This window comes from Gimesia sp., assembly GCF_048260065.1.
GTDB lineage: Bacteria > Planctomycetota > Planctomycetia > Planctomycetales > Planctomycetaceae > Gimesia.
Genome location: NZ_JBLXHC010000009.1, coordinates 115,344 through 173,014, shown reverse-complemented (window position 1 = coordinate 173,014; position 57,671 = coordinate 115,344). Strand labels below are relative to the sequence as shown.

The window sequence follows — 57,671 nt, the reverse complement described above, 5'->3', positions numbered from 1 at the left end:
CTCACCGTCTTCCCGGAACTGACAGGCCCGAAACCCACACCCAGCCTGCCAGAAGCAGCCGAAGAAGATCTGCTGGCAATGCTGCGGGGCACTCAGCCTGCGAAACAACCCCTGAATCTGAGCGCGCTCAAACAACAGCTCAGAACAGCCGGCAGTAAACAGCTGGAAACACGGGGACTGATCGTGGAAGGAGACACCCAGAAGAACAAGGTGACCACAGTTAAATTCACACCGGACCCGACACCGGCCATGACTGTCACCATTCACTACTACACTCCCTGATCGCGTGCTCAACATTCTTTTTCGCCGTAATCGCATCCCGTAAACGGACAGATCCTACGATGAAACCATTTGCCTTTTCAGTCTCTGTCGTGTTCAGCATGCTGTTTTTCCTGCAGTCTGCAGCAGCACAACGCATGGTCGTCACGAAGAATGCCACCAGCATCAGAGTCGGCGAGCGAACCATCGCGACAGTCAAACCAGGTCAGCAGGTCTGGGCATTCAAAACAGAAGGTGACTGGACCTGGATCAAACATCCCAACTACACCGAAAAAGGCTGGATCCCCCTCAAAGACCATCAGAATATACAGCAAACCGCACAGCAGAAGGAATTCATCGCGGAAGGTGTACGACTCCAGAAAGTTGCTGCGAGAATCAAAACCGGCTTTTATTCTGCAGAACGTAACAAGACACAGCGGCTCATCTGGGAGAACTTCCAAAAAGCATGGGGAGACGATCATCCCAATACGGCAGTGGCGCTCATCAATTACGGAATCGAACTCGATAACAATGGCGAGTATCAGAAAAGCATCCAGATCCTCAGCAAATGCTTACCCGTCATCGCACGCTGGAAGGGGACCGACGACCACGACTATCTGCTCACTCTGGAAGTCCTCTCCGCGGCACAGTTCCGATCTGCACAATACAAAGAGGCTTTAAAAAATCTCGAACGTGCCATCCAGATCCGCGAAGTACATTATAAGGATGATATCGAAGGCCTCGCAAAACTGGTGGCGAACCTGGGAGTCATGTATGAAAAACAGGGCAACATCACCCAGGCCCGCATTCTGATTGAACGTTCGGTCAAACTGCGGACCGAAGCCCTTGGTCCATCACATAAAGAAACACTCTCGGGAAAACTGCAACTGGCCGGAATTTTAAATGTTCTGGAGGACATTCCCGGTTCGAAAAAACTGCTCGAAGAAATCATCATCACGAATCGTAAACTAGGCCGCGAAGAAGAAGAGCAGACGATCAATGCCCAGTTTCAGTTGATGCACCTGATGCAGAACAACCAGGAATGGGATCAGGCGGTCAAGATCGGCAAAGAGCTGATGCCGGTAGTTCGTCGAAAATATCGAACGGATCATCCGCTGTATATCAAAATCACAACCGCCATCGCGCTACAGTCTGATGACGACAAGGCGGCTGCAGAGTTGGCACGAGAGTCCTTTAATGCATCCATTCGCACGCTGGGACCCCGCCATCCTCAGACTTTATTCCTGCAGTTTAAACTGGCCGCCCTGGATTACCGGATCAGGAACCTTGATGTTGCCTTAAAATCATTGCGGGAACTGGTCCAGATTTATGATGTACTGGAAGGCTCAACGGAAAGAAAAAACACGAATAATCGTGAACTGGCCCAGGTGCTGAATGTGCTGGGAATTGTTGAAGCAGATTCAGGTAACTGGAAGGCAGCCGCTGAAGCATTTGACCGTGAGCGCCGTCTCTCCAAACGCTTCACAGACAAAGTACTGCCCGGTTTGAGTCAGCAGGAACAGCTGCGTTTTCTCACAGGCCATGATGCCCAGCAGTATCAGCAGGCTATCGGCATCATGTGGCAGCAGCGGTCTGACGACTTGATCACCCAGACCAGCCTGGAAGCCACACTCAATCGCAAAGCCCTGGTCCAGGAAACCCTTTCCAGCCACGAACGTCTGCTGCGACAGTTTCAGGGGGCGGCAAAAAAAGTCGCAGAGAGCCTGTTCAGCATTCGACGAGAATTAGCATCACTGACCCTCAAATCGGATTTAACCGAACAGCAGAAGCAGAACCAGTTTGACATTCTGAACCGCCAGGAGCAGACATTGATTCAACAGCTCGGGCTGGCTGGTACGGCAGCCGACCAGAGCAAATGGGTTACCCTTCAGGAGGTACGGAACAAACTCCCCGCTGATTCCGTCCTGGTCGAATTCGTTCGCTTGACTCCTTATGTCTTTGAAAAGGAAGGGGCAACTTCCCAAAAGCATCGCTACGCGGCCTGGATCATCCCTCCCGCCGGGCGAGGATCTGTGAAAACAGTGGACCTGGGTGCCGCTTCTGAAATTGAAACGACCTTACGCACGGGCCTGCAGTCCATTCAAAAAGGAGCCGCACAGACACTACAGACAGGCGAATCGCAGGCGAAACAAGCTACGCAGAAGCTGTTGCAATCGCTCTATCAGCAGACGCTCCAGCCACTGCTCCCTCACCTGCAGGACTATCAGCAGGTGATTCTCGCCCCCGATGCCTCGCTCTGGCTGGTTCCCTGGGCGGCACTTCCCCTTGATGAGAACCGCTTTGCCGTCGAACAGTTTGAGTTTCGTTATGTCGTGTCCGGCAGAGAACTGTTGAAAGAGACGTCCAGCCGGGGAGCACAAATCACGTCCCCCGTCATCTTTGCCAATCCCGATTACAATCTGTTCGGCTTAAAGGAGTCTGACGAAAACAGCACAGGACTCCAGCTGGGACCGGTGAGCCTGTTACCCGGGACGGCACAGGAAGCGCTGCGGATCACTCCCTCACTCAGCAAATACACGGCGACTCCTCGTATCCTCACCGAATCGGCGGCGACGGAAGCAGCCTTCAAAACGATTCGCAGTCCAGAGGTTCTGGTCTTGAGTACACACGGATTTTTCCTGCCTGACGAAGCGGCTGTCAGTCTCGAACAGAAAAAAGCCATGTCGCACGCTATCAAAATCTATAACGCAGCGAATAAATACTTTAAAGCCAAAGAATACCAGAAGGCACAGGTTCCCGCCGAATGGGCGTTTGAAATCTGCAATGAAGTGCAAGGTCCCAACAGTATCGCGACCAATAATTGTGCCCGATTGTCAGGACAGATCTTACGGGCCCTCAAGAAATACAAACAGGCACTTCCCTACTATGAGTTCCAGCTGGATTACCGACTGCTGAATGATGGCACGAGCAGAAGAACCATATTCGCCTTTAAAAATCTGGCCAGCCTGCATGGGCTCATGAACAACAACGAAATGGAGACGACCTATTATGCACAGTCGTGGCGGATGGGTACGAAGGTCCTGGGCCCCGATGATAAATCTGTCCATACGATTCGTTCTCTGCTACTTGAGGCGGCTGAAAAATCGGAAGATTTCGCGCTGGCCTGCGAAGCCAAACAGCAACAGATCGAATACTACAAACACAAGTATGGCCCCGAACACGCCAACACCATTGTTGCCGATCTCAAACTGGCACAGCTGCTTGAATTGGATAAAAAATACGAAGCCGCCGAAAAACGCTTCCTTGAGAATCTGGCGTTGCGACAGAAGGTCTACGGCTCAGAATCGGAACGGACTGCTTTAGCGCACAGCCTGTTCGGACAATTCCTCAATCGACGCGAACGCACGAAAGAAGCCGCCGAGCAACTGGTGCGCGCGGTCGAAATTCGGGAAAAGATTTCCCCCGAGAAAAAATCGTTGATGTTCAACTCGTATTATCGACTGTACCAGGTGTTCGATAAACTGAAAGACATCGAACAGCGTGAGAAGTATAACAAACTGATGGTGGCAACCGGATTACGCCCTAAAAAGCCGGCTCCCTCAAATCTCTCCCCACCCGCTCCTGGTAACACGACTCCGAATTCAGACAAAGTAGCGGAAGAGAAGCCCACCGAACCAGTCGACCCCGATCTGCAGCTGCTGCGAACAGCGGCCCTCGACCAGATGACCCGCATGGTGCAAACCTATCCCACCAGCCAGACAGGCGATGTGAACCCGCTGCTCCGCTGCGGCCTGATGCTGGCCGGCTGTAACAATCGGCCCGAAGCACTGCGAAAACAGAAGGATGACGGCGTCTTGACGGGGCTGGAAATCATCAGCACCGACTTGCGAGGCACACGCCTGGTGGTCCTTTCCGCCTGTGAAACCGGCGTTGGTGAAATCCGTTCGGGAGAAGGGGTCGCCGGTCTCCGCCAGGCATTCCAACTGGCGGGTGCCGAATCGGTAGTCGCCTCCCTGTGGAGCATCCCCGATCAGGAAACCGCTTTGCTAATGGAACAGTACTTTTCCAATCTAGCAGCCGGCATGAAAAAAGCGACCGCCCTCAGACAGGCCCAGCTCACCCGCATCAAAGCCCGCCGCGAAAGAAACGGCGCCGCCCACCCCTTCTTCTGGGCCGCATTCACACTGACCGGCAAGGATTGAGTTTAGATAGCTGCGGATGTAAATTTGAATTCTTGCAGATATTAACCTACCGCTTGACGAGCCATTTGTCGGTACAGTTTGGCTGGTACAGAATGTTGCAGACGCCAGACGATACTCATCGGCCGGTCACCAGAATGGGAGACATAGTCGCAAGGGCCAAGAAAATAATACGGGGAGGCAAGTCCTGAAGTCTGCTTTTTAGTTTCCCGCACAAACAAGAGCGGTGTGTAACCACGGCTATGGTGATTGATGTATCTTTGACCGGTTGGAGATTCCGATGAAGTATTGCTCTGCGATTGCCAGTGAAATAGTTCATGCGAAATTAAATAGTCTTCGTACATCGTTGTCGGGGAATACTCTTCTTCCGTTTTTTGTAGAGTGACAAACAAGGCATCTATCTTTTTATTTTTCAGATGCAATACTCCCTCACGATGATCTGGTCGATGCTCAAGCGACCAATGCCCCAAACCAACTAGAATTTCATCACGTGTATATTGCGCATGTATCGTTAAGGGTCCTGAGACTTCAGGGAGACGTCCCGCACGAAGTGTAGGAGCTTTCTTGAGACAGTAGTCCAGAACTGATATTAAATCCTGTCTGGCAGCCTGATTATTAAATAATCGATTCTGTGCCTCTCCGATCGTCCAGCCTAGACCAACTTTACCCCAAAGTGTGACATAGAGCATTTCTAATGCTTGTTTCTCTTCATTTGAAGATGGCACCTGTGTAGACGCTATATGATTGGTCCAGCATTCGATTTGTGTTGCACAATCAACGTGAATTAACCGACGTAATCCTTTCGCGAGTTGAGTTTCGTCAGAATCTGAAATTGGTTCAATGAGACCGGCTTCTGCGAGCAAACGAGACCAGAGTCCCCGCTTTAATAACTCATCTAAGTTAGTATGTAGAAAATCTAAAGCTTCATGAAGGAATGGACTACGTCCAAGGATTCGTCCTAATTCTCTAAGTCGTAAGATGATAGTTGGTTTGTTGAGCCGTAATGAATCACGAATATTGTCTAATACACGTTGCTGCGCAACACGTTCCAATTGAACCACACAACCACTCGGTAAATGGGGGAAGCCATTTTCGATTTCCCGATCGAGACGCAGTTCGGGCTTCGTACTGAGTGCACGAAATCTCGATGCGAATTGAAATTCTCGTCGTTGAGCACCGATGAAATCGAGGATTGTCAAACATTCTTTATCATCATGGAGACGCATCCCTCGTCCAAATTGTTGTAAAAAGATGGTGAGGCTTTCCGTTGGTCTTAGAAAAAGTAAAGTGTCAATTTCAGGAATATCGACCCCTTCGTTATACAAATCGACCACAAAGATAAAGTTGATATCTCGAGAACGAAGCTGAGTCTGCACTTGGTTTCTAACTTCATCAGAAGAATCAGCAGTCAATGCAGCTGCAGGAACACCATGTTCTTTAAAAAATCGAGCCATGAACTCAGCATGAGCTTTACTGACACAAAAACCCAGCCCACGAGAATCTACTGGATTGAGTAGGATTTCGTGTGTTTTTTCTAAAATCAACTGCGCACGGCGATCGTTGCCAGTATAAATCCGATCCAGATCATTGATCGCATACCCACCACGTTGCCAATTTAAATCATCTAGGTTTTCACTATCTGAGACACCAAAATATTGAAATGGGCAGAGTAATTTACGATTAATCGCATCAGGCAATCTGATTTCAGCGCTGGTACGCCCTCCGAACCATTTTAGGACATCGAGTTGATCGGCCCGATCTGGTGTTGCGGTCAGACCCAATAAGATATTGGGACGTACGTGATCCAGTAAACGTTGGTAACTTGGTGCAGCCGCATGATGAAATTCATCGACAACGATATATTCGTATTCATCGGTTGGAGATTTCCAGAGTTCACGTGAGTTATAGCTTTGAATAGAACAAAATAGATGTTTTACCTGGGATGGGTCTCGTCCTCCTACTAGCAGATCTCCAAAATTCTGATCGCGTAGTACACCACGAAATGACGCGAGTGCTTGTTTCAAGATCTCTTCTCGATGCACTATGAAAAGAAAAGAAGGTTGGCGTCCCTCTTCTTTGCAAATGCGTGCATAATCGAAGGCAGCTAACATAGTCTTACCCGTTCCAGTAGCGGCAACTACCAGATGCGTTCTTTTGTTTTGGACATCACGCTCTGCAACTAGGATGTCCAATATTTCTTCTTGAAAAGGGTATGGTCGAATATGAAATGCAGGCAGCATCGATGGATCTGATGAACTCAACCGTTCATTCTTAATCGCAGATCTCAGCCGTTCAGGAGCCTCGCCACTGAATGGCTGGAATTCGTCGTCCTGCCAATATGTTTCAAAGGTTCCCGTGATCTTTCCCCAAAGATAGGAAAGTTCGTATTGGCTAACCTTCGTTGTCCATTCAAGGCCCTCAGAAAGGGCGGCGTTTGAAAGGTTCGCTGAACCGACGTAGGCACTGCCGAAATCGGTATCTCGATGAAAGAGATAAGCCTTGGCATGCAAACGGGTTCGTTTCGTATCATAACTGACACGAATCTCAGTGTTGGGGAGGTCGCTTAATGCTTCTATCGCCTTTGGATCGGTAGCTCCCATGTAACTAGTAGTGATAACCCGAATGCGGGGACGATCTGGGTGAGGGCTTGAGGCCAATTCTTTTAAGTCATCCAGAATGACACGGAGTCCACTCCATTTCACAAAGGAACAAAGAATATCAACTGAATCTGCGGTTGATATCTCTTTTTTTAATTGGCTTCCCAAACTGGGGTCCAGCCGTGTTCCCGTTAAAAGTGCAGAGCGAGATAAGGGAGTATCAGGGCGATTCTCAGAAGTTTCAGGCTCGGTGTGATGAATTGCCAGCAGCCGTTCGAGGGGAGTTGCGATACGTAATCGATTTTCCCAATCTCGTCCTAGCTCTTCTGCAAGCAAATTGAGAATACGATCAACTAATCGTTTTTGTTTCTCAGCTGCTTCCTTACCTCTAAATCCAGCAATCCCAGTTGCTAAAACATGTTCCAAGTATTGAGCAATCGCAGTATGCGCATCTTCCGCATCAACTTTACCTATCGTGGCGTAGAGACGCGGGTCAGCGATTGTCTGTAACTGCTCCTTTAATTCTTCAGTTAGAAGTTGTTCATAGAGCCCTGGCTGGATGCTGTCTGTCATTCTAATTCCCGATATCAAATCATCGTGGTGCCTGCCTCAATGGTTTCCCTATCACTGTAATCAGAAGTCAAGTGATTGACTACCGGATGGAACAAGTGGATCAACGCATAAAAACAAATAATTGCAGAAGTGATTTGTCATTGTTTTCAAGTCAATTTCAACGATAAGATAAGAGAATGAATTAAGTCATATATAATTAAAAGAAAGCCTACCCATGCCCCTGCCTCTCAACCGTCGTGAATTCATCCACAGCTCCCTCTGTTCTCTGGCTGCGACCTCTGCGACGGTAACAGCTTCGCTGCAGGCTGCGGAATCGAAGCCGTTGATGGGTTCTATTTCGAAAGAAACGCTGTTTCGCAATCGCGATGGGGCCGGCGTCACCTGGTTTCATCCGCGGGGGTGTATGATTCCCGGGGCTGAGGGGAACGCGACGTTTCAGTTGAATCTGCAGGAGATTGGCGGCTCCGATTACTTCGGGCAGGTGCACTGGACCGAATCGACGGACCGGGGCAAAACCTGGAAGCAGCCGATACCCATTGCCGCACTGGGACGAGATCCCGTCAAGGAACATCCGGGTCTTAAAGCGGGTGTCTGTGATGTGACGCCGCAATATCATCCGCAGACCGGAACCGTCCTCGCGCTGGGGCACGTCGTCTTTTATCGCGGCCCCCGCTTTGCCCGCGGCGATCAGCTGGCCCGCTACCCCGTCTACGTCACGCGGGACAAAGACGGCCAGTGGTCAGAGCGGAAGATCCTGGAGTGGGACGATCCCCGTGGCGGGGAGATCTATACCAACAACTGCGGGCAACGGCTCGTCATGCCTGATGGCGATATCCTGATGTCCTTCACCTTCGGCGCGGGCAAACAGCCCCGCATGGTGGCCGGCGTGCGTTGTGCCTTTGATGGTTCGACACTCAAGATCCGCGAAGTCGGTCCGCCCCTGGAGAACAAAGTCGGGCGGGGCCTGCTCGAACCGTCTATCGCCCGTTTTGCAGATCAGTACTTCATGACGATTCGCGCCGAAGACGGGCACGGCTATGTCGCAGTCAGCCCGGACGGTTTGAATTATCAGCGGAAGACCGCCTGGGCGTTTGACGACGGCACGCCGATCGGCATGTCCACCACACAACAGCACTGGCTCACTCACTCCGACGGACTGTTCCTGGTTTACACCCGCAAAGATGATACAAATAAAAATGTGATCCGCTGGCGCTCCCCGCTCTGGGTGGCAGAGGTTGATCCGGAGCAACTCTCCCTGATCCGCGCTACCGAACGTGTGGTCCTGCCCCTGGTCGGGGAGGGCGTGAACGATCCCGACAAAGTTGCTTTGATGGGTAACTTCGATGTTACCAACGTCAGCGCGGACGAATCCTGCGTCACCGTCGGCGAGTGGCTGCCGCGAGGTGGGGCGAAAGGAGACCTGCTGCTGGGCCGGATCAAATGGAATCAACCCAACCGCAGTGTACCGGATTTTGTCAGTTAAGACTGACCTGTCGCGGAATCCACCGCAGATAGAGTGCGTCCCGTTCCTCCAGCGATTGATAAAGCAGGGTTTCTAGTTCATCCGAAATTCCGGCTTCTTTTGCCAGTTCGACCGTTCCATGGAAAACAAAAATGTCGTTGGGACCCTGTTCTCCATCCAGTTCAAAACGATCAATGAGAATCTTCAGATCTTCCCGGTTGATCGTTCCCAGATAAGTTGCGATTCCGGCGTCGTAGAGATCGAAAACTTCGTTATCAAAGTCATCGAGTCTTTCCGGCGGCAAGGTAACGAAAATGCCGGGATGTTCTTTTTTGTTTGCCTCATACAATTCTGCTTCTTTGAGCAGAAATCGTTTTCTGGCTCTTCCCTCAGAAATATAACTTATCATCGCGGCTGGAAGTGCAAAAATCACACACAGAGCCGAGATTTCAGAATCCCAGATTACCTCCAGGAGACAACTGGAGATAAAAACAAGGATCGCAAGTTCTGCGACTAAGGTTGTTTCTCCTCCTGATGTCCACTTCAACGGCTGATAAAATCCCCAGATTCGTCTCAGGATCATATTCACGAGGAACAAAACCACAAAGGCGATCAGGAGAATGGTTAACAGGAGCTTCATGGGAACGGTCTCTTGAAAAATGCACGACGCGAAATGACATGGATTCAACCATGTGAAGGTCATCATTGATAATGAGAACGTAGCAAAGCCGGTGTCGGATTGAAAATTTCAATCCGATTTCGTGATCTACCGCTTAAATTGAGCCGTACTTAAATCAGTCAGATTTCAGTTCCACCCGCCAGATGAGCCGTTGCTGTTTCTGCACGGTTTCGCGATTGAACAGATCGAGTGGCTCTTTCCCCGTGCGTGCGATGGGAACTCCCTCGACCGATGGTACGTCGGAAATGGGGACGCGAGGGACCGTCAGCTTTTCTTTTGTCGACTCATCAATTAACAGTTCAGTATCAGACTGACTTTGATCCTGTTCACTGTCACGGAGTTGCAGCTGCAGGTTGTGTTTGCCTGCGGACAGGTTCCGTGCGAAATACTCAGTCTCGACCGGCTTGTTTCCGGATTCGTCTACTGAGAACAGTCGCACGCGGGCGGTCTTTCCTACCGGAACCACACAACTCCATGCGTGCCAGTTCTTGTAATCGCGCCGGCCGCCGGCCACGATCAGTTCTCCGGGTTCGACCTCAAGCGGTGTAAACTGATGTGATTCCCCGGTAATCACCTGGTAGAGCGGTTCTCCCTCTACGCTTTCCTCGGCCGGGCCGATAAACTGCTGGCGGGCACTGTCCCAGTACACTTTACGAGGCGCCAGGGTTCCATTAGGCAGGGTGCCACAGACTTTATAATCCAGGGCTCTACCATTAAAGGCAAAACCCACAAAACCAAATTCCGCCAGTGGTTGTGACGGGCCAGGTTTGCCGTTCCAACTGGTCGCGTTGGCATAATTGTGAATCGTCAGGGCAGGCTGCGCTTCCCGTCCGACCTGATACCATCGCTGGATGTATTTAAATGGGCCATGCGGTTCAAATGCGGATGTCTCGTAGAAATAATCGTCCGTCCCTCCTATGTTGACCAGCATCAGATTGGAATAACTGCCGCTGGAAGAGGCCCAGCCTCCCAGCATGCGGATCAAAGTGCCTTCCGCATCGAAGATAAACGCAGCCCGGGGTGGAAAACGGAGCTTGGGTTTGAGTTCCCAGCTCGCTCCTTTAGGACGGACAGCACAGAGAACGATGATGCGCTGGCCCTGCGGTGTGGGAATCGTGGCGATCGGAGATCGTTTAGACTTTTTTGAACTGTTTTCCCCAACCAGGTTCCAGTCACTCTTAAATTCAAGCGGTGTCGCGGCGTCAAAGTTATTGATTGCCAAGAGTTGATTCAGGACCACCATTGACGGCTGTTTCTGCAGTTGTTTCAGCAGTATCTGGGGAGAATCGCTTAACAATGTTTCTGGTTTTTCGTAGGCGACAGTAACATCAAAGAACTGGTATTTCTCTCGGGGTTCTTCCTGGGAAACGCTCAGCACGACGACCCGTCCGTCTGCCTGACGGGGAATGATCAGTCTTTTGCTCTGGACATAAGCATCTCGATCGTCTCCCTTACGTTCCACACGCCCCTTCACGGTAATCCGCAGACGGGAAACGGCTTCCCCGTTGACTTCCAGGGGAAGCGTTAGCCGGACGATGCCGTCGTCTCCTGATTTCTCTGAAGCCACTGGTCCAAACCGCTGTGATGCCCAGAGTTGCCAGTCATCAGGCGCATTTTCAAAAGCGATTTCGCTTACGGTGACAGTGATGTCTGGAACCGGCTCAGCGTCTTGATTCACGACGAGGATTTCCCGTGACGAGACCGGCACATATTTTTCCATGGTAATGGTCCGTCGCAGCGTCTTGCCGCCTGACAGGTCGATTAAAGCATATTGCCTCGGACCATCTTCATAAGAGTTCGGGTAAATGGGCATTTGATAACCGTCTGCGGAAACCTTGTAAGATTCACGATCATCAGCGGATAGATTCCGGACTCGGGCGATCCCCTGCTGATCGGATTTGACTCCTAGAAACGTGTCCTGTGCCCATTGATAGCGCTGTTTGAGTTCGTCTTTATCTGGAGGATCAATATAATTCTCGATCGTTAAAGATTCCGTTGCCGGTATGAACAGTTCACCTCCAAAGAATAAGCCGTTGGGATTGAATTTGACCTCGGCTCCTTCAATCGGTTGTCCAAGCGGGTCGACGACTTTGACGTCCACCGACGTCGTCGGCGTACAGGGAAGTTCCACCTCGGTTTTATAAAGCCCTTTTGTGAGCGGGAAGAGATGGGGCCAGAAGGCATCGTGCCGACTAATGGCATTATCGAGAATCGATTCCGGACCGGCGTTGTGTCGTTTCAGGTAGTCTTTCAGCGACTGGACGGTCGGTCGGGTCGACTGGTAACCATCAACCAGTGCAAACAGTTGGGCCTGTCCGCCTGTCGGCAGAGAATCGAACTCAAACGTGCCGTCTTCTTTAACCGTTGCCGTCTGCTGCCAGGTCCAGCCACCGCCAATTTTATGATCCTGCCCTTCATTGATATAAAGTTCCACACAGCCATGTTTGATCGGCCGGGGAACGGAGTCGTCCAGGCGTCCCTCCAGGCGGATGCCCGGCTCGAGAATCGCGACAATCGTACCATCCTCTTCCACGCGTTCCGGCTTGGTGACATCAATCAGGTGGCTGAACAGGATCGGTCCTTCTTCGTTTTTGGCTACAACCCGCATCCAGCGGCGGTCCAGTTCCACCACCGGCGAGGTGAACAGCCCCAGACGCCGATCGTCCTGTTTGAATTCACGACCGATAATGTGCGTGTCTTCCAGCAGAGGAAAGGCATCGGGCAATCGATTTCCTTTCGCGTCCACTGCTTTGACACGTATGATCCGTCCCGGCTGTAAAACCAGTTTTGGATTGCCGCTCAATGAATACTGCGTGCCCGCTTTCGCATAACCCTCGGCTTCGGCGGAGATCTGTGCCCGGGCGGCTCCCTTGGGAACCTGAATCGTGACCTCCCCCTGCTCATTCGTCACAGGTGGGTTGATCGTGATCTTACCCAGCATGTCCCCCTCGTTGTCTTCCCACCAGCCTATACGGACCTCCGCACCGGCAATGGGTTGGTCCTTGTCATTCACAACCGTGACCGTTTTCGGCGCTGTCTGCTTCAGATTGATGTCGGGTTTCCCCGGTTTGCGGACGACAAGGGCCGCCGGTTTCTTTTTCTCTGCTTTGGGTTGATTAGCGTCGGCTTTCGATTCGGCCTGCTGTTCATTTTCGGGTGGCGCCGGGTTCTGTGCAATCACCTGCGGACTAAAGCGAACCGAGGCTATGCCAACAGACAGTAGCACTACTAACAGCAGGCAGGCATAACAGCGGGAGCGCTTCAACGTATTGAAGGAGCGTGGCGTTTCCAGCCATTTCAATCTGCGCAGCAGGTAACTTCGATCAGCCATTGCAAGTGCGGAGGCTCTGCTTTCTGCGCCCTGACGATGCAGCGCCCAGCCTGCCAGCAGACGTCGGTAGCTTTCGAACCCATCGATTGAATCCGCGGCCAGTGCATCGGACATGTGCTCACACGCCAGCCGATGCTGTGCAGGTAACCGCCAGACCAGCGGATGAAACCACCAGACCGCAGTCACGAGACGCGAGAGCAGATCCCAGCATGAATCAAAGCCAGCCACATGCGATAACTCATGCATCAGAATCGCGCGGCGTTCGGATGGGGAGAGTCGGTTATTCCATGACTCTGGTAACAAAATAGTCGGTCGAAAGATTCCGACCGTACAGGGACCTGCGATCTGGTTGGACAACAGGACCGGAGGCACACGTTTGAGTGCAATCTGCGCTGCTAAACCAGCACAGTCAGACTGCAACGCAGCGGGGGCCGTCTCTGCAGACACTAACAGTTTTCTCGCACGTTGAATCTGCCAGCCGATACGCAGCAGTAAGAGGACACTGACCGCAAGCCAACCGAGAAACCACCAGGAAATTTCAGCTGTAACTGGAGACGTTATCGGCCGATTTGTCATGGAATGCGTTTTGATCTCAGGTTTAACAGGGGCGACTGTCGTCTCGGGCAGGTTCGGTTCCGATTCTGTGCCTGAAGGTATTTCAGCGACCAGTGGCTGGGAAGAAATCTCCATAGTGGCGTTGTTCGGTCTCGGATGTTTTTGCGGGCTATTCGGTAGAACTGGTTGCAGGGGGACAACGGTCTCTGACGTTCTTTTTTCCGAGATGATTGGAGTTGCTGTTTCAGTCGTTGTTTCGGTTACAACATCGGTTACCGAATCAACCGGTGGTAAAATCGCCAGACTGGTGACTGGTAGATACAGACAGGCCAGAGGCATCAGCAGAGCCGCTGAAATCAGACAGCGTGACACCAGCACGGACCAGCGCGGATTGCGGTTACGAAGTAGTCTCAGCGTCACCCAACCCAGTGCCAGTAACAGACTAAGTCGGACCAGTGTGTTGATGATGAAAGCGGCGTCATCCATTTCCAGGTCCTCTGTAAGTTTGATATTCAAAAGGAAGCAAAGCGTCGCCCGTTACGATTCGCCGCGGGCAATTTTCTTGAGCTGTTTCAGTTCTTCGGGGGTCAGGCGTTCTTTCTCCGCCAGTTCCATCAGCAGTTGACCGGTGGACCCGCCGCTAAATACTTCGGCCAGCCGCCGGACCGTCTGTCGCAGTTGTGTTTCTCGTTTGACTTTCGGCGAGTAAAGAAACGCCCGACCATTGCGTTTACGCGTCAGCAGTCCTCGCTCGACCATGCCGACCAGTACGCTGCGCAGGGTACCGTTATCGATCTCCCAGCCGAACGCTTCCTGGATTTCACCCGGTTTTTGAGGCGACTTGTTCCATAACAGCCGCAGGACTTCCAGTTCATTCTGATTGGGTTGTTCCATTGCAGGGCCTCTAACGAAACAGGATATACTTCATTTCTATCTGTGATTTTTTCACACTTCAGTCGGAAACGCAAGAGCAATGTGTGAAATGTTCACACATATTCTGCGATTGTTTACGGCTTGAGTTGCTTGTTCAACAATAATCGGGAGGGGGCAGGCTACTTAAATTTCTTCGCCGCCTGATTGATCAGTTTTCTGATTTTGGGTGGAGTGCTTTCCAGATTTGCCAGGAATACGGCATCCGTCATGCTTCGCTTGGATTTATAGGGATTTACTCCTGCCTCAACCAACGCCTGGACTGATTCCAGATGCTTTAAATTCAATGCCCAGAGTAGGGGTGGGCCTCCACATAATAAACTTCCACTGCCTGCATCCAGCGTCAATGAAGCATTCGCTTCCGCCAGGATCTGGATCATGTTCGGGTCGTTTTTCCAGACCGCGATTCCCAGCGGACGGACCGGAGAAAAACCTCGCCCATAATAGAGTGGATCTGTCTCATTAAAATCATACGGTCTGGGAGATATGGCATTCGGATTCTCTACACCAAAGTAGAGGTACTCGGACCATGCATCCGGATTCGCACCGGTTTTGAGCAGCAACTGCACCAGTTTGTCATGACCACACATCACCGCCATCGCCAGTGGAGTCACCTGACCGGCAAACGGAAAAAGATCCCCCCGGTGGTTCACGTTGACTCCTTCTTTGATCAGTTTTCTGACTGCTGTGATTTTATTCTGTCTCACTAACGCGAGCAGATCCTCAATGCGGGTATCGAGCACACCGGCGTCGATGAGTGCCGCTTTGAAATCCAGGTAACGTTGATGGGAGTCTTCCCAGCGCGGCTCAGCACAGAGCCCCATCAGCTTCGTAGTCCCACCCTCAGTTTCCGCATGCAGATCGGCACCCGCGTCGAGCAGTCTGAGCAGCACTTTTACCGTTTTTTCCAGTTCCCGTTTCTCTTTTTTGGGGTCATAGCGATGTGATCGTGAAGCCCACACGTGATGAATCGCCATGCGGCCTTCCGAGTCTTTCAGATTCAGGTCAGTGGCCGCCTCCAGCAGGAGATCCAAAATCTTCAGATCTGCATAATCCACGGCTTTCATTAAACAGGTCTTTTTTAGATCACAGGGATTATTCGGGTCAGCACCATACTCCAGCAGCAGGGACATCATCTTAGGGGACTTCCTGTCAAGGGCTGTTACCAGAGGATGGTCATCCTTGAAAACGGGATTGGGGCTGGCACCTGCTATTAATAATGCTTCTGCAATCTTGAATGCATCAAGCTTTATGGCCAGTTCCAGTGGGGTACTGTCAAAATTATACTCTGATTTAAACCGGGCATTGACCGGCACACCTTTTTTGATCAGCGCGCGTACTTTTCGCAGATCCTTTTCCTCAATCGCCTGTTTCAGTTCCTTATCAATTTTGGGGAGATCACGGCCTTTTTTTCGATCGGGAAATAACGACTCTTCTACCAGTTCCCTGGCGGTTTCCGAGTTTGTCCGCTCAAACAGATACTTCGCCACCTGCTTCCTGTTCGCCTCGAACGCCCGTTCGAGAGGCGTCTGGTACACTTCGTCGAGTTCATCCGGATCGGCCCCCTGCTCGACCAGCAGCTTGACCATGGCCAGATTTCCCTGCTCGGCGGCACGGTGCAGGTATTCGTTGTCTTCCAGACGCCCCCAATAGGCATTCTGGAATTCCTCAAACGTCATTCCCTCATCGAACAGGTTTTTCAATGCAAGCGTCTTCTTCAGTTCGACCAGTTCGAACACATCCCCCCAGTCGACGGCATCCGTGGGCTCTCCGGTAAATGGATTCACCGCCTGGGAGCGTTTCGCTGTGTCCGGTTGTTTCTTGCGTGCTGACGATTTCTTTTTGGCCATGTTGATTGATCCCGGTTCTCTCTGAGACAGGTTGACTCAAGGAATTGTTTCAAAAAACTGGTGTGCCGGAACCAACTTACAGTGTGTGAATGTCTATTTCAACCGCAGCAGCTGAGCTGGTTCGTCGGTATAAATGCGTTCGACGCCCTGCTGGAGCAGTTGCTGCATCAATGCGGGATCGTTGACGGTCCAGGCACCTGGTTCGAGGTCGGCGGCTTTGATCTTTCGGACTTTGTCGGGAGTGATGCCTTTAAATTGCAGGACAAGTGCTTCGAAGCCGCGTTGCTTAGCGATCCTGATGTCGGCGTCGAGATCGGTATCAGCTCCCCGATCCCAGAAGACGGGGAGCTCCGGCGCCAGCTGTTTGACCTGCGTCATGTAATTCAGATTGCCGTCATTGAAACCGACCCAGGATTCCATCTCCAGGCGTTTGACCAGCGCGACCGCTGCTTTCACACAGTCGGCCTTGGGTTGAATCGAGACGCGGGTCTTGTTCTGCTGTTTGACGAGCAGCAGTACTTCTTCGAGTAACGGCATCCGTTGAGGCGGGCATGCTGCTTTGGACAACTGGTGCCGTTTTCGGAAGTCCGTCGCCACGTCGACTGTTTTGAGTTCTGCGTATGTGGAGCTGGCGACGTCAAGATTTTTGTCGCCGACGCGCTCCGTGGTTTTGTCGTGTGTGACGACCAGTTGGCCGTCTTTCGTCTGGAAGATATCGAGTTCAAGCCAGTCCGCACCGACGTCGATTCCGCTCTGGAAGGCGGGAATCGTATTCTCGGGATACTCACCCGAATTCCCCCGATGCGCGGTGACCCCGTTCTGCAGAAAAACAGGTTCCGCAGCAGACAATACCGTGGTCAGCATCACAGCAAACAGAATAACAAACGCAAACTTCATCCCAGGAGACTCCCTTAAAAAACCGAAGGCCATGCTATCGGCTGGTGATGAAGATCTCAAGAAGCGAGGATGAAATTCACTCAGGCGATGATATCGTGGACGACATTCGATTCAAACTGATGTGTCAGTCGTTCGCCCAGACCGTTACGTTCGTAGACCAGTCGTTCGTGATCCAGTCCCAGCAGATGCAGTACCGTGGCGTGCCAGTCCTGAATACTGACGCGGTTTTCGACCGATGCATAGCCGACCTCATCGGTATTGCCGTAGACGAGCCCCCGTTTCACTCCTCCGCCTGCCATCCAGGCTGAGAAACCATAGGGGCCATGATCGCGGCCGGCGACGTTCATCTTGGCGCTGGAAGTGATCTGTGCGGTTGGGAGACGACCGAACTCGCCTCCCCAGAGAACAAGCGTCGAATCGAGCAGGCCCCGCTGACGTAAATCTCTCAGCAGGCCCGCCACTGGCAGGTCGGTCTGTCCACAGGCGGACTGTAATGACTGCTGAATTTTGGAGTGGTTGTCCCACATCTGGCCGCGCGTGTAAAGTTGTACGAAGCGCACCCCCTTCTCGACCAGCCGTCGCGCCAACAGACAGCGTCTGCCGAAACTGTCTGTCTCTTTCTGATCAATGCCGTACATCGCCAGGGTCTCTGAGGTCTCCTGGGAAATATCGAGTGTTTCTGTTGCTTCCAGCTGCATGTTGGCAGCCATCTCATAATTCTGGATGCGGGCTTCCAGTTCCTGCTGACCTGGTCTTAACTTCTGATGCATGCGGTCGAGCTGTTTGAGCAGCAGCTGTTTGTTGCGGCTGACCTGTTCCGTGTTTGAATAATCCGGTGCAATGTTAAGCAGCGGCGATCCGGTGGCTTTCATGCGTGTCCCCTGATACAGGGGCGAAAGATAACCGGACATCCAGTTATCTACATTGTTGACCGGCAGGCGATTGCTGGGATCGGCGAGCACCACGTAAGCGGGCAGGTTCTGGTTTTCGTTTCCCAGGCCATACGTAATCCAGGAACCAAAAGCGGGATGGCCGGGGAAGGTTTGCCCGGACTGCATTTTGTAAATTGCCGGTTCGTGGTTGGGGTGCACGTTATACATGGAACGCACGATGGTCATCTGGTCGACTTCCTGCGCAGTGTATGGCAGGACATCGGAGACCCAGGCCCCCGATTTACCGTGGCGTTTAAATTCGAAGGGACTCTGCATCAGTTTGCCCGTCCGGTCCGTTTCGAAGACGGCATTGCCTGTGAGTTCGCGCGGCGCTGTCTGGCCGTGAAATTTCTTAAGTGCCGGCTTAGGGTCGAACAGGTCCACCTGGCTGGGACCTCCCTGCATACAGAGATGAATGACCGACGTGGCACGGGGTTTGAAATGGGGACGCCGGGGCTTCAGATTTTCCGGGAGCTGCTGTGTATGATGTGTTTCCCCGGCTGCGAATGCCTGCGACTGTTGACCGAGCAGCGAAGTCAGCGCGACGCCATACAGACCGTCGGTCATGCGATCGAAAAAACGCCGCCGTGAGAGTTCGGTCATCAGTGCTGGTTGTGCTGTGGAATCAGTCATGGTCGTTTCAATCGAGGTAAAGAAATTCGGCGGAGTTGAGCAGCACGTGACAGTATTCAGTAAACCCGTTCAGGGACGGTTCAGATTTCGTTCCGTCTTTCGCAGATGTCTCCAGTAACTGAATCGAATTCAGAGCCAGTTTAGTTTCTGCAGACGTCGGTGCACGCTGGAAGACCAACTGGTAGGCCCGTTCAATTCGCTGCCGCGGGTCATCCCCTGCTTCGGCACGCACGCGGCGGGCAAAGTGATCGGCCAGATCATGAACCAGACGGTTATTTACCAGCAGCAAGGGTTGTGAAACCACATTGGAATTTTTGCGTTCGGTACAGTTCGGGTTCATCTGCGGGAGATCGAAGACTTCCAGAAACGTAGGCATATCTTTGCGGCGATGACGAATATAGATACTTCTGCGCCAGCCTTCGGAAGTCCGTTTAGATGTCACCAGTCCATCCGGGCGGAGTTCCACATCGACGGGCTCGCCATATTGAGTTTCATCGAGCTGGTCGGCGGTGAAGATCAATGCATCGCGAAGCTCTTCGGCTTCAAGGCGGCGGAGCGGCATGCGGGAGATCAATCGATTCTCCGGGTCCGATTTCTGATGCAGTGGAGTGACGGCTGAAGACTGGCGATAGGCCTGCGAAGTCATAATCAGTCGCTGCAGCTGTTTGATGCTCCAGCCTTCTTTCACAAACTGGACCGCCAGCCAGTCGAGCAGTTCCGGATGGCTGGGAGGCGTGCCCAGGGCACCGAAGTTGTCGATACTCTCCACGATTCCGGTACCAAAGTGTTTGTTCCAGATGCGATTGACGAACACACGGGAGGTCAGCGGATGATCGGGTTGTGTGAGCCAGCGGGCAAACGCAAGGCGTCTGCCGGTTTTTAATGTGGTCTGCTGAACCGGTTCTATATGATACGGAGAAATGCCGTCGGCAATCGCAGAGGGAGGCCCGGGCTCTACGAGACGTGTCGGCTGATTTTCATCGCCACGACGATAAATGTAAGTGGGGGACGGACGACCGCGATCCCAGAGGGCACGGATCATCGGCGGTGTTTTGAGGGAAGCCTTTAACTCTTTAAGCTGTTTCTCCAGTGATTTCTTCTGGTCCTTTTCAAGCTTTTTATCTTTGAGCTGCTCTTCGATTTCACCGATCTGCTTTTCCAAGGGCGCATTATGCTCGTCAATGGCGGCCTGTTCGTGTTGAGGTATCACCGTCAGCAGCCGACTGCGGGCCCGCTTCCACTGATTGCTGAAGGGTTGCGGCGTCATCCAGTCGTATTCATCATACGCACCTTTGAAGATTGCGACGACGCGGTAATAGTCACGCTGCGGAATGGGATCGTATTTGTGACTGTGACAGCGGGCACAGTTCATCGTCAGACCCAGTAAGCCGCGCGAGAGGACATCGATTTCATCGGTGATGACTTCCATCCGATCGGAAACCCGATTCACTGGGTTGGCAGAGGTCCCATCGGGGGCCATCCGCAGAAAACCGGTCGCCACCAGTTTCTCAATCGTTTCGGGGGTTGCATTCTCAGGCTTGCCGTAATCGACCAGTTCATCGCCGGCCAGTTGCTCGGTGAGGAAGACGTCATAAGGTTTGTCTTCTCCAAAGGAACGAACAACATAGTCGCGATAACGCCAGGCATACTTGCGAATCAGGTCGGCACTGCGTTTTCCTTCGGAGTCGGCGTAACCGGCCAGATCGAGCCAGAACTGCCCCCACTTTTCTGCATAACGGGGGGACTCCAGCAGTCGATCGATGAGCCTTTCATATGCCTGGGGTTTGTCGTCTGCGAGGAAGGCCTGCACTTCTTCGGGAGTGGGGGGCAGGCCCGTCAGTACATAGGTCACACGACGAATGAGCGCGCGTCGATCCGCTTCCGGAGCATAGCTGAGCTGATTTGCTTCCAGCTTGCGAAGTAAAAATGCATCGATCGGATTTTTCACCAGGGACTGATGCTGCACGGAAGGTGGCTCTGCCTGCTGGGGAGGCTGAAAGGACCAGAACTGGCGATCTTCTTTTGTCACCAGGGGATCCTGATCATTGATGAAATCCAGGGGTTCCTCGTTGACGACATTCAGCCCCTGCGCGATCCAGTCTTTGACAGTTGTCAGTTCTTCCGCTGTCATCGGTTCAATACCGGCGCGACTGATTTCCGCTTTCGGCGGACAGGTTTTTTCTTCAATATATTTGATCAGCAGACTCTCGTCCGGCTTACCTTCGATGACGGCTGTTCCTGCTCCACCCCCTTTGATCATGTCGGCTTTCGTCCGCAGGTCGAGTCCCCCTTCCTGGTATTCGGGGCCGTGACACATCACACAGCGGCGATAGAAAATCGGCAGGACGTCATGCTGAGATAACTGCACTTCCGCAGTCGCTTGCGGATTGTGTTTGAACTTCATCCCCTGCGCGATCCAGTTGTGGATCAGCTGCAGTTCTTTTTCTTCAAGTGGCCTGGAACCTTCGGGAGGCATCTGGCCATCGTGCAGGTATTCATACAGCAGACTCTCATCCGGTTTGCCTGACACCAGTCCGACTCCCGATTCGCCCCCTTTCAGCAACGCAGCGGGGGAACTCAAATCGAATTCGGCTTTCCGGTTTTTCGTGTTGTGACATTCCAGGCAGCGGGCCTGAAATATGGGAAGAATGGTGTCTTCATACACAAGCGGGGATGATGTGGAGGGGCTCGTTTTTTCTGCAGCGTAAGATCGCTGTGACTCAGGAAATGATACCAGCAGACTGCTTAATACCAGGTAGAAAAACGTACGCCGGGAAACGTCCATTGCTGTTGTTTCTCGCGATTGAGGAAGGAATATTCAGGAGGATGACAATCAGGTCTGATTGTCCTGTTACTCTTGCAGGTATTCATCCCGATCACGGAGAGCGGCCCGCATCCCGGAATATCGCCATTATAACCGGTTTTGCAGTCAGAATGTCAAGAAATTAACCCCCGGTTTGGCAATTTGGAGACAGGTTATTGTTCACGTGACCTCATTGTTTTCCTGTGATGAAGAATCGGTGCAATCACCGCTTCTACAGACAAACTTGTTGACTATCAAATTTCAGAGAATTAGGATTGAGATCAGTTGGTTGGAAAGGGAGACCTACGTTTTCATTTTTTTCAGGGAACCAGTTTGATGATCAGATCAAGACTTATGAAAGTCACCGTCAGTCTTCTGACGTTGATGCTGCTGCTGACAGGTGATCCGCTGCTGCAGGCGGGTGTGACCAAAGATGCGGCGAGCAAGTATCTCAAAAATGTGCAAAAAGGAAATCCCGATTTCAAGTCGGTTGGTAAAATCACATTTGGACCCGGCGGATTGCTGGTGGTGGCGGACCCTGCGAAGGCAACAATTACTGTTATTGATACTCATGATGTCGGACCATTGAAGAAACTGGAACAGAAAGTTCCCAAGGTGGATGTGGCTGTCGCTTCCAGCCTGGGTGTTGAGCCATCAGAGATTGACATCGCCGACATGGCTGTCAATTCACAGAGTGGTAATGTGTATCTCGCCGTCAATCGCAAGACCGACGGACAGCCTGCGATTCTGATGATTGATGCCCACGGCAAAGTGAAAAACTTTGATCTGTCGGAAGTCGATTATATTCAGGTCGCATTGCCTGGCGGAAAAGATTCGAAAATTCGCAACATCACCGGCGTTGCTCTGGCCAGTGACCGTCTTCTGGCAGCGGCACAGTCGAACGAAGAATTCGCCAACAAAATTTATTCCATTCCTCTGCCTTTAACGCATGGAACTTCCGCCGACATCTATAGTGCGGAAACTTACCATGTTGCACACCGCAGATGGGAAACCAAAGCCCCCATTCAATCGTTCGTGCCTTACTCGAACAAAGGGAAAAACTACATCGTCGGTGCCTTCGCCTGTACGCCCATTGCCAAGTTTCCCCTGGATGAACTGCAGTCCGGCAGTAAAGTCAAAGGGACCAGCGTAGTGGAACTCGGTTCCGGTAACCGGCCCCTGGATATGCTGACTTATGAAAGTGACGGCAAAGAATGGTTGTTGACCAACACATTCCGCTTCCACTGGAAAAAGAGTATGTACGGCCCGAGTAAATGGTGGGGCGTGCGTGTGAATATGGATTATCTGGATGCAGAAGACATCAATGAAGAAGCAGCCCGCCGCGATGTGAAACAGAAGACCGGTCCTGACGGCATTGAAATTGTCGATCAGTTGTCCGGTGCGGTTCACATCGACAAGCTGCAGAAAAAAGAGATCGTCGTACTGCGCGATAACGACGGGCACCTCGATCTGGAAATAACCGAATTGCCCTGACGAGTGATCTCCTCCGGTTCACAGGCTCTTTTCTGTTCGGGTTTGGGAATGGAAAAGAGCCTGTTCCTTTTATGTCCAGGGTCAAGACGTTGAACGCGATTCGATTTGGGGGGAATGCATCTCTGATGTGTAAGTCATCATCTGCAACCTGCTGGCACACTCTGTCACTGATTGTCTGTGTTCTCTTAATTGAAGCACTGACATGCGCTGCCGGGACGCCGCAAGAAGAACCATTTCAGCTTGCGTTTGAAGCGGATGCGAACGATCCTCGATTGTGCCGCGTGGTGGTCACTGCCGAGAATGTCCAGTTCTGGTCGGCACTGACTGAGGCAGATGAGTCACAGTTCCAGCGGGTACTCTCACTGAAACGGGAGACACGATCAGACGCGAAATTGCCAGCCATGCTGGGCACTTATCGGCTGACTGAGGATCGTCTGGAATTCAAACCCGCTTTTCCGCTGGTCCGAGGCAACCGTTACCGGGCAACCTTTGATCCCGCGGCTTTAAAGCTGGCGTCAAAAAGTCCCCACAAACGCTTACAGGCAACATACGCGATTCCCCTGCCCGACAGCAAGCCGCCCCGGGTGCTGTCGATTTATCCGTCAGGGAACCAGTTGCCTGCCAATCATTTGAAATTTTATATTCAATTCTCCGAGCCTATGCAGCAGGGAGATATATTCGAACACTTTTCTCTGTTTAACAAAACACAGGAGCAATTCGTGCCCCGCCCGTTTCGTCATACGGAGCTCTGGTCGCGCGACGGTAAACAGCTTACGCTCTGGTTTCATCCGGGAAGACAGAAAACAGGAGTGAACCTGAATGTCGAACTGGGAGCAGTTCTGAATGCGGGTCAGGAATATGAACTGCGCATCAGTCCGAAGTGGGCCGCGTTGTCGGGACACGCGTTAGGTGACGAAGTCAGAAAAACATTCCAGGCGGTTGCCATGGATGAACGCCAGCCAGAGATTCACGACTGGAAATTGAATTCCCCTGCCAGCGGAACCCGTGCCCCCCTGATCTGCCAGCTGGGTGAATCGCTGGATTTCGCGCTGCTGCACAGCCAGTTAAGCGTACAGACAGCATCCGGCAATCCGATCGCAGGCAAGATTAAACTGGATTATGCAGAGTCGGTCTGGAAATTTACGCCGGACAGAGCCTGGCAGCCGGGCGCGTATCGACTGCAGGTGGGAACCGTGCTGGAAGATCTCGCAGGCAACAGTCTGCAGCAGCCATTCGCCGTGGATCTTTCAAAACAGCAAACCGCCTCGAACCGGGTCGGCGAGTCTGTTACACTGCCCTTCGAAATCAAATAAAGTCCTGTTGTTCTTTCTCGAGGTTTACAGATGATGCGCGCCCTGTCTGTTCTACTCCTGTTCTGCTGGTGTCTTCCGGTTCCTGCTGCCGAGCCAGCGCCTAACATCGTCTTCATTCTGGCCGACGACCTGGGCTGGAAAGACCTGGGTTGCTACGGAGGCACACTCGCGGAGACGCCTCATCTGGATCAACTGGCAAAACAGGGCTTGCGGTTTACGAACGCGTATTCTCCCGCGCCGATCTGCAGTGCATCACGGGCCTCGATTCTCACCGGTCGCACTCCTGCACGTCTGCATTTTGAATTTGTGACCAAGCCGGCCGGCGTGAAGCCGCCTGCACGTCAATTGCAGCCGCCCGAGTACACGCGCGAGCTGCCTTTAAAAGAAGTCACGATCGCGGAAATGCTGCAGCAGGCGAACTACCAGACTGGCTTCTTCGGGAAATGGCATGTCTGTGAACATTACCAGCATTACCTGGGCTGGAGTCCGACGCACGGACCCAAACAGCAGGGCTTTCAGTCGGCGAAGGAAACATTTGGCAGTCATCCGTATGCAAAGAAATTCGACTGGAAGCCCGGCGATTTCAAACCAGGCGAATTTCCGCCCGACGCAGTGACAGACAATGCAATTGACTTTCTGAAACAAAAACGGGAGCAGCCATTTTTCCTGTATCTGTCTTACTTCCATGTACATACACCGGTCCGCGCGCCGACTGACTGGCTGGTGAAAAAGTATCAGAAGCGGGCTGCAGTCGACACGGGTGATGAGATCCTGCGTACTCATTACGGTGCGTTCATCGAAACGTTGGACGCGTATGTGGGACAGGTCCTGACGGCCCTCGATCAACAGGGTTTACGTGAATCGACGCTGGTTGTCTTCACGTCCGATAACGGCGGGACTCCCGAGTACGCCGACAATGCACCACTGCGAGGGAGTAAATGGAACCTGTATGAAGCGGGCATCCGCGTGCCTCTGCTGGTACGCTGGCCAGAGCATGTGGCGGCAGATTCGGTCTGCACGACACCAGTCAGCGGCACCGATCTGTTTCCCACATTTTGTGATGTGGCCCGAGTGGATTGCTCATCATTGACACTGGATGGCGAGAGCCTGCTCCCGCTGTTTCACGGGGCAACTGCTGCCTGGCTCGAACGGGCGTTAACGTGGCATTTCCCGTACTACCATCCGGAAAAAGGATATCTCAAAGCGAAACCGGAGATCGGCATCAACGATTTCATCGTGAGTCAAACCAGACCGGTGTCAGCCCTCCGCCGGGGGAACTGGAAACTACTGCAGTTTTATGAAACCGACCAGCGTGAGTTGTACGACTTGAGTGAAGATCCTTCCGAGCAGCACGATCTCAGCAGCACTCATTCGGAAAAAGCGGCAGAACTGCAGGCCGAACTGAAACAGAAGCTGCAGGCACAACAGGCACGTTATCCTGTCGCTGCAGCAAAAGACTGAAATCGAAAGCGGGAATCAGCCGAGCTCGGCAATCGGAGCGGAAGGTCCTTCGACCAGTGGCGTGGGACGTCCGCCTGGTTTAATCCAGTGACCGTAGGGATCGATGCCCAGTTTCTTGAAGACGGTGGCTCCCAGGTCTCCAGGTCCCAGTCGGCGTTCTGCGATTTCCCCACCGCGACGATCGGTAGCACCAATCACCTGACCGCCGGGCACACCTGCGCCGGCTGCCAGCATCGACATGACGGGAGTCCAGTGACCGCGGCCATCGGTTTTGGTAATCACAGGACCGCGACCAAATTCACCGAGAACGAGCACCAGCGTGGTATCGAGCAGTCCCCGTTCGTCCAGATCACTGATCAGAGTGGCGATGCCATGATCGAGAACCGGCAGCATTGGTTTGAGACCTTTGTTGATGCCGCCCCATTTGACTTCATCGCCGTGATGGTCCCAGTGCCCCCAGGCATCGCTCATCGTGATGAACGTCACCCCTGCTTCGACGAGGCGGCGGGCCAGCAGTGATTTCTGTCCAAAGGAATGATTACCGTACTTCTCGCGTACCTGGGCTGATTCCCGGTTCACGTCAAAGGCTTTGGCAACATTTCCTGAGAGCACCATATCGTACGCTTCCTGCACATAACGATCCTGCAGGGAAAGTTCGGGCGAGAGCTCGGTATGTTTTCGCAGTCGATCAAACTGCTGACGTAATTCTTCACGGTCGGTTAAGCGGGCCGTCTGTACGCCATCAGGCATCCCAAACTTACCTGCGGATTTGACGCCATCCAGTGGTTCATAGCGATGACCCAGGTGACCGGCTCCATAAATGTCTGCCGCCATGCTGTCTGCCAGCGCGACGAAGCCAGGCATACCCGGCACATTGGGACCACGGAATTTCGCTGCGACCGAACCCATCGAAGGATATCCGCCGCCATCACGATTGTCGTTCGTACGACGTGATTTGGGATTACAGGCCTGGAAGGTGGTCGGTGTGTGGTTACTGGTTGAAGCATCCATGGAACGAATGATGGCGAACTTATCCATCATCGCCGCCTGCTTTGGCATATGCTCACAGATTTCGATACCGCTGACGGAAGTCTGAATCGGATTGAAAGGGCCGCGAATTTCTTTCGGTGCCTGCGGTTTGAGGTCCCACATGTCGAGCTGACTGGGTCCGCCTGACAGCCAGATCATGATTACAGACTTGGCTTGAATCGGATGTGTCACCTGTGCCTGTGGTGCGCCCAAAGCCTGTCGCTTGAGAAGTTCCGGCATGGAGAGCCCGGCAAGTCCCGCCATTCCCATCTGCAGAAACCAGCGACGGCTGCCGACATGGACCAGATCAGATCCAGGAGCAAACGCGGAAAATCCGCTGCCAGACTGGTGATGCTGTCCGTGGGAAAGATTGAGTGGCTGGGACATCCGAATTCTCCCGGTGTGTCATTCGACGGTTTTATTATTTATTTAGGGTTAGATAGAAAATGGTTTCTCAAATAAAAAAGAAACGATTTCTATCGTATTCCCTGTGGTGAGCAGCTCAGGCAGGAATTTGTAGTAAGTATCAGCATACACGAATATGATCGGAAATAACAACGCGAAGTTCCTGAGAATTCTTCAGAATCTGACTTAGAGTATTCACACTTACAGTATTTTAGTGGTATAAAGCGTGTAACACGTGCCAACCGAACCATTCCAAATGCAACTTCAGCATTCACTTAAGTCAGTTTCAGGACTTTGATGGCATTTTCGCGATTGATTTTCGCGCTGACTTCAGCCGGCAGCTCCAGTTTTTCGAACAGTTCAAACTGAGGTACGTTCTGGCCTGGTGCAAGATAATCGGTGCCAAACAGAATGCGATCCTGGCGGCGGATTAAAAATTCGGTTCCAAATTCGAGATCACGGGAGATGGCATTCGCACCGGAGCCCGCTGAAAGATCGCCATAAATATTGGGATAGCGACTCATCAGATCATCAATGGCGCCGCCCGGTTTGACTTTGTCCATGGGATAGCCCCCCAGTTCTTTGGGAGTGAGACCGCCGGAAATCGAAGCCCACCAGCCGGGACCGTGTCCGATGAAATTCAGCTCGGGAAAAGTTTTGAGGGCATTTTCCAGACGCTTCAGGCCGGGGACATCTTTGCCGCGAATGTTATCGATATGAAACAGAAGTGGAATGCCGACTTCCTGGCAGGCTTCGTAAACGCGCATCATCAGCGGGTCATCAAAGTTGAGCCCCACCTTATGTTCGCCGAAGCCTTTCGCTCCCTGATCGACCCAGGCCTGGATCATACCGACTAACGCTTTCACACTGCCGGCATGTGTGGTGCGCGGGTCAACGGAGCAGAAGGGAATCAGTCGATCGGGATGATCTTTGGCAGCCGCCAGCACGGATTCGGTGGTCTGCAGATACTTGGTGGATTCCGGCGACGTCAACGGGAGCACACAGGATTTTTCAATCTGGTTCTCGTCCATCCACTTGATCAGACCTTCCGCCGTCAGATTCTTTTTCGGGTCGGTATAGGTGCCAATATGCGTGTGAACGTCAATGAAGCCGGTTCCCGCTTTGATATTGGGTTCAGCAGACCGGACTGTTCTGTGGGGCCAGTGACCTACGGCGGCACCGAGACCAGCCAGCAGGAGTGATTTAGTAAATTCGCGGCGGGAGAGATTCATAGTTCGTTCCAGAAAATTAAAGTAGGGAGCGGGTCGCGCTGATTTCATTCAAAACGACCCACTCCAGAAATTCAAGTCTGGAACTCATTTTTGTTTGGGAACACGGCGGCGGTTCTCGAACGAAATCTGCTTTACACCCTTCGGCGCCTGATTCGCGTGTTCGATGCGTTCGTGAAGAATCTCGGCCAGTTCGTCCCTTAATTTTTGAGTTTCTGCCTGATCTGCCAGGTTGTGCATTTCTCCAGGATCGGAACTGTGATCGTAGAGTTCCACCCCTTCACTGCCGTTCTTGCCCCATTCGGTGTAACGGAACGTGGGCGTACGCAGACTGTAACCGTTCAAATATTGAGTGAACGCGGTTTTGCGAGGAGCAGCGGACGCATCTTTTAAAGCCGGTACCAGACTGATCCCGGAAATCGATGCCGGCGGTTTCAGATCACACAGTTCCGCGAGTGTCGGATAAAAGTCGACCATTTCTGCAGGCGCAGCTGCGGCCTGTCCTTTAGCGGTGACACCAGGGCCGGCGATGATCATGGGGACATGAGTCGCGTTTTCAAACAGCGTGGTTTTCTGCCAGTGTCCATGTTCGCCCATGTGATAGCCGTGATCGGAGGTGAAAACAACGATGGTATTTTCATCAAGGCCTGTCTTTTTCAGAGCAGACAGGATGTGTCCCAGCTGGGCATCGGCGAAGGTAATCGATGCGTAATATGCCTGAATCGCCTGGCGGGCCAGCTTGTCGGGCAGATCAATCTGATCTTTTTTGCGGGTGACCGATTTCCGTGCGGGCACCGGAATTGTTTTCAGATAACCGTCGGGGATCTGAGGGACTTTGATTTGATCGACGGGATATTTTTCGAAGTAGCTTTTAGGAGCGACATAGGGTGTATGCGGTCGATACAGGCCAACAGCGAGGAAGAACGGTTCCTTCGATTTCGCAAATTTTTTCAGCTGCTGAATGGCGATGTCGGCAGCAATGCCGTCGGTCTGTTCGGCGTCGGTCCCTTCGGCAGCCAGCCAACTGAGTGTGCCACCAAAGCTTCCAGGCACGAGGCTGAAGATCTGGTCTTCATCATCCACATCACGTCCGCGGGGGTTGAAAGTCTGATTCCAGGAATAGGGATCGTCGTGTCCGCCGGTCCCGATATGCAAGGGGACGTTGTAGTGATAGATTTTTCCCACACGGGTCGCGAAGTAGCCATGATCGCGAAACATCTGCGACATGGTCTTCACGTTGGGTACATGTTCGCGAATGTAGATCGCATTGCGCTGCACGAGTGTCTGATCGGGGTACATGCCTGTCATGAACGAAGCCCGGCTGGGTCCGCATAACGGGAACTGGCAGTAGGCATGTTCAAAACGAACGCCCCGCTTGGCGAGTTGATCGATATTCGGCGACTGTACCTGGGGATGACCGTAACAGCCCAGATCGCAGTTCAGGTCATCGCAGATCAGAAACAGAACGTTGGGCTTTGTATCGGCGGCGGAAGCAGACTGGATAGTGACTGACATGCAGCACAGAAAACAAAAGATGCAAGTAATGATTCGACCGAGGCTGTAGATCATGAACGCGCTCCGTTGTGATTGACTTGGTTGATTCAGAAAGGGAACATTCATGCTAACAGACTGAATCAGCAAATTCAGCTAAGAATCCAGTTTCAGCGCGAGAAAATGTGCCCCTTTTTCGGGACTGATCAGCCCTGCACTTTGGAAACGAAGGACTCCATAATCGCCAGTGTTTCCGGGCTGACATGATGCTCGATACCTTCGGAGTCGGTCGCGGCTGTCTCTTCACTGACGCCGAGGGCAATCAGAAAGCTGAGGACAATTTCATGACGGCGGCGGGAGTCTTTCGCAAGCCGCGCACCTTGCGAAGTGAGTTCCACGGGACTGTAAGGCTCGGTGGTGACGTAACCGTCCCGCTGCAGACGGGCTACGGTGCGATTCACAGTCACATGGCTCACAGCAAAATGTTCTGCCAGATCTTTGACCCGACAGACGCCCTGCTCTTCAATCACTTCTGCAATCGCTTCAACATAGTCCTCTGCGATTTCCGTTGCATGATCCACACGCGTGCGCTCGTGTTGATTCTTTGGTTTCTGCTTTTTAGCCATCCTGTCTCGCCTTGAGTGTCGTAAGTGAAATCAGGCGTTCCATGTTACCGGGATCTGGCTGAGTTTGACAGCCTCAAGGAATCGGAATTGAATTCGAAGTGCAGGCAAACTCAACGCTTAACTAAATGAGCACGTTCAATCGACGGCAGGAAACAAACATGGGAAGAACTGAATGAAATTGCGATAAAACTCTGACGACTAATCTTGTTTACAGTACCTGTACCATTTAACCTAATGACTGACCTCTAAAGTTTTTTATATCAGGTTTAATATGATTTCTCGATTTGATGATTCCGTTCCTGCTACCAATTGTTCTGCGTTCCTGCGAAAGACCGAACCGGGCATTAAACGCCTGCCTGCTTTGATGTTCTCTCGAATTTTGCTGGGCCTGTGTGTCTGTCTGGCAAGTTCGTGCGGCAGTTCGACTCCCACGGAAAAACCAGAAATGACACCGCTGCATGAGGCACTCTCCTCAACGACTCAGGAGCCTGCTAATAATAATTCGGCTTCCAGTAAGACACTCAAACCTCAGTCGCCAAAAACTTCGTCATCCCCTGCCAGCAATTCCACAACGAGCCGGCCGGACAACAATTCGACCGAACTGGTATTTAAAATTGTGTCATTACACAAGAATGTAAAACAGTTTCTGGAAAAGTCCGAGAAGAACATCGACACGGCGGCCAAGACTGCACAACGCTCCCTGGACTCGACGCTGCAACAAAACTTTGCTTTCTATCAGCCGGGTTCGGTACGCGTCGATTTGAGACAAAACCGACTCTCACTCAGAGTGAACACAGAGAACGTCGGTGATCTGGTACGTAAGTTGAACAAAGTTGGTTATCAGATGGTAACGGTTGCCCCGCTGGAGCGGACACTTCGCGAAGAGCTGGCGGCAGAATCTGGAGAGGACTCGCTGGTAAAGCAGGAACTTCACTATCTGGCCCAGATAAAGAGTCCTGAATACCAGTCGCAGCTGGACCAGAATTTTCAGATCGGTTCGGAAGCATTACGACTGATTTTGAATGAACGTTTTAAAAACGAAGTTCCTGAATATGTACCAGACTCGCTGGTGCTGGATCTTGAATATCAGAAGCTGACGTTCGAAGTGATCACTTACCCCAGCCCTAATCTGGGCGTTCAGATCAATAACCTGTATCAGCTTCCAGTCAGCATTGGCGCGAAACCATACCGCACCATCGAACAACGCACAGAGCAGCAGCTTCATCCCAGCCAGGTTACCTACGAGATTGTCGGCATCGAAGATTTTTATGAACGCGCGATGCAAGATCAGTTCGGTTACAATTTCTGGCGAAGTTCTCTGATCCACGACCTGGAAGATCGTCTGGAAACCGGTCTATCAGGGTATGTGCCGTTCAGCCTGGATGTCAATCTGGTGAAGAAGATGATTACGTTTCAACTGGATCATGTCCCCGATCACCGGGTGCCCGATTTCATCAATAATGAATCGGGGGAGTCGCTTGCAGGATCGAAGATTAAAGTCTCAGCAGAGCCTGTTCTGGTGGAAACCCCGGGTCCTGCATTCCGAACGCCTAACAGGCCGATGAAGCGGGTTGTCATGAAGGTTCTGCTGGCAGAGAAAAGACTCAGAAATGTATTTGAGCGTCCCCAGTCATTACGGCCCACAGACATTCAAGACATTCACCGACATCTTGATGACGAACTGAGTAATAATCTGGATGGGTATATCGGAAAGTCCGTCCGGTTTGATATTCCGAACAAGGAGTTATCCATTCAGATCGATCGTGTTCCCCCTGATGACCTGATAAAAATGGTGAATGGGATTCGCTCCCTCGACCTGGATGTCGATCAGGAACTGGTTTCAGTAGAGGATGTTGTCTATGACCCGGAAGCCTCTGAAAAAACCATGTATTTCAGCTTCGTCAATCAAGGTCAGAAACTACACCAGTTTGATAAGATCTTTAAGCAGCATGTGGCGGACGGAAACCTGGGTGCAATCGGAGGCTACATTCCGGGCTCTCTGCAGATGGACTTTGATCAGGGGACGTTTAACATTCGGGTTCGGGTTGTTGAGAATGATGCCCGTGATATCGAGTCCGCGATAAATGCCTTGGCGAGAATCAAACTGGAATGTACTCATCAGCAGACAAAACTACCTGAATCGGGTGGAAATCCACTGCAGCCGGGGATGACTGCAAAACAGTCCACAGAGCCAGCGCTCATCAAGGAAAACGTCAAAGTCACGGTCAAATATGGTCTGTACGGCGGTAGAGCCACGGGGAAACCGCAGTCAAGTGCCCGGAATGCGCTCGACGGATTTTCCTGGATCGATCTGAAAACACTGCAATTTGACGCCGACAAGAAAGAATTCTCTTTCGAGACGACAGGCCCGTTCAATCGCGGGGCGCTCGAACGTTCGCTGAAACGGCAGAAATTCTATCAATGTGTGATCTCACACCAGGCACTGGAGAAAAATGCAGAACCAAAAGAGTAATTCAGCGCAGTGGTTCATTCTCTCATTCTCTACTGATAAAAAAACCGGACCGGCTCATGGAACGAGACCGGCCCGGAATTCTGTTTGCAAACTCATAATGGATTTTATGCCGTTTTAAGTAACTGACTCTGAGGAATATCGCAAATCGTCCCTTCTGAGAGTGTCAGCGTTTTCCTGGCACAGTTGGCGGCGGACAGATCATGGGTCACCATGATGATGGTACGCCCTTCTTCATTGAACTGCGTCAGGTACTCCATCACCTGGTCTTTGGTATCCGGATCGAGGTTCCCCGTCGGTTCGTCAGCCAGAATGATCGACGGATCATTGGCCAGCATGCGTGCCAGCGCGACGCGCTGCTGCTGACCAACGCTCAACTCCGCCGGTTTATGCTGCAGACGATCCTGCAGACCGACTTTGCTGAGCAATGCTTCCGCTTTCTCCTGCTGCTCGCCGCGATGTTTCTTCGCCAGCACCATGGGAATCTGCACATTTTCGATCGCCGTCAGATAGGGAATCAGATTGAACGTCTGAAACACGAAGCCGATCTTATTCTGTCGCACTTCCGCACGCAGATTAACGGGCAGATCATAGATCGATTCCCCGTCCAGCAGAATCCGACCTTCCGAAGGAGCCGACATCGCCCCCAGCATCGAGAGCAGCGTCGTTTTTCCGCTGCCACTGGGACCGATAATGGCGATAAAGTCGCCGCGGGCGATTTCCAGGCTGGTGGTATCAAGGGCCACCACTTCATCCTGTTTCTTGCGATACACTTTGCGAACTGCTTCTAAAGTTAACATGGATCAGACCTCCTTGAAGCACATACAGGGATCGAGCTTGGCCGCCTGTCGCGCGGGGATATAACTGGCTGCAATCGTCACCAGCACGGCAATGGCCGCGGAGATGAATGCCAGGCTGGGAACGGGCAGAACAGAGACATCAGCAAACGCGGGCCCCAGGAACACCGCCAGCACGCTGCCTGCAATGTAACCGGTGATACCGCCGGCGAGCCCAAGCAGAGCCGCCTTCGCCAGGAAGAGTTGTGTGACGAAGCGGGGAGTTGCCCCCAGCGCCATCAGCGTGCCAATTTCGCGACGACGTTCCATCACGTTGGCAAAGCTGGCACTGGCCATGCTCGCACCGCCGACGGCAATCAGAATCGCCAGGAACAAGTACGAGAGATTGGTCATCATGCGGTTGATGGAAACCTGAGTCTCCACCACGTTGGCAATCGTGACCACTTTCGTGCCCGGCAGCAGCGACTGCAGATCGCCGACCAGACCGTTGGCGACATCTTCACAGCAGCCCATGACTTCGATGATGTTGACGACTTCGCCTGACTTCGACAGACGCTGCACGGTGTGCAGGTGTGCGAAGACACGACCATCGTCTACGGTTCCGGTCGCCGGCAGTGTGGTGAGTACTTTGAACTTTTCGCCCAGCAACTCCAGAGTGTCACCAGTGGCCAGTCCGTTATTCGCAGCATAGTCGGAACCGAGAATCACTTCGTCTTCATTCAGATTCTGCAACGCCCGTCGTTCTGCCAGTGCTTCCGGCGCATCCTGATTTTCATCGATCACATTGATCTTCGCTTTGCAGCCTTCGTGCTTCTTGAAAATCATGCCCCCCTGCCAGGCAGCCATTTTCTGAATTTCTTCCTGAGGCAGGATGCCTGTGAGAATGACATTTTTACCGTCAATCTCGGTTGGCACACACAGCTTGGGAGAAATCGCTTCCACACCGGTCAGACCAGCGAGGGCCAGTTCCGCGACATGTTCTTCGGGAATGGTTTCCTCGTGCATGTCAGCGGAATAGTAATCCTGCAGCGTAACCCCTTTGGGCAGAATGAGCACATTGGCTCCCAGTTTATCGAGCTTTCCAGCGACTTCTTTCTCTGAGAAAATCGTCACATTGCGGATCGCCACTAATGCGGTCACACTCAGCATGATTGCCAGCAGACTGGCGATCAGAGCGGTCGGGCGTTCGCGCAGCTCTTTCCAGATAATTGTTCTCATAGTCATGAGATGGCCTCCTTCTCAAATGTGACGGATTATTTACAGTGCTTACAGCCTTCGACGCCACAGCTTTTACCGGCTTTTTTCAGTTCGGCAATCAGCTGCTGGCTCGTCACATTTCCGTTGTACATGCCAACCATCACTCCCGGAGGTGCCATGAATACGACCTTTGTGTTCTGTCCATCCTGGGGGACTTCGAGTTCTTTCAGGAAGTCAGCTTCAGTGGCTTCTGTCTGCGAAACGTTGACGACTTCCACCACGTTCTGATAGCAGGGCACTGCTTTGAAGTCCTTTACGCCTTGAGGCAGTTCAGAAGAGGCACTCCCGTTGACGCATAGCAGCACCATTTTGCGGCTCTGCAGTGTCTTCATGCAGCGTGCCTTGGCAGGTGAGACGAAGGACTGCTGAATGTAGTCGGCGTTGATCTGCTTTACGAAAGAACCGGTGATCGCGCCATTGGGAGCCACGGCCAGTGTTAACGGCATCGGTGCGCGAGAAACGCCATACTCTTCAACAAGTCGGGATTCCGCAGGATCGGCAGTGTTGACAGCGACAAAGGTTGTTGTATCTGCTTTGCCGGACAGGTTCTGCTGTAATGTGCTCCACATGGCTTTGGTGGCATCGTCCTGGTTTTTCCAGAACATGATGAATGTGTATTTATTCTCTTTGGCAGCCGTGGCCCGCGAAGTTTCTACTTTGCTGAGTGAAGCAATCTTCTGAACCTCCTGGGCAGAGCTGACCGATGTCAGCGCCATCGCGAAAGCACAGATAACACATAACTGTAAACGATTATTTTTGAACGAAATGAAATTCGAACGTGTGAACATGCTAAGATTCCCCTGTTTTGTATTAATGATTTGTATTTATTTCAAATGGAAGTTCCGCAGCTGCATCTTCAAACGGAGAGTGACCGACACGGAACATGACTGACCGTAAATGCTGTCTCACGCAATCTTCATACCGATGGTAAGACAGCTGGCTGAATTCAGGCAGCGGATCAGCGGGCCCGGGAAGAACATTTATAAGCGCAATGGTGCAGTGATCGTTGCTTGTAAAGTATCGATGGCGGTTGTATTTAAAACGGCCATGCGGCCCGAAATATGATCCTCAACGATCAGCATGTCGGGAGAGTTTGTCATGCTGCGGAGATTCACGGCGGGTGTGGTTTGCGCAAATACGATTTCAGATATATGGCAGGCACAGGGACAATCGTGCTGCTCATGATGTTCCCCGGACTCATGGAGATCGTGCCGATGACAGGTTTGAGAACAGCACGCAGGTCGAATGGTATCACAGACTTCCTGCTCCGGTTCAGCATGCCCCCATTCGCTGATCGCGGACACTCCATGTCCCCAGCAGACGGGGCACGGTTGCATTATCAAAGCGATCAAAAACAGACGCAGCAGTTTCATCGGGTCTTTTCACTCAAATCGTGACGACAGAGAATTTCTGTGGGTATTCGTTTCTTCCGCGGAGCACGCAGGAAAAACTGTGATCAAAGTGACCACAAAGCGAATCTCTATGAATACCCTGTTTATCGTCAGCACCACTTCGACGGCTTTACAGCAACTCACGATTTGAGGTCTTACAGAGTGACACAACACGGTGCAAAATTACCCGTTTTGAGCAGCTTACAAACGGACACAAACCCAACCATCCCAGACACCCTAAGATGAAATCATCGACAACCGCCTTGGTGATCAGGAATCTGACTGGAAATGTGAGCCATCGACAGAAAAAACTTGTATCAACTACAAACTGTAGTTACATTACCTACTAACTGTAGTCATGCACTGCTGCAGGCGCCAATCCACCTGAATCGATATGGAACACCTTTATGTCAGCTCATGAATCTGCTCCGCTCACCCCTGCCCAACGAGAACTGATGGAAATCGTCTGGGCGGAAGGTGAAGTCACTGTCTCAGAGGTACGGGACCTGCTGGAGGCGAAACGGAATCTGGCGAGAAACACCGTACTGACCATGATGGTGCGGCTCGAAGAACGGGGCTGGTTGCAGCATCGCACACAGGGACGCACCTTTGTGTATTCGGCGGCGCGTCCCAAAACAGTTTCACTGGGGATGCGGGTCAGCCAGATGGTCGATCGACTCTTCGCCGGCTCCCCGGAAGATCTGGTCACCGCATTAATTGAATATCGTGGCCTGACTGCAGCCGAAACCAGGCGCATCCGTTCCATGATTGAACAGGCAGAGGCAAAACAAAAACAGTCGGGACAGCGGAGGAAGAATCAATCATGAATGTCTTACCCTGGATACCCACTGACCAGACTCTGCTCTGGATGTTCAATGTTCTGATTCAGACCAGCTGCATCGCCCTGTTCGCCATGCTGGCGGGGCTTATCCTGCGACGCTCACCAGCCGCCCGCTACAGCCTGCTCTGTTCCGCACTCTTTCTGGTCTGTCTCTGTCCGATCGTAGCTGCTGTGCTGCAGGCAACCAGTTTCAGTCTGTTGATCGTTCCCGCGAGAGTTCGTACGCCAGATCCAGTTGCATCGGCTTCTCAGGAGTCACAGGCAGCAGCACCGGCTCCTGGTCTGCCTGTTTCAGATACTACTTTGAACATCGACTCCCAGTCAACGAATTCATCCACAGACAATCCTGCGGAAACCGACAGCCTGGTTCAGGATACCGGTCAACACGCGACATCTCAAAAAGCTGGTGAACCAGATCAACCGACGTTTCAATCAGCGTCGACAGCCACTTTCCTTCCGGGTGACAGTTTATTCCGTCCTGCAGTATCCCTGCTCCTGTTGATCTGGGCCGGCGTATCGCTGGTACTGCTGATTCAGTTCGCGGTGAACTGGTTTCGTTTATCAAAGCTGTTACGAACCGCCAACGAAAATACTCGCGAGGACCTGGCAGAGCTACTGCATCAATTCTGGACAGCGATGAACCCGGGCAGACGAACACTTCCGAGACTGTTGCTTTCCAATCAGGTTTCCGGCCCTGTGGCCGCGGGCATCCGTTCGCCGGGAATTATTTTACCGGAAACGCTGCCGGATCAGATCAATGCCGAGCAACTGCGAAACATTCTGATTCACGAACTGGCACACATTGCGCGCGGCGATCAGATTGTGGTGCTGCTGCAGAATCTCATTCGGGCTCTGTTCTGGCTGCACCCGCTGGTCGGTTTGTTAAATCGCCAGGTGGCACAATCTCGAGAGGAAATCTGCGACAACTACGTGCTGACTGTCGCCGACGCTTCCTCATACAGTCTCACTCTATTGACGATGTCTCAACTTCTGAAGTCTCCGCGTGCGTATTCAGGTGCTGTCGGATTATTTACCGCGCGCTGGAAACTGGAACAGCGTATCGCCGGATTGCTGGATGAACGCCGCAGCCGGGTGACGCGACTGAGTCTGCCTGCATGGTCCTTAATAGTCGTCGTGTCAGCGGTCATCTCAATCACTGCCGCTGCCGGCACGGTCTCAATGGCGGTGGCTGAATCTGTCGAATCCGATCCGCCGGCGAAGTCATCTCAGAAAACGACTTCGACACAACGCGAAAATCCAGAAGTGTCCGTTGAAAAGACAGCTGTCACAGACAAATCAAAAACAGACAGTCCCCCCGCGGACCAGGAATTCAGATATTCAGGCCGGGTGGTCAATGCAGAGGGGCAACCGATTGAGGCAGCCACGATCAATGTCATACATTCGAGTGCGCGGCAATTGAATGCAGGTGTGAACGTTTTCGTTCCGACTCATCAGTCACTGGCTGAAGTCAGCACGAATGCAGACGGGCAGTTTCGTGTAACATTTAACGACGGATGGACCCGTTATCAGCGCGACCGCAAAATTCGAAAAAGTCCTCCCGGTTCCAACCCTGGTACCATTCTTCTGGCCACAGCGCCGGGACATGCGCCCGCCTGGATTTCCTCCCTGGAGGAAACAGAGGGCAAACCACTGGAATTCAGACTCAGCGAACATACGCCCTCCATCCGTGGTCAACTGGTGAACCAGACAGGGAGGGGTCTGGCGGGAGTGACGGTGTCGCTGGTCTCACTCTGGAACACGGAAAAGGGAGCCGTCGATCGCTGGCTGCAGAAGTTGCCCGAACTTCGCAAGCAGGGACTGTTACCTGCTTATGAAAATCATATTCTGCAGGACAGCTACCAATCTACGGCGGGCCAGTTTCCAGCTGATTCTTACATTACCGCGAACACTCCAGGCATCCCCGCCACGTTCAAAACAGACAGCGAAGGGCGCTTCCAGATTTCCAACCTAGGTAAGGACCGCCTCGCCGTTCTGAAAATCGCAGGCCCCGGCATCGCCACACAGCTGATTGCCGTCGTGACCAGAGAAATGCAACTAGTAGAAGCACGACCGCTTGAGTACAGCGACCTGATTGACGCCACTTACTATGGAGCCGATTTCCAACTGGTGACGAAACCGGAACTCGTCATCGAAGGCATTGTACGCGACCGGGAGAGCGGTGCCCCGATTTCCGCCCGCATCACAGCAACCCGCGCAGTCTCCCGCGTGAAGAGACCCGGATACAACAGCACGCATATCCGCAATCTCGATCTTGATTGTGTCACTGACGCAGCGGGAAAATTCCGTATCGAGCATCTGCCCCGTCACAGCGAACTGTATTTGAACGTGCTCCCTGAGGAAAACCAACCCTACTTCCGGACCTCTTTGCAAGTTATAGAACCTGAAGAGGACGAGCCTGTATCTCTCGACGTGAAACTGCAGCGGGCCATCCTGTTTCGCGGCAAAGTCACCGATCAACGCACAGGCAAACCGATTCCCAATGTCCGCTTTGACTACTTCCCCCTGCGTTCCAACGAGAATGCGACAAACTACCTGCGCTACCAGTCGCCCGGCAATGCCGTACAACCGATGCGTCAGCGATTCAAGTCTGCGGAGGATGGATCGTTTACGCTGCTGGGCATTCCAGGAAAAGGGATCATCGCAGGGCAGCTTCGTAATCCCGATTACCGGACGGGAGCCGGACTGGAAGAATTAAAGGACCTGATCAGCAAAAACACAAAGACATTAAAAACATACGATTATTGTTCCTACACCGATTATCAAATTCTGAAGCTGGTCACAGTCCCGCCGGGAGAAAAAGAATTTGACGTGGAACTTCAGATTGACCGCGGTGCTTCAATCCAGTTTGAAGTGTTCGGCCCCGGTGGTAAACCGCTCACGGGTTATACAATCAATGGCCGCCCTGACACGAAGGCAAAAGGGAACGTTTCCACTAGGGACGGCTTTTACGAGAACCAGACCCACACGATTTACTTCCAGCACCCTGCCTTAAACCTGGGGCGTGCCGTCACCATTACCGGCGTTCCTGAAGCTGGGCTGATACACAAAGTGCAACTGGAACCACTGGGATCCGTGAAAGGGCAACTGGCTACAGAGAAAGATGTCCCTCTGACGGGATCCAAAATCGAACTTCTCCGCCGTGCCATTCCGGGAACAGACGCGGCTCCCACCCGGGATGTGTTAAGGCTTGAGAAAAGTTTTCGTTGTAAACAAGACGGATCATTCGAGTTTCACGATTTGCCGGTCGGAGCAGAATACACGCTCTACTCCGTTCTGGGTCACTTCTATCTGCCAGAACAAATCAAAGTGAAACCGGGGGAAACCATTGATCTGGGTGTGATTCAAGTTCCGGAAAAGAAGCAGTAGAAACATCCATCAGTCATCCGTCAGACTTGGCACTTAGCATGGATTTTATCTCTTTGCAAAAAACGGATCACAGATGTTTTTCCACAAATGCCCAGGCTGCTTCGTCGTTGAATTCGTGTCCCCCTTCGAAGATCACGTGTTCGAAGCGATCACTCAAATTGAGCCGTTCGTAGAATTCCGCAGCACGGGGCGCGATCTGTTTGCCTGTTTCGCGATGGGATGCGTTATCGCGTGAGCCGGCCTGGATCTGATGGGCGCGCGGGCAGATCAGTGCCACAAGATCGGCGTCGTTAAACAGCGTCATGCGATTCATAAACCGAAAGTCGGACGGCACCGAGAGTTCCTCTTTTGCATAGCGACCTTCCTGAACGCCGAAGTAACAGCTGGAGACAGAGACTTTAATGCGCGGATCGACTGCGGGAGTCACTTGCGCGTAGTATCCGCCGTAGGAGAGGCCGACCATGCCGATCCGGCTGGCATCGACATCGGGACGTTTGATGAGTTCATCAATGGCATAAGTGATCTTGGCAATTTCGACAGCGGTGATACTGGTGCCGATGAGTCGCATGCGGTCATCAATCTGTCGGCGAATGTCTTTGGGATAGCCGTCAGCTTTAAACAGATGCTGGGGCGCGTAGACAATAAAACCCCGTTTGACCGCGCCGCGAACCATGTCGCGATAATTGGCACCGCCATTGAACAACGCAACTTCGGGAGAGCCGCCACCCCCATGCATGGAGATGATTAAAGGCGTTTTCCCTTTCGCAGAGCGGGGAACAATCAGGATCCCTCCGGAGTGCACGTGCGGCAGAATGGGAAACATCGCCCGATAGTAAACGCCGAGGGAATCTTCACCGATCTTTTTGTAAGAGGCAGGCTGGTCGGGCCGTTGACCAGGAGGCGGATAACCAATGCTTTCACAAAACGCGGCCCGCAGCGGTTCAGCCGACTTCGCGAATGCAGTGGCGGAGGAATAATCGGGCTGGAACAGCTGTTCGAATCGCCGCCGGTCCGCGGCAATGGTTTTAATATATTCATCAAGTTCCCGCGCCTGCTCCGTCCGCAACGGATTCGAATCAGCCACACTCTGATTGAAGTAGTCAGGTTTCCCAGGTTCAGATTGTGCACACCCCAGTGCAGGAATCAAAACCCAGATCAACGCCACTAACTGAGCCGCCTTCATACCTTTGTCCTTTCGATGTTGTGACAGGCATTCGATATCGAGTCAAAGTTCGAATTTTATTCTAACCAGCATGATATTCAGCGTCTATCTGCAGCCGCTGAGTTAGAATTTTCACTTGCGCTAATTGCCCTCTTCCTATCAGTGCCTTTCCGTAAAATAGCGATAGAGGCTGCGCTCTGTTATCAGGGATACCAGTGGCGGAAGTGCTTCTGTTTTACAGCTGAAATGCTGTGGAAACGATCTTCACATTTCTGCTTTTATTTTTGTCGGGGGGGAGTTCGATCATGGTGTCTGCATTCAAGGAAAAACGGACGGTGAACAACGGGAACTGGTGGGGCGATACAGGTCGATACTGGCGCGATATCGACGTGAACCGGGTTGATATTGGAGCGATGTCGGGGCGGGAGTGGGTCGAAGTGTGTCGACCCGCAGTTTATTTGAATGTGAATCGGGAACAAGTGAAAAACGGGCATCCATCATTTTTGCAAATTCCAGTTGGGTTTTATGATGCGGGAATAATCAGGTACAGGAACATTCAGTTGAAGAAAAACTGGACACGCGCGCGACGCAGAACTAAGAGGGTCTCGATTGGCGTGAGCGGGTCAAGTCGAATTTGTTTCCTGATGGGAAATCTGAGCAGGAGTGCCCTGTTTTCAGGTTTCACTGCGAACGCCTGACGATCCGGTCAGATCCCTGGAATTATTTTTTTCAGTTTTTGATTGACAGAATTGTAGCATGGGCTACAATAACACGCAAATGTAGCCCATGCTACATTTTTCACACACCCTTTTGTAGCGCTGGCTACTTTTTGAGCATGCCGTTTTCACACCTGTTAAGGTTGATCGAGATGAGTTACCCGCCCTCCCGAATGTCCCGCCCCGGCTTTACGCTGATTGAACTCCTGGTGGTGATCGCGATTATCGCGACGTTGATTGCCCTGCTCTTACCCGCGGTGCAGCAGGCCCGCGAAGCAGCGCGGCGCAGTCAATGTAAGAACAACCTGAAGCAGTTGGGAATCGGGCTGCATAATTATCACGATACGCATTCCTGTTTTCCCGCCGGCTATTATTCGTATGGAACCAGTAACGGCTCGGGACCTGCGTGGGCAGCGATTGACCCGACAACCTGGGATGCGGCTCCGGGCTGGACCTGGGGGACGATGATACTCCCGTTTATGGATCAGGCGGTTCTGTATAATGCGATGGATTTGAATCGTCCCAGCTGGGATCTGGCGAACGCCAGTGCCGCCCAGACGAAGTTGTCCGTCTTTCTCTGCCCGACTGCATCGGGGGGAGATGAACCGTTTCTTGTGCAGGACGCCAGTGGCAGTCCTCTGCTCAAAGGGGGCGAGCAACTGCGGTTTGGTCGCTCTCATTATGTAGCCAGCCATGGTCAGGAATCGTGCTGGGGGGAATGTGGCTCGAGTACTACGGGCGTCGTTTTCACGAACATCTACACGAAGACCACCAAAACAGTGACCATCAACGGCGATGCTTCCAAAGTGGCAGACGGCCCCTTCTTTCGAAATTCACGCACACGATTCAGTGATGTGACTGATGGAACGTCTAATACCATTTTCCTGGGTGAGCATTCGTCAAAACTGAGCGATAAAACCTGGGTGGGGGTAGTGCCTGGCGCGTTCACACACCCTCGGTTTACATCGCCCGAAAATAGTCCGGACGCCGCTGCAACGCTGGCATTGATTCATGCGGGTCCTTCCGGCGGCGAACTGGATATTACCGGTTTCCCCATTATCCACCCTGTCAATTTTCCGACTTATCATGTCGGCCAGATGTACTCCGAACACACGGGGGGCGGACATATCTGCATGGGGGATGGCTCGGTGCGATTCGTTTCTGAGAATATTGATCTCCTGCTCTGGGCGGCACTCTCAAGTATCAACGAGGGTGAAGTGACGGGAGAGTTTTAATGCGAAATCGAACAAGCCTGTTTTTGACAATGCTGTTTCTGATCACTCTGCTGCCGTTGAGTGGCTGCGGGTACCCGGCTGTCTCGTCGAAGACTTATGAAATCTCCAAAGCGCTGTACTCGGTCTGTAATCAGAAGAGTACGGAACGGCTGGAAACCGTGCAGGAATTAATCCAGAGTTCCCTTGAGAATAATGAAATCACTGAGAGGGAAGCAGGCTGGTTGAATGCGATTGTGGCATCAGCGAATGAAGGAAAATGGGAAACCGCAACGCAGGAAGCACGCCGCCTGATGGAAGATCAGACGGGGCGCTGATGCCCTTCGCGTTCACCGTCATTCCGGGCGAAACTGTTTCTGCCAATCTAACGGCTTGACGCTGATGTCGGTGTCATCTTTGTAGGATTTGCGGAGCTCAGTGAGCTGGTTTTTCAGATCTGCAATCGTGTCTTTGTATTTGGGATTGCCGTACTGGTTGGTCAGCTCTTTGGGATCGTTCTGCAGATCGTAGAATTCCCATTCGTCGAATTCGTAGAAGCGGATCAGTTTATAGCGATCGGTACGGATGCCGAAATGCTTGGCGACTTTGTGGACGCTGGGGAAATCGAAATAGTGGTAGTAGAGGGAATCGCGCCACGTTGGATGTTCCCCTTTGAGCAACGGAACCAGCGAGCGTCCCTGCATGTCGTCGGGGATGTCGGCACCTGCGATGTCGAGGAAGGTTTCCGCGTAGTCGAGATTCTGGACCAGGTTGGTGTTAACGGTTCCCGGTTTTGTTACGCCGGGCCATTTGACGATCAGCGGCATGCGGAAGGATTCTTCGTACATCCAGCGTTTGTCATACCAGCCATGATCGCCGAGGTAGAATCCCTGATCGGAGGAGTAGACGATGACGGTATTTTTATCGAGGCCGGTTTCCTTGAGGTAAGCCAGCATGCGACCGATGTTTTCATCGACGCCTTTGATACAGCGGAGGTAGTTTTTCATGTAGCGCTGGTATTTCCAGCGGACGAGATCTTTACCAGTGAGGTTTGCTTTTCGCAGCGCTTCGTTTTTGGGATCGAAGGCGGCGTTCCACGCTGTAAGCTGTTCGGGTGTCATGAACTGCAGATTGCGGAAGCCGGACTTGTCAAGCGATTTGCCGGCTTTGGGATCCCAGCCCTCCAGTTGGGGGCCGAAGTTATCGTAGACCAGGTTCATGTAATTTTCGATCGACATCTCCGCATGACGGGCGGGGCTGGCGTTGTCTTTCCAGTCGTCGAAGAGGGTGGTCGGTTCGGGAATGGTGATGTCATCGTAAAGATGCAGGTGACGGAGTGCGGGCATCCAGGTGCGGTGGGGTGCTTTGTGCTGGCACATGAGCATGAAGGGTTTGCCGGAGTTGGCGTTCTGTTTGAGCCAGTCGAGAGCCATGTCGGTGACGATGTCGGTGCAGTAGCCTTCGATGCGTTCGCGCCCCTGGGCGGTTTGGAATTCGGGATTGTAGTAGTAGCCCTGCCCCGGCAGGATCTTCCAGAAGTCGAAGCCCTGGGGATCGGAGGTGAGGTGCCACTTACCGATCATGGCAGTCTGATAACCGGCTTTCTGCAGGAGTTTGGGGAAGGTCTGCTGGTCGCCGTTAAAGCGGTTGCCGTTCCGCATGAAGCCATTAATGTGGCTGTGTTTGCCGGTGAGGATGACGGCGCGACTGGGGCCGCAGATGGAGTTCGTGCAGAAGCTGTTTTTGAAGAGCATCCCTTCAGAGGCAATCTTGTCGATGTTGGGAGTGGGGTTGATCTTCTCGAGCATTCCCTTATAAGCACCGATAGCGTGAGGCGCATGATCGTCGGTAAAGAGAAACAGGATGTTAGGTCGATCCGCAGCATGAGCCAGCGAAGAGAGAGCAAGACAACAGAGCAACACGAGCGCGCGAATCATGAAAGTACCTATGAGTTAGATCGGTATCAGAATTATGAAGGCAGGTGATTTCAGGATAGCGACTGGCAGGGGCAGATGCCAGTCGGCTTGCGGCGAGAAAATGCGAGTTGATTTATTCGAGAGATTAATAAATGGTTAGTCGGCAGGTTCTTCATCCTTCAGACATTCAATGCCATGCTGACGAAGCGAACGAGAATAAAGAGGGAAATGCAATATATGTCTGCTGCGTTTCATAGTGCTACATGCCGATTGACTCAGGAAGCTGGTGTTTCCTCGGTATCCGGTTTGAGAGTTGGGTTTTCTTTGAGCAGATTGAGTACGGCGATCAGGCTATTCTGATTCGAGAATTCAGCGCCGACCAGGGCAATCACTGCGCTCAGATTTGCGATAAACAGACTCGTCAGACTGGAATCACTGGAAGTAAAGTATACGACAAACATTAACACGTACCATAGAACGAACAGAACGCCGTTTCGTTTGCGGCTCTTTTTCATGTGCTGAATGAATTTGTCCAATGACTGTTCCTGTGGCATTTTGATGCTCCTGCTCTAAAAGAAGTTTTATGACAAACCAGGGACGATTTATTGTGACCTTTGCATTTTACACTTTGAGGTTATGGTTTGCAGGAGGATCCCATGGAATGATTGGAGAATCGTAAAAGAAAAACAGCCGGGGTTGGTCAGTTGCGTTCGGATTTGAGCTTATTCCTTCATTCTGTTGGTTGATCATGTGTCGCAGGAAGATCAGGATGTCCCAGTATTTCCGCTTTCAAGAGCAGATATTGATAGTGTTTAGAATGCAGTGTGGGAGGAAGTGAAATCAAAAGTGATTTCTTACCACTCAAGTCGGCGGCGACGTTGATGCGTCTTAGTTCGACGCTGGGGACCTGGAAGTTAATTTTTTTACCAGAGACTTTGGTCTGCATTATTTTCACGCGGGAGATTTCACTTTGCTTGACCAGAACTTCGACGTGTACCGCTGTGTGATCTGCTGTAAGGATCGGCCTGAGTTCAAGTGTCATTCCTTCAGCAATGACTTTCAATTCCGGTTTCAATTCTCCGGATTCTGCTTTATGTACGCCGATGACAAAAGGCCTTTGCACCAGACTGGCGATGGATGCTTTCTGGCCATTGAACAGCGTGACCTTCGGATTAAAAGCACAATGACTGTGCTCGTCTTTCTGAGCGGCCTGGATCAGATTGAATTCCTGTTTTTCGTTGATCACTGCCACACTGATGGGAAAATACTCTTCAACCGCAGCACTTGCCTGCACAACCGGAAGTGGATTGTTTTTGTCAAGTTGCGGTTGACCTGGAGCGGGGGTTGTATTTTGGAAACCAGCCAGACCGGTCCACTCAATATCAGTTTGTACCGTAACATCAGAGGCAGTTTCCATGAGAATGTTGGCAAAGGTAATCTGGCCGCAACCACTCTGTTCCCAGGTGCGGAGCTGTTGAGTCAATTCTTCGTGCAGCGAATCCGGTGCATTGACTACAAGACGGTTCTGCCCGTCGTACTCTGCAAGTGCCTGTTTAAGCGATTTCTCATCTGACTGGTATTTTTGATTTTGTATTTCCAGCAGATATTTGACGTGCGACATGAGATACTCATATGCCTGCTCTTCAGAAAGCATTCGTTCCTCGGAAATCCTGCCGATCACTTTGTTGACCTGATAGATCCGTAAGCAGAGCGGCTCTAAACTTTCGTCGTCAGGTTGCGGGAGTTTAGGGAGCTCTGCATACCAGTTGTGCTGGTGTTCAGTTTGAATCTGCATTTGCTGATTCGCCGGGGCGGTGGAATCTTTCACATCCGCCAATCCCGTCGCTGCGCAGAGAGTAATGACAATGATGACGGCTGTGGTGTGCAGCGGGTGGACTTTTACTGTTGCGCTGCGGAGTGCCTTGAGCCGGTTGGCGAGTGACCGTTTGCGGAAGGGGGACTTCAGAAATCCGAGGAGCGAGACGGGGAGTGAAATTCGCCAGCGAGAGACAGGATCGCGTTGTGCGAGTGTGAGCAGGAGTTCGCTGAACTCGCGGGAAGGATCGCAGTGTGTATCGTTGTCCTGCTGTTCGCGCCAGCGGAGGACCATGGCATCGCGGGACTGTTCACGGAGGTTGCTGTAACGGGTGGCTGCCAGCCAGTAGAGAGGATTCCACCAGTGGAGCAATTTCAAGCCGAACAAAAACCAGTTGACCCACAGGTCCCGCCGGATAAGATGCGCCAATTCGTGGAGCATGATGAGCTGGAGCTGACTGTCGCTCAGTTCTGTGAGATCGGTGGGGAGCAGCAGTTTCGGACGCCGGGCCCCCATGACGGAGGGCTGGGAAATGTCGTCAGTAACAATCACCGAAACAGAGCCGCGGAAATGGACCTGCTCGCAGCAGGTGTTCCAGAGTTTTAAAAGTCGCTGATCTGTGGAGGCGGGAAGTTGATTGATCTTACGAGAGAATCTCCGATGGGTGATGAGCATCCGCGTCAGGATGAAGACAGCTCCCACAAACCAGAGTGGCGGGATGATCCGCAGGAACCATTCGAGGAAGGAAATAAGATATTCCTGAAGTGTTTCGGCGAAACTGACTTCAGGGGGTTTTGGTTCCGGGAACTGGATTTGATGCACGAGAGGCAGATCCGCTGCAGTCGTCGTGTTAGCGTCGTTAACCGGCCAGGGTTCAGGAGTGTAAGCATCACGGGGCGGTTCAGCGGGTGTCGATTCCTCCATGAATTCCACAAACAGATTCGTCAGACTATACGAACTCTCGGGAGCAAAACCATAGGGAACGGCGAGCCGGATGAGAACCAGTGCCCAAAGCAGTCCCATCTGTCCGGCGGTCAACCATTTTCGGGCGACGAGATTGACGAACAAGACGAGCGCCGCCAGCAGGCCGGCGATCATGGTAGGGATGATTAACAGTTCCAGGATTTGATCGGTAATTTCAACATAGAGATCTGCAGTCAACAGGAATCCATTCATGTTCAACGTTCCTTCTCATCGAGTATGCGGCGGAGCTCTGCGATGTCCTGTGCAGAGAGTTTTGTATGTTGCATAAAATGTGCGAGGAGTGGGCCCGGTTCACTGTCGAAGACGCGATCCAGAAAGGCACGGCTGGCCTGTTTGACACAGGCCGAGCGTTTGATGCGGGAGCGGTAGACATAGCGGTTACCCTGCTGTTCGAAGGTGAGCACCTCTTTTTTGACCAGGCGATGCAGCATGGTTTTGACCGTCTGAGGCGCCCAGTCCGTCTGTTCAGAAAGCCGCGAGACAATCTCCTGGGCAGCAAGCGGCTGGCCATCCCAGATGACGTTCATGACCTGCCATTCGGCATCAGAAATAGAAACCTGATTCATTTGATAACTTCCTCCATGAGTGTTTACAGATGTAATTAACTACATTTGTAAACACAGTCAAGAGGAACCGGGGGGCAATCTACTGAAGAACCAGGAAAATCGTCGTTCAGAAAGCGGCCAGGATTACGGCAGAGGCAGAACAAGAGTAACTGAGCTCCTGCCTGGGAAACAACTTCAGAGAGAGAAAGTTACTTTATCTCCTGCTCACTGATGACCAGAATCTTCAGTGTGTCAATCAGACGTTGTTGACTCATCGTATCTACCAGAATACAGAACATGAGCCCCAGTACCAGATATTGACCACCCTTCTGGCTTGAAAAGAAGATGAGATATCCCATCCACAGGAACAGGATTGTCAACAGAAAGTGTTTTCGTCGCAGGTTCTGTTTCAATTCCTCCAGATGCTGCGTCAGGGAAAGTTGATTGTTCATTTTCTCTACTCCTTCTCCACTCCAGAACAGTGTCAGATACAATATAGAGCGACCTGATCATTTTACTCAATTTTATAGCAGCAAGGGAAGAAATACCCCTCAACAAGGGCGTTTCCAACAATTGACTTACTCGTGTATACAGTTCAAAAAGTGTGAATAACCAGTGAAACTGGCATAAAATGGGAGTTTATTGCAGGTTCCCGCTTGTGACAGATGGCAGAATTCATTACAAGGGGCATGTGGATTTTAAAAATAATTGAGGGTCAGTATATCCTCAATTATTACTGGTTGATCCCCTCAACATCCCACCCGTGTTTCCTGCAACGCGCTCCCTGAGATGGTCCTGTGTATCGTCGAAAGGTTCTGTTTGAATCGAAACAGTGAGTAGTGTCTTATCAGACCTTAAAAGGCACGTTGGCCGAAATGGTCCGCACGCTCGTTGGTGTGCTCGCCTGAGATTGCCCAACTGCCAATACAGGATTGATGACCAATAGTTTAAGTTGCTGAACCTTGAAATTCGGGATTTGCGAGACAGCAAATCAAATTCAAGTCTGCTTTTGCACTCGAGCGGTTAGTTTCCTGTGCGTCCCGTATCCGTGTTGGCACGGAGAGTCTACTGGCGATGGGTTCGCCTTCCAGGCTGACTGTGCAGACCAACCTTGAGAATGTTATTGGAGTTTTGATGTTAGCGTTTTTTTCGAAGCATAGCGCTTCGGTCAAGGATGATGTACTGTCTGGATTAACGGTCGCCCTGGCGCTGGTACCGGAAGCGGTTGCTTTTGCGTTTGTCGCTGGAGTCCCACCGACAATCGGTCTGTATTCCGCATTCTTCATCGGCTTTATCAGTGCCCTGGCTGGAGGCCGCCCCGGTATGATTTCCGGAGCAACAGGCGCGATGGCTGTGGTCGTCGTTTCACTGGTCGCCATACATGGCATTCAGTACCTGTTTCCCGCCGTCATTCTATGTGGGCTGTTACAGGTAACCGTGGGTGTGCTGCGGCTGGGTAAACTGATTCGTCTGGTCCCTCATTCGGTGATGCTGGGATTTGTGAATGGACTGGCCATCGTAATTGGTCTGGCACAGATTGGGAGTTTCAAAACGCTGGGCATTGACGGAACGATGACATTCCTGTCAGGGGCCCCCTTGATGATTATGATCACACTGGTTGCCCTGACGATGGCAGTGATTGTACTGCTTCCCAAACTGACGAAAGCGGTTCCCAGTTCGCTGGCTGCGATTATCATGGTCTCTGTCATCGCCGTCGGCATTAACAAATTCGCTCCTGAGAGTTGGGTTCCAGTCGGACAGAACAACGTCGTTCAAACAGTGGACGACCTGATGATGAACAACCTGAAAGCTAAAGCAGTTACAGAAGCTGAAGAGAAAGCTCTTGAATCTGCTGACACGAGCGCAACAAAACAACCTGCAACGGCAGCCGTTTTAAGTGAAACACAGATCGCAGACGCTGTTGCTTCAGTGCAGCCGACCAAAGAACCGTTGCCGATGCTGTTCTTTCTGGACTCGCGGTATGTACTGGCACCGTTTTCATGGGAAACACTGGTCATTATCTTCCCGTTCTCGCTGATTCTGGCAGGAGTCGGCCTGATTGAATCACTGATGACACTGACTTTGATTGATGAAATCACGGAAACACGTGGCAGTGGAAACCGGGAATGTATTGGCCAGGGTGCCGCAAATATTGTGTGTGGTCTGTTTGGCGGCATGGGAGGCTGTGCGATGATCGGTCAGTCGCTGATCAATGTGAATTCGGGCGGACGCGGACGTCTTTCCGGTGTCGTCGGAGCCGTCGGTCTGCTGGTTCTGGTCGTGCTGTTAAAACCCGTGATCTCCATGGTGCCTATGGCGGCGCTGGTGGGCGTGATGTTTATGGTGGTGATCGGAACCTTCGAATGGAGCACGCTGCATACCTGGAACAAGGTTCCTAAAAGTGATGTGCTGGTGATGGTACTGGTTGCCGGCTATACGGTGCTGTTCCACAATCTGGCTGTCGCTGTTTTGCTGGGAATCGTTGTGCAGGCGTTAATCTTCGCCTGGCATCATGCCACACATATGATGGCTGACATTCATTTTGAAGACGACGACAAAAAAGTGTATCAGTTGCATGGACCGCTGTTCTTTGCTTCGGTCAGCAGTTTTCGCGAACTGCTGGATCCGGTAAATGATCCGCCGATTGTTGCCATCGATTTTTACTTCTCGCGCGTTTACGATCAGTCGGCAATTGAAGCGATTAACAAAATTGCCGAACGTTATCGCCAGGAAGGTAAATGTCTGCATCTGCGAAATCTGAACGCCGACTGCAAACGAATGATCGAGCGGGCCGGCGATCTGGCCGAAGTCGATATTTCCGAAGATCAGCATTATCACATTACGAAGATGATTTGAGTCTGATTCAATTCGAGACAGCCAACGCCCGGAAGGTCAGCCTTTCGGGCGTTTTTTGCTGGCAGCAGTTAACCAGCGATCGAGTTGATTGGCGAAAGCCTGACGATCTTTGGCATTGAAGTTGGCCGGGCCTCCTGTGATCTGCCCTTCCCCCCGCAGGTCGTCCATCAGATCACGAACCGCAAGTCGCTGTCCAACGTTTTCAGCAGTGTAGAGTGTGCCCCGCGGATTGAGTGCCAGCCCGCCTTGCTCGACAACCTGTGCAGCCAGCGGGATATCTGCTGTCACGACAAGATCTCCCGCTTCCGTGAGTTCAACAATGCGCTGATCTGCCACATTTAATCCCGGAGGGACCAGCAGGCTGTCAATATACGCGGAGCGTGGGATGCGCATCGGTTGATTCGCTACCAGCGTGACTTTGATCTGCGTTCGCTTCGCAGCGCGAAAAAGCAGTTCTTTGATTTCTGCCGGACAGGCATCTGCATCAACCCAGACCTGCATCAGGCAACTCCTTCTCGATTAAGTATTCTGTTGTATTCGACTAAAGAACGAATGCTGATTTGATTGACTGATCGCTGTTATTATCAGTGCTGTTTCTAACAGATCTTAAGTAAATGAACACTGTATATCTTTTAACGTTTTATGAGTCTGCTTTTCAATTCTAACAGTCGAAAGTCGCGGAGCACTGTCTCTGATGAGTTTGACATCAAGACAGACAGATGGGTATGATTTGCTGATTCAATTCTTAATTATAGCAATCTGCTTTTCTGGATTGCGGCTGTTTTATATTGTACCAGGAGTCAAAATGAAGTTGCTCAAGTCGTTCGAAGTCGTGTGTCTTTCAATAATTTCTTTGTGTATTGCTACGGGATGTGGCGACAGCGGAGGGAGTGACCAACCAGATCTGGGTACAGTGACTGGTGTGGTGACAATGGATGGTCAACCGCTGGCAAATGTAACAGTCACTTTCAGCCCGGAGAATGGTCGACCTTCCATCGCTCGTACTGATGAAGCCGGCAACTATGAACTGGGTTATCTGGCTGAAACCAAAGGTGCAGTGATCGGAAAGCATACCGTCAGCATTATTACACCACAGGAAAATCCAACTCCTCCCGGACAGGTCTATAAAGACCCGATTCCTGCTAAATACAACGATCAAACCACCCTATCCGCAGATGTAAAAGAAGGTGCAAATACCTTCGATTTTCAGCTGGAATCCAAGTAAATAAATTAACTTTCGTAAGACCGGGGTGGCAATTCGTATCATCTTAACACAACCATCACTACCTTCAGTGTACACACCACGTATACGTAAGAACCCGTCTCTGAATTAGTGCGCGATTTTCTATTACAACAACTCAAATCCAACACGTTTTCCGGTTATATTCCACTGATACTTCGACAATAATAGATGTGTTCGGGCCCACCTTTAAAATCCTCAATCCGAATTAACCGTAAAGTCTGCTACCCGTCGCTTTGCACAGATTATTGAAAGACGCGTTTATAGTACTGTCCCGCCGCTTTTAAAACTTAACACGACATTAGACTCAATGTTTCACGGGCTAGATTAGTTCGAATTTTTATTTCGTTCTTTTTCCACTTCAATTACCAGTTCATTTTCTTATTCTGGAGGTAAAGATTCTGATGAGACGAGTTAAAAGTAAAGGCACATTCTTTTTCAAGTTCGGTTTCACACTAATTGAACTTCTGGTAGTGATCGCCATCATTGCAATCCTGATTGCACTGCTCTTGCCGGCAGTTCAACAGGCACGTGAAGCAGCCCGTCGCAGCACATGTAAAAACAACATGAAGCAGATCGGACTGGCACTACACAACTACCATGAAACACATACTATTTTCCCGCCGGGTTACATCGACAATAACCCTGCCCTTAACAGTCCCGTAGATGCTTCGAGCAATCTGAACGCTCTGGGCTGGGGTACCATGATTCTACCCTTCATGGATCAGGCACCGTTATACAACCTGATTGGAACACAGACAGGCGGCTTCGCCTATAACTGGATGGATTCCAACCATGATGGCAGCGGCAGCACCAGTGATGCTATTGCAGCTGCAAAAACAGTATTACCGGCTTTTATCTGTCCAACCGACCCGATGGGAGGCGTAAACACTGACATGAACGGCTTTGGAAAATCTAATTACCTGGCCAGTTCTGCCACCGGTGCTAATGGACGTAATGCCGTAATGTATGCAAATTCAACAACCAGAATGAAGACCATCACCGATGGTAGTTCCAACACAATATTTGTTGTGGAACGTACTACAGAAAATGATGGTGGTGGAGCAACAAACTGTGGTGGTTCTGCCTGTTCCTGGAGTGGCGGTCTCTGGATTGGTCCTCGGCTGATTGGAAGTGCTGTTACATGGCACCCCGGAGTTTCCTCACTGGATGTTGGCAGCAGTGGCGGTGGAAGCACTACCTATAACATTAATGGCTCGTCGGCAACCTGGGGCAGTGCCTGGATTGCATCCAGCAGCCATGAAGGTGGAATTCATATCGTTCTTGGCGACGGCAGTGTTCGCTTCCTCTCTGAGAACATCAACCTGGGCACTTACCTGGCACTGGTCACACCCAACAAAGGAGAAATCGTTGGCGAGTTTTAATCAACTTCGCTCACTGCGAATTCTCTAAGTAACAAAGAAGCCCGATCACCTCATTCCGAAGTGATCGGGCTTTTGCTTTTAAAAGCACGTTTTATTAGCTTTGTTTAGTTTTCATTTCTTTTCTAAGAGTAATAAGTGTCTATTCAAGACAATCCAGTCAAAGCAAGATTTTTTCATCGGATTATTCCTGTTAACACAATTCTACCAGCGAAATACAAACGAAGCAGAACGATTTCACGCTTTGTTCACTGGATGATCTGTCTTGAGTTCTCCTAGAATTCCCGATGATGCTTCAGGCAATATAAAGAAAATATCTGACCCGCTAATCATTCTTTTCGATGGCACAGATCTCGTTAAGAATTGCATTTCTTATTTCTGGCTGCGAAGCAAATCCTGTCTAATCAGACATTATTACTTGATCACTATTTATCTTTATTCATTTCATAGAAGGTACAGATCATGAAACGTCTACCATCCCGATTACGCGTTGTCTGGCAGCGTGGATTCACGCTGATTGAGCTACTGGTGGTCATCGCCATCATTGCCATTTTAATTGCGCTGCTGCTGCCAGCGGTGCAGCAGGCACGCGAAGCTGCCCGTCGCAGTACATGTAAAAACAATCTGAAGCAGATTGGCCTCGCTCTGCACAACTACCATGAGACACACCGTGTCTTCCCCCCCGGCTTTATTGATAATGAGCTCGATTTCACAAGCTCCAAAACAGCTTCGCAGAGTGCAAACAACAATGGATTGGGCTGGGGTGGATTCATTCTTCCCTTCATGGATCAGGCGCCTCTGTACAATCAATTGTCAACACAGACCAACCAGTTTGGTCAACACTGGAGCATCAATGCTTCAGATCTGGCAAAAACGGTTCTGCCTGCTTACATCTGTCCTTCAGACCCGATGGGTGGTGTGAATACCGATAAGAGCAGTTTCGGAAAATCGAACTACCTTGGCAGTCACGGAACGGCAGCAGCCACAACCAGCAACGGAATTCTGTATGGTAATTCCGCTACGAGAATCCGTGACATCACGGATGGTACCAGTAACACCGTTTTAGTTTCTGAGCGTACCACCCAGAACGATGGTGCCAACTCAACCAACTGTGGCGGAACGGCCTGTAACTGGCAGGGTGGATTATGGATCGGCCCTCGATATACATCTTCCACCTCAACCTGGCATCCTGGTGTACTGCATTATGATGTCACCAACTTCGGCGGTGGCAACACCACTTATCTGATCAATGGCTCTGCAGCAAGCTGGGGAGATGACTGGTGCGCAGCCAGTTCACACGTCGGCGGAGTGCACATGCTCTTTACAGATGGACGCGTTCGTTTCGTCAGCGAAAATATGAGTAGCGGCGGTTCCAATACCACTTATCATAAACTGGTTACCCGTAACGGGGGTGAAGTCGTGGGAGAATTTTAAAGTCTCTCAGGCTTAACCATCGCGTCTCTCTAGCGAATCTACCCGGTTCCAATGGACCTGAAGACGCGATCTTAAAACGGGACATAATCTGAACGAAACTGATTCTTTTGTGCTCTCAATAAAACAGGCGACTCATCACACTGTTGATGAGTCGCCTGTGTTTTTTAAATTCATCCAATCGAAATTGCTTCATGCACAGCGGAAAACAGACTGCAGCATTGTCTGTCAGCGTTCGTAATTTGCTGAACCGCTGAGTCCCACGTTAGGGGTTGGATGATTTTTCAAGCAATTTCAGTTCTCTGATCGCCCGACCATGATTCGGGTTTAGCTTGAGGCACTTCTGATAAGCTTCTATTGCAGCTGATTGATTACCGAGCAGACGTTTAATTTCTGCAACATAGAACCATGTCTGGGGATCCTGAGAATTCAGTTCCGCCGATTTCTCGATGGCTTCTTCAGCGCGTTGTAACTGGTTATTTCGGAAATTGATCATAGCATACAACAGCGCCATTTTCGCCTGGTGGTAATCGCGTTTCTCCAGATTATTCTGCTGCTCGTAATAATTTGACAGAGTCTGATGCACTTCAATCGTAGGCGTCATCTCCAACATTCTCTCCAATAAAGGAACTGCTTTATCAAGATCTTCTTTAAGGATGTAAGCGCCGGCTTCGAACTGGATTGTCTCTGCATTGACAATACCGTACTTCTTTAATTTTTGAATCAACTGCAGCATCTGTTCCGGATTTTTTCGCTGGTACTGCACTTCCAGCATGCTGATCAATGTCGCCTGGTACTGGGGAAGGCGTGCATTCAATTTCTCCAGTAATGCATCTAATTTCTGAGCAAGGTGATCCATATCATTGCGTCCCAGCATTTGATTATAGTCCTCGACTTCTTTCTGAATGCCATGACGTATACTGTAGGGTCGCAGAAAGGCGGTATTAAAATGCAGCTCAATCATACTTAGCGCGTGTTCCACATGGTCCCTGGCCTGCTTTGCCTCTTCCATACGTCCCAGCGACTCAAGAGCCTGCGCCTGCAGTTGGTTGAAGACAAGTGAATTAGGAGTTTTTTCCAGATTCCAATCAATTATGGGGAGTGCTTCATCAACTCGACCTGAACGAACCAGTAATTTCGCCAGTTGATAAGCTGCCGGTGGAAATGCTTTATTCTGACGAAACACTTCTTCTGCTTTCTCCGCATTTTCTTCACGCAGATAATTCCGGCCTATCGCATACAAATAGTGTCGGCGATTCGCAAACGGTTCGTCTGTCTCACCACTGAATGCTTCCAGTTTTTCATATTCGCGCGTACTGGCCTCCATGCGCCCCGTTCTGTCCAGGCAAAAGGCATAACTGGCCTGGGCTAACGCATCGCTGGGATCCATCTGCCTCGCCTGTTGAAAACAGTTTTCGGCATAGCTGTAAAATCCCTGTCCGAGAAATGCCTGCCCCAGGCGTAACCATTCCTTACTGGAACCAGTTTCTGCCTGCTTTGCCAGTTCCTGAAAATCCGACATCAGTAATGGATCGAGATTTTCTGCATCAGGGAGCACTGG

The 57,671-nt window shown here is 51.6% G+C and carries 38 protein-coding genes and 1 pseudogene (2 of these 39 cut by a window edge); 15 read left to right on the top strand and 24 right to left on the bottom strand.

Annotated features, from left to right (window positions below):
- Together ACN0YN_RS17875 and ACN0YN_RS17870 are read left to right on the top strand one after the other, a co-directional pair.
- Positions 1-282 carry the 3' portion of a hypothetical protein gene (locus ACN0YN_RS17875; protein WP_417386394.1) on the top strand. Its footprint begins 1,092 nt before the window's first position, so only the last 282 of its 1,374 coding nucleotides appear in the window; the start codon falls outside the window, past its left edge; its stop codon occupies positions 280-282.
- A gap of 59 nt (positions 283-341) precedes the next feature.
- A complete protein-coding gene (locus ACN0YN_RS17870; RefSeq protein WP_417386393.1) occupies positions 342-4,421 on the top strand; it encodes a CHAT domain-containing protein in 4,080 nt (1,359 codons plus the stop codon).
- Between the two features lie 41 nt (positions 4,422-4,462).
- Here ACN0YN_RS17870 and ACN0YN_RS17865 read toward each other — a convergent pair whose 3' ends face one another.
- Positions 4,463-7,588, bottom strand: coding sequence for a DUF3427 domain-containing protein (locus ACN0YN_RS17865; RefSeq protein WP_417386392.1), 3,126 nt, complete (start codon positions 7,586-7,588; stop codon positions 4,463-4,465).
- 214 nt (positions 7,589-7,802) lie between these two features.
- On the opposite strand from ACN0YN_RS17865, the gene ACN0YN_RS17860 reads away from it, so the two are divergent.
- Positions 7,803-9,071 carry a sialidase family protein gene (locus tag ACN0YN_RS17860; RefSeq protein ID WP_417386391.1) on the top strand — a complete coding sequence of 423 codons (1,269 nt, stop codon included), beginning with the start codon at positions 7,803-7,805 and terminating at the stop codon, positions 9,069-9,071.
- Here the strand turns inward: ACN0YN_RS17860 and ACN0YN_RS17855 are convergent.
- The 7 genes from ACN0YN_RS17855 to ACN0YN_RS17825 all read right to left on the bottom strand — a co-directional run bounded on the left by ACN0YN_RS17855 (position 9,064) and on the right by ACN0YN_RS17825 (position 21,642).
- The gene (locus tag ACN0YN_RS17855; RefSeq protein WP_417386390.1) at positions 9,064-9,690 is read right to left on the bottom strand and encodes a hypothetical protein; all 627 of its coding nucleotides are present in this window, start codon (positions 9,688-9,690) and stop codon (positions 9,064-9,066) included. The two genes, ACN0YN_RS17860 and ACN0YN_RS17855, sit on opposite strands and share 8 nt — an antisense overlap.
- Positions 9,691-9,844: 154 nt before the next feature.
- Positions 9,845-14,101, bottom strand: coding sequence for a M56 family metallopeptidase (locus ACN0YN_RS17850; protein WP_417386389.1), 4,257 nt, complete (start codon positions 14,099-14,101; stop codon positions 9,845-9,847).
- 51 nt (positions 14,102-14,152) lie between these two features.
- The gene (locus ACN0YN_RS17845; protein ID WP_417386388.1) at positions 14,153-14,509 is read right to left on the bottom strand and encodes a BlaI/MecI/CopY family transcriptional regulator; all 357 of its coding nucleotides are present in this window, start codon (positions 14,507-14,509) and stop codon (positions 14,153-14,155) included.
- A gap of 158 nt (positions 14,510-14,667) precedes the next feature.
- On the bottom strand, positions 14,668-16,395 hold the full coding sequence (locus tag ACN0YN_RS17840; RefSeq protein WP_417386387.1) for an ankyrin repeat domain-containing protein: 1,728 nt from the start codon (positions 16,393-16,395) through the stop codon (positions 14,668-14,670).
- 93 nt (positions 16,396-16,488) lie between these two features.
- Positions 16,489-17,292, bottom strand: coding sequence for a glycerophosphodiester phosphodiesterase (locus ACN0YN_RS17835; protein WP_417386386.1), 804 nt, complete (start codon positions 17,290-17,292; stop codon positions 16,489-16,491).
- An 80-nt stretch (positions 17,293-17,372) separates the two neighbouring features.
- The gene (locus ACN0YN_RS17830; protein WP_417386385.1) at positions 17,373-18,857 is read right to left on the bottom strand and encodes a DUF1501 domain-containing protein; all 1,485 of its coding nucleotides are present in this window, start codon (positions 18,855-18,857) and stop codon (positions 17,373-17,375) included.
- A gap of 7 nt (positions 18,858-18,864) precedes the next feature.
- Complete coding sequence (locus ACN0YN_RS17825; protein ID WP_417386384.1) at positions 18,865-21,642, bottom strand: DUF1553 domain-containing protein; 2,778 nt, start codon at positions 21,640-21,642, stop codon at positions 18,865-18,867.
- Positions 21,643-21,996: 354 nt separating this feature from the next.
- On the opposite strand from ACN0YN_RS17825, the gene ACN0YN_RS17820 reads away from it, so the two are divergent.
- The 3 genes from ACN0YN_RS17820 (at position 21,997) to ACN0YN_RS17810 (ending at position 25,928) form a co-directional block, all read left to right on the top strand.
- Positions 21,997-23,154, top strand: a complete 1,158-nt coding sequence (locus tag ACN0YN_RS17820) for a hypothetical protein (RefSeq protein WP_417386383.1) — start codon at positions 21,997-21,999, stop codon at positions 23,152-23,154.
- Positions 23,155-23,279: 125 nt separating this feature from the next.
- On the top strand, positions 23,280-24,467 hold the full coding sequence (locus ACN0YN_RS17815) for a hypothetical protein (protein WP_417386382.1): 1,188 nt from the start codon (positions 23,280-23,282) through the stop codon (positions 24,465-24,467).
- 30 nt (positions 24,468-24,497) lie between these two features.
- Entirely contained in the window at positions 24,498-25,928 is a 1,431-nt protein-coding gene (locus ACN0YN_RS17810) for a sulfatase (RefSeq protein ID WP_417386381.1), read from the top strand.
- Positions 25,929-25,943: 15 nt separating this feature from the next.
- Here ACN0YN_RS17810 and ACN0YN_RS17805 read toward each other — a convergent pair whose 3' ends face one another.
- From ACN0YN_RS17805 to mntR, 4 genes and pseudogenes are all read right to left on the bottom strand, one after another.
- On the bottom strand, positions 25,944-27,344 hold the full coding sequence (locus tag ACN0YN_RS17805; RefSeq protein WP_417386380.1) for a DUF1501 domain-containing protein: 1,401 nt from the start codon (positions 27,342-27,344) through the stop codon (positions 25,944-25,946).
- 293 nt (positions 27,345-27,637) lie between these two features.
- Positions 27,638-28,642 carry an amidohydrolase family protein gene (locus ACN0YN_RS17800; protein WP_417386379.1) on the bottom strand — a complete coding sequence of 335 codons (1,005 nt, stop codon included), beginning with the start codon at positions 28,640-28,642 and terminating at the stop codon, positions 27,638-27,640.
- A 36-nt stretch (positions 28,643-28,678) separates the two neighbouring features.
- On the bottom strand, positions 28,679-30,106 hold the full coding sequence (locus ACN0YN_RS17795) for a sulfatase (RefSeq protein WP_417386378.1): 1,428 nt from the start codon (positions 30,104-30,106) through the stop codon (positions 28,679-28,681).
- A gap of 182 nt (positions 30,107-30,288) precedes the next feature.
- A pseudogene (gene mntR, locus ACN0YN_RS17790) lies at positions 30,289-30,711 on the bottom strand (manganese-binding transcriptional regulator MntR); the annotation flags it as partial.
- A 268-nt stretch (positions 30,712-30,979) separates the two neighbouring features.
- Here mntR and ACN0YN_RS17785 point away from each other — a divergent pair.
- Entirely contained in the window at positions 30,980-33,181 is a 2,202-nt protein-coding gene (locus ACN0YN_RS17785; RefSeq protein WP_417386377.1) for a hypothetical protein, read from the top strand.
- 104 nt (positions 33,182-33,285) lie between these two features.
- Here ACN0YN_RS17785 and ACN0YN_RS17780 read toward each other — a convergent pair whose 3' ends face one another.
- From ACN0YN_RS17780 to ACN0YN_RS17765, 4 genes are all read right to left on the bottom strand, one after another.
- A complete protein-coding gene (locus ACN0YN_RS17780; protein WP_278445313.1) occupies positions 33,286-33,978 on the bottom strand; it encodes an ABC transporter ATP-binding protein in 693 nt (230 codons plus the stop codon).
- A 3-nt stretch (positions 33,979-33,981) separates the two neighbouring features.
- On the bottom strand, positions 33,982-35,199 hold the full coding sequence (locus ACN0YN_RS17775; protein WP_278445311.1) for an FtsX-like permease family protein: 1,218 nt from the start codon (positions 35,197-35,199) through the stop codon (positions 33,982-33,984).
- A gap of 29 nt (positions 35,200-35,228) precedes the next feature.
- Positions 35,229-36,020 carry a hypothetical protein gene (locus tag ACN0YN_RS17770; RefSeq protein WP_417386376.1) on the bottom strand — a complete coding sequence of 264 codons (792 nt, stop codon included), beginning with the start codon at positions 36,018-36,020 and terminating at the stop codon, positions 35,229-35,231.
- Positions 36,021-36,212: 192 nt separating this feature from the next.
- A complete protein-coding gene (locus ACN0YN_RS17765) occupies positions 36,213-36,605 on the bottom strand; it encodes a hypothetical protein (RefSeq protein ID WP_417386375.1) in 393 nt (130 codons plus the stop codon).
- A gap of 425 nt (positions 36,606-37,030) precedes the next feature.
- Between ACN0YN_RS17765 and ACN0YN_RS17760 the strand changes: the two genes are divergently transcribed.
- On the top strand, positions 37,031-37,450 hold the full coding sequence (locus ACN0YN_RS17760) for a BlaI/MecI/CopY family transcriptional regulator (protein ID WP_278445305.1): 420 nt from the start codon (positions 37,031-37,033) through the stop codon (positions 37,448-37,450).
- Entirely contained in the window at positions 37,447-40,851 is a 3,405-nt protein-coding gene (locus tag ACN0YN_RS17755) for a M56 family metallopeptidase (protein WP_417386374.1), read from the top strand. Before ACN0YN_RS17760 ends, ACN0YN_RS17755 begins: the two co-directional genes overlap by 4 nt.
- A 67-nt stretch (positions 40,852-40,918) precedes the next feature.
- On the opposite strand, the gene ACN0YN_RS17750 is transcribed toward ACN0YN_RS17755, so the two are convergent.
- The gene (locus ACN0YN_RS17750; protein WP_417386373.1) at positions 40,919-42,034 is read right to left on the bottom strand and encodes an alpha/beta hydrolase family protein; all 1,116 of its coding nucleotides are present in this window, start codon (positions 42,032-42,034) and stop codon (positions 40,919-40,921) included.
- An 847-nt stretch (positions 42,035-42,881) separates the two neighbouring features.
- Here ACN0YN_RS17750 and ACN0YN_RS17745 point away from each other — a divergent pair.
- Complete coding sequence (locus tag ACN0YN_RS17745) at positions 42,882-43,964, top strand: DUF1559 domain-containing protein (RefSeq protein WP_417386372.1); 1,083 nt, start codon at positions 42,882-42,884, stop codon at positions 43,962-43,964.
- The gene (locus ACN0YN_RS17740) at positions 43,964-44,278 is read left to right on the top strand and encodes a hypothetical protein (RefSeq protein WP_417386371.1); all 315 of its coding nucleotides are present in this window, start codon (positions 43,964-43,966) and stop codon (positions 44,276-44,278) included. The genes ACN0YN_RS17745 and ACN0YN_RS17740 overlap by 1 nt, the downstream gene beginning before the upstream one ends.
- Positions 44,279-44,296: 18 nt before the next feature.
- On the opposite strand, the gene ACN0YN_RS17735 is transcribed toward ACN0YN_RS17740, so the two are convergent.
- From ACN0YN_RS17735 to ACN0YN_RS17715, 5 genes are all read right to left on the bottom strand, one after another.
- On the bottom strand, positions 44,297-45,877 hold the full coding sequence (locus tag ACN0YN_RS17735) for a sulfatase (protein WP_417386370.1): 1,581 nt from the start codon (positions 45,875-45,877) through the stop codon (positions 44,297-44,299).
- 254 nt (positions 45,878-46,131) lie between these two features.
- Positions 46,132-46,410 carry a hypothetical protein gene (locus ACN0YN_RS17730; RefSeq protein WP_417386369.1) on the bottom strand — a complete coding sequence of 93 codons (279 nt, stop codon included), beginning with the start codon at positions 46,408-46,410 and terminating at the stop codon, positions 46,132-46,134.
- A gap of 176 nt (positions 46,411-46,586) precedes the next feature.
- On the bottom strand, positions 46,587-48,848 hold the full coding sequence (locus tag ACN0YN_RS17725) for a M56 family metallopeptidase (RefSeq protein WP_417386368.1): 2,262 nt from the start codon (positions 48,846-48,848) through the stop codon (positions 46,587-46,589).
- 2 nt (positions 48,849-48,850) lie between these two features.
- A complete protein-coding gene (locus ACN0YN_RS17720; protein WP_417386367.1) occupies positions 48,851-49,222 on the bottom strand; it encodes a BlaI/MecI/CopY family transcriptional regulator in 372 nt (123 codons plus the stop codon).
- Positions 49,223-49,410: 188 nt separating this feature from the next.
- Positions 49,411-49,653 (bottom strand): hypothetical protein, encoded by a 243-nt coding sequence (locus tag ACN0YN_RS17715; RefSeq protein ID WP_417386366.1) that lies wholly within the window; start codon positions 49,651-49,653, stop codon positions 49,411-49,413.
- 682 nt (positions 49,654-50,335) lie between these two features.
- Between ACN0YN_RS17715 and ACN0YN_RS17710 the strand changes: the two genes are divergently transcribed.
- Positions 50,336-52,057 carry a SulP family inorganic anion transporter gene (locus tag ACN0YN_RS17710; protein WP_417386365.1) on the top strand — a complete coding sequence of 574 codons (1,722 nt, stop codon included), beginning with the start codon at positions 50,336-50,338 and terminating at the stop codon, positions 52,055-52,057.
- Positions 52,058-52,093: 36 nt separating this feature from the next.
- Here the strand turns inward: ACN0YN_RS17710 and ACN0YN_RS17705 are convergent, their stop codons facing one another.
- Positions 52,094-52,558, bottom strand: coding sequence for a YaiI/YqxD family protein (locus ACN0YN_RS17705; RefSeq protein WP_417386364.1), 465 nt, complete (start codon positions 52,556-52,558; stop codon positions 52,094-52,096).
- 304 nt (positions 52,559-52,862) lie between these two features.
- Here ACN0YN_RS17705 and ACN0YN_RS17700 point away from each other — a divergent pair, with 304 nt between their 5' ends.
- The 3 genes from ACN0YN_RS17700 (at position 52,863) to ACN0YN_RS17690 (ending at position 56,113) form a co-directional block, all read left to right on the top strand.
- Complete coding sequence (locus tag ACN0YN_RS17700; protein WP_417386363.1) at positions 52,863-53,282, top strand: hypothetical protein; 420 nt, start codon at positions 52,863-52,865, stop codon at positions 53,280-53,282.
- 419 nt (positions 53,283-53,701) lie between these two features.
- Entirely contained in the window at positions 53,702-54,682 is a 981-nt protein-coding gene (locus ACN0YN_RS17695) for a DUF1559 domain-containing protein (RefSeq protein ID WP_417386362.1), read from the top strand.
- Positions 54,683-55,141: 459 nt separating this feature from the next.
- A complete protein-coding gene (locus tag ACN0YN_RS17690) occupies positions 55,142-56,113 on the top strand; it encodes a DUF1559 domain-containing protein (protein WP_417386361.1) in 972 nt (323 codons plus the stop codon).
- Positions 56,114-56,375: 262 nt separating this feature from the next.
- Here ACN0YN_RS17690 and ACN0YN_RS17685 read toward each other — a convergent pair whose 3' ends face one another.
- Positions 56,376-57,671, bottom strand: the 3' portion of a protein-coding gene (locus ACN0YN_RS17685) for a tetratricopeptide repeat protein (protein ID WP_417386360.1). 93 nt of this gene lie beyond the right edge of the window; the window shows 1,296 of its 1,389 coding nt (coding positions 94-1,389); its start codon lies beyond the right edge, outside the window; it ends in the stop codon at positions 56,376-56,378.

What these genes read in the sequence shown, in the direction of transcription:
- ACN0YN_RS17870 (WP_417386393.1), top strand. Translation starts at nt 342, where the DNA reads ATGAAACCATTTGCCTTTTCAGTCTCTGTCGTGTTCAGCATGCTGTTT.
- ACN0YN_RS17865 (WP_417386392.1), bottom strand. Translation starts at nt 7,588, where the DNA reads ATGACAGACAGCATCCAGCCAGGGCTCTATGAACAACTTCTAACTGAA.
- ACN0YN_RS17860 (WP_417386391.1), top strand. Translation starts at nt 7,803, where the DNA reads ATGCCCCTGCCTCTCAACCGTCGTGAATTCATCCACAGCTCCCTCTGT.
- ACN0YN_RS17855 (WP_417386390.1), bottom strand. Translation starts at nt 9,690, where the DNA reads ATGAAGCTCCTGTTAACCATTCTCCTGATCGCCTTTGTGGTTTTGTTC.
- ACN0YN_RS17850 (WP_417386389.1), bottom strand. Translation starts at nt 14,101, where the DNA reads ATGGATGACGCCGCTTTCATCATCAACACACTGGTCCGACTTAGTCTG.
- ACN0YN_RS17845 (WP_417386388.1), bottom strand. Translation starts at nt 14,509, where the DNA reads ATGGAACAACCCAATCAGAATGAACTGGAAGTCCTGCGGCTGTTATGG.
- ACN0YN_RS17840 (WP_417386387.1), bottom strand. Translation starts at nt 16,395, where the DNA reads ATGGCCAAAAAGAAATCGTCAGCACGCAAGAAACAACCGGACACAGCG.
- ACN0YN_RS17835 (WP_417386386.1), bottom strand. Translation starts at nt 17,292, where the DNA reads ATGAAGTTTGCGTTTGTTATTCTGTTTGCTGTGATGCTGACCACGGTA.
- ACN0YN_RS17830 (WP_417386385.1), bottom strand. Translation starts at nt 18,857, where the DNA reads ATGACTGATTCCACAGCACAACCAGCACTGATGACCGAACTCTCACGG.
- ACN0YN_RS17825 (WP_417386384.1), bottom strand. Translation starts at nt 21,642, where the DNA reads ATGGACGTTTCCCGGCGTACGTTTTTCTACCTGGTATTAAGCAGTCTG.
- ACN0YN_RS17820 (WP_417386383.1), top strand. Translation starts at nt 21,997, where the DNA reads ATGATCAGATCAAGACTTATGAAAGTCACCGTCAGTCTTCTGACGTTG.
- ACN0YN_RS17815 (WP_417386382.1), top strand. Translation starts at nt 23,280, where the DNA reads ATGTGTAAGTCATCATCTGCAACCTGCTGGCACACTCTGTCACTGATT.
- ACN0YN_RS17810 (WP_417386381.1), top strand. Translation starts at nt 24,498, where the DNA reads ATGATGCGCGCCCTGTCTGTTCTACTCCTGTTCTGCTGGTGTCTTCCG.
- ACN0YN_RS17805 (WP_417386380.1), bottom strand. Translation starts at nt 27,344, where the DNA reads ATGTCCCAGCCACTCAATCTTTCCCACGGACAGCATCACCAGTCTGGC.
- ACN0YN_RS17800 (WP_417386379.1), bottom strand. Translation starts at nt 28,642, where the DNA reads ATGAAATCAGCGCGACCCGCTCCCTACTTTAATTTTCTGGAACGAACT.
- ACN0YN_RS17795 (WP_417386378.1), bottom strand. Translation starts at nt 30,106, where the DNA reads ATGTCAGTCACTATCCAGTCTGCTTCCGCCGCCGATACAAAGCCCAAC.
- ACN0YN_RS17785 (WP_417386377.1), top strand. Translation starts at nt 30,980, where the DNA reads ATGATTTCTCGATTTGATGATTCCGTTCCTGCTACCAATTGTTCTGCG.
- ACN0YN_RS17780 (WP_278445313.1), bottom strand. Translation starts at nt 33,978, where the DNA reads ATGTTAACTTTAGAAGCAGTTCGCAAAGTGTATCGCAAGAAACAGGAT.
- ACN0YN_RS17775 (WP_278445311.1), bottom strand. Translation starts at nt 35,199, where the DNA reads ATGACTATGAGAACAATTATCTGGAAAGAGCTGCGCGAACGCCCGACC.
- ACN0YN_RS17770 (WP_417386376.1), bottom strand. Translation starts at nt 36,020, where the DNA reads ATGTTCACACGTTCGAATTTCATTTCGTTCAAAAATAATCGTTTACAG.
- ACN0YN_RS17765 (WP_417386375.1), bottom strand. Translation starts at nt 36,605, where the DNA reads ATGAAACTGCTGCGTCTGTTTTTGATCGCTTTGATAATGCAACCGTGC.
- ACN0YN_RS17760 (WP_278445305.1), top strand. Translation starts at nt 37,031, where the DNA reads ATGTCAGCTCATGAATCTGCTCCGCTCACCCCTGCCCAACGAGAACTG.
- ACN0YN_RS17755 (WP_417386374.1), top strand. Translation starts at nt 37,447, where the DNA reads ATGAATGTCTTACCCTGGATACCCACTGACCAGACTCTGCTCTGGATG.
- ACN0YN_RS17750 (WP_417386373.1), bottom strand. Translation starts at nt 42,034, where the DNA reads ATGAAGGCGGCTCAGTTAGTGGCGTTGATCTGGGTTTTGATTCCTGCA.
- ACN0YN_RS17745 (WP_417386372.1), top strand. Translation starts at nt 42,882, where the DNA reads ATGAGTTACCCGCCCTCCCGAATGTCCCGCCCCGGCTTTACGCTGATT.
- ACN0YN_RS17740 (WP_417386371.1), top strand. Translation starts at nt 43,964, where the DNA reads ATGCGAAATCGAACAAGCCTGTTTTTGACAATGCTGTTTCTGATCACT.
- ACN0YN_RS17735 (WP_417386370.1), bottom strand. Translation starts at nt 45,877, where the DNA reads ATGATTCGCGCGCTCGTGTTGCTCTGTTGTCTTGCTCTCTCTTCGCTG.
- ACN0YN_RS17730 (WP_417386369.1), bottom strand. Translation starts at nt 46,410, where the DNA reads ATGCCACAGGAACAGTCATTGGACAAATTCATTCAGCACATGAAAAAG.
- ACN0YN_RS17725 (WP_417386368.1), bottom strand. Translation starts at nt 48,848, where the DNA reads ATGAATGGATTCCTGTTGACTGCAGATCTCTATGTTGAAATTACCGAT.
- ACN0YN_RS17720 (WP_417386367.1), bottom strand. Translation starts at nt 49,222, where the DNA reads ATGAATCAGGTTTCTATTTCTGATGCCGAATGGCAGGTCATGAACGTC.
- ACN0YN_RS17715 (WP_417386366.1), bottom strand. Translation starts at nt 49,653, where the DNA reads ATGAACAATCAACTTTCCCTGACGCAGCATCTGGAGGAATTGAAACAG.
- ACN0YN_RS17710 (WP_417386365.1), top strand. Translation starts at nt 50,336, where the DNA reads ATGTTAGCGTTTTTTTCGAAGCATAGCGCTTCGGTCAAGGATGATGTA.
- ACN0YN_RS17705 (WP_417386364.1), bottom strand. Translation starts at nt 52,558, where the DNA reads ATGCAGGTCTGGGTTGATGCAGATGCCTGTCCGGCAGAAATCAAAGAA.
- ACN0YN_RS17700 (WP_417386363.1), top strand. Translation starts at nt 52,863, where the DNA reads ATGAAGTTGCTCAAGTCGTTCGAAGTCGTGTGTCTTTCAATAATTTCT.
- ACN0YN_RS17695 (WP_417386362.1), top strand. Translation starts at nt 53,702, where the DNA reads ATGAGACGAGTTAAAAGTAAAGGCACATTCTTTTTCAAGTTCGGTTTC.
- ACN0YN_RS17690 (WP_417386361.1), top strand. Translation starts at nt 55,142, where the DNA reads ATGAAACGTCTACCATCCCGATTACGCGTTGTCTGGCAGCGTGGATTC.